Genomic DNA, 53,388 nt, shown 5'->3' with positions numbered 1-53,388 from the left:
CATGGCTAGAGACAAAGCGAAAGACGACAAGCACTTCAACTGTACCCAGACGCATGAAGCTGACTACGTCGCCAGCCTCTATCCGCACGCCAAGGATGAAGTGAAAACCTTCCTGGCCTCGGCTTGCAAGGACAACACCCTGCGCAACTCGACGCACAAGGAAGTGTATGACCTGATCAAACAGAAGCTCGGGCACTCGCAGCCGTGAGTGGCTGAGGCGGATGCCTGGTAAAGCCCGCAGAAACAAAAAAGCCCCGTAGCTGCTCGGCTACGGGGCTTTTTGCTCTGTTCGGGAACAACGTACATAAAACCCTGTAGTTCCACACCAGAATCAAACTAGGCATGGGCCTCTCGGTCAAGAACATCCGCAACCCACTGATTAATGCTTTTTTGAGCCAATTGCGCTTTTACGGCAACAGTCGCATGAAGAGCTGGCGCCAAACGCAGACTGAGATTGCCCGAATAAGGCTTTTGAGGAGCACGGCCCAGTTTTGCGCAAGTCTCCAGATAGTCAGTAACAGCCTCTTCGAACGCTGACCGAAGCTCTTTTACAGATTCGCCATGAAAACCTACAACATCCTTGATCCCAGCGATATGACCAACAAAAAGACCATCTTCATCACTGTATTCAATTCGGGCGGCATACCCGTTGTAATTCATCACGTTCATGGAGTGACTCCTGCTTGTTCAAGAAAAGCCCGAGCATCACGAACCTGATAGGGCTTTGCTTCTTTATCCGGGTGAGGTCGGTGGAACGTAGCGACCACACCTCTTAATTCAAACCGAACTCGCGAACCATTGCCTTCCACGGTTCTGGCCCCGACCGCATTGAAAAGAGACTCGATGCGCGCCCATTCCAACGTGGAGGGTGTGGGTCGTGAAAATATAGCTGCGAGCGTACCGAGCTGTTTGTTGTTCATAGTATTACACCATGATACCGCGCAGGAAAAATTGGAAATCGCGATTCATATCGCTGATCCATGAAGCGCGCCCCCTTGAACAAGCGGACAACGCCGCCCTCCAGGCTTGAAAAGCGGCGTCTTTTTATCCGAATTCCAGTCGATATTGGGCACGCAAGTCAGGATAAGGAGTGATTTGAAATAGAGCTGTAGGTCGACTCCGAGAGTTACGTACGAACCGGCATCAATCGAGTTCAACCTCGGGTTCCGGCGACAGGATTTGCTGATTACTCAAGCGAGCAGAAACAAAAAAGCCCCGTAGCTCTTCAGCTACGGGGCTTTTTCTATGTAATGGCGGAGAGATAGGGATTCGAACCCTAGGTACCGGTGAAGGTACAACGGATTTCGAATCCGTCCCATTCGGCCACTCTGGCATCTCTCCAACGGCGCGCATCATAACAACACTTCTGCCGAAAGCAAACCCTCTTTCGAAAATTTTCTCCGTGCTATCAGATGCTTGCGTCGATTAAAGCGGTACACCCAGACGATTGGCGACTTCTTCGTAGGCTTCGATGACGTCACCGAGGCCCTGACGGAAGCGGTCCTTGTCCATCTTCTTCTTGGTGTCCTTGTCCCACAGACGGCAGCCGTCCGGGCTGAACTCGTCGCCGAGGACGATCGAGCCGTCGCTGAACACGCCGAATTCAAGCTTGAAGTCCACCAGCAAGAGGCCTGCGTCGTCGAACAGTTTGCTCAGGACTTCGTTGACCTTCAGCGACAGTTCTTTCATGCGCGCCAGTTGCTCGGCGGTGCCCCAGCCGAATGCCACGACGTGGGATTCGTTGATGAACGGGTCGCCCTTGGCGTCGTCCTTCAGGAACAGTTCGAAGGTGTACGGGTTGAGCTTCATGCCCTCTTCGACGCCCAGACGTTTTACCAGGCTGCCGGCGGCGTAGTTACGCACGACGCACTCGACCGGGATCATGTCCAGCTTCTTCACCAGACACTCGTTGTCGCCCAGCAGTTTGTCGAATTGGGTCGGAATGCCGGCCGCTTCGAGTTTCTGCATGATGAAGGCGTTGAACTTGTTGTTCACCATGCCTTTGCGGTCGAGCTGCTCGATACGCTTGCCGTCGAACGCCGAGGTGTCGTTGCGAAACAGCAGGATCAAGCGGTCAGCGTCGTCGGTCTTGTAAACCGATTTGGCTTTGCCGCGGTAGAGTTCTTCACGTTTTTCCATGATGGGCTCCGCTTGCTAAGTAGATGGGCTAGGCGATATGGCGCCAGTCGAGCCCTGAATCTTGATCGGCCAGTTGCAGCCAGTCCGGGTCGCACCCGAGAGTGTCGACAAAACATTGCCGGGCCAGCTGCGGCAGGTTGTTCTTGCTGCTCAGGTGGGCGAGAACCAGATGCTGCAAGCCCTGCCACCCCAACTCGGCCACCAGGAATGCCGCCTGATGGTTGTTCAAATGTCCCAGCTCGCCGCCCACCCGTTGCTTGAGAAAGTACGGATAGTGACCACGGGCCAGCATGTCGCGGCAGTGATTGGACTCGATCATCAACGCATCGAGATCCCGGTAACCGTCCAGCACCCGCTCGCAGTAGGAACCCAGGTCGGTCAGCAGGCCGAAGCGCCGCTGCTCGTTGTCACTGAATACGTACTGGGTCGGCTCCTGCGCATCATGGGCCACGGCAATGACCCCGATGTTCAGTGCGCCGATCTGCAATTGCTCGCCACCGGCCAGAAAGCCGGCGGGTTCGATCGGTTTGCGCATCCCGCGCAATGTGCCGCGACTGAGGTAGACCGGCAGATTGTAGCGCCGAGACAGCAAACCCACGCCATGCACGTGGTCGGCATGTTCGTGGGTTACGAGTATCGCGCTCAGTTGCGCCGGGTGAACCCCCAGACGCAACAGGCGTTTTTCGGTTTCCCGCAGGGAAAAACCACAATCCACCAGCACATAGGTATCAGCACTGGCAATCAGCGTGCCGTTCCCTTGGCTACCGCTGCCGAGAACGGCAAAGCGCATGTGATCAGCCCAGGTTGTCCTGAATCACGCTCAACACTTTGCGCGCCACATCGGCCGGCGCGACGGTGTTGATGTTCTTCTCGACGGTCACCTGAACGTTCTCACCGACCTTGCTCAGGCGAACCTGATAACGCTCGGCGCGGGCTTCAACTTCTTCCTTGGTCGGCGCACTGCCGAACAGGCTGCTGAAGAAACCAGGCTTGTCGTCTTTCTTCTCGGCTTTTTCGGCCAGGTTGATGTAGTACAGGCCCAGGCTGCGGTTGATGTCTTCAACGCGCCACTGACCTTGCTCCAGCGCACGACCGACGCTCGACCACGCACGATCCAGGTCCGGACCGACGTTCAGTACCGGGTTGCCGCTGCCGTCCTCGCTGAGGCTGACACGGCTCGGGGTATCGAAGTCACGCGAAGCCAGCATCGACACCGAACCACCCTTCTCGGAGATCCGGCTCATGCTCGCGAGCATGTCGTCGACCAGCGCTGCGTCCAGGCCAGTATTGACCGAACGGTTGGTGAAATCGACGTCGGCGGTGCTGCCGGCAGGACGCTCGGCGCTGACCACGTAGATTTCACTGGTGTTGCGCTGCACGCCTGGCTCGATACGCACCCGCACGCGGGTTTCGCTGTCGGCGCCGACACCGGCGGCGCTCAGGCGCTTGGCCACAGCGGCGGACAGTTCGTCGGAGTGCTGCCAGGTGGTGGTGAACTCACCGGTTTGCGGACGCTGTTCATCCAGACGGAAACCGTTGTCCTGGAAGAACTGCACCGCCACTGGCCAGACTTCGGCCGGTGGGTGCTGGGCCACGACCCAACGCGAGTCACCGCTCTTCTGCAGCGAGTAGTCGGTCGCCTCGGCAACCGCCGTCAGCGGTTGCGGACGCGGCACCACATATTCGCCCTTGGCGGTGTCATCAGCCACGTTGCGCGGGATCGGCAACAGCGGATCCAGACGCTTGGAGGTGCTGACATTCGGTGGCAGTTGCATCGGTGCAGTCTGTTGCGCTTCCAGGTAATCGCTACCACGGTCACGGAAATAACCTTCCGGGCCCCAGACCCATCCGCAGCCACTGGTGCTGGAGATAATCAAGGCAAGTGCGGAAAGTCCGGCCATTCGCTTCATGCGTTGTACTTCCTCAATTAAACCAGGACGCTGCACTGGCGCAGGGCCGTGCGAAGCGTTTCATGACAAGGAGCGCTCAGCCAGGTCAACGGCAGGCGGATGCCTTCGTGCATCAGGCCCATTTCAACCAAAGCCCACTTCACCGGAATCGGGTTGGCTTCGATGAACAGATCCTTGTGCAGCGGCATCAGTTTTTCGTTGATCGCCCGTGCGGTCTCGGCGTCGCCGTTCAGCGCAGCTTCGCACAGGTCAGCCATTTCGCGCGGGGCGACGTTGGCCGTTACGGAGATGTTGCCTTTGCCGCCCAGCAGGATCAGCTCGACCGCTGTCGGATCATCGCCGGACAGCACGATGAAGTCCTTGCTTACGCCGTCGATGATGGCTTTGGCGCGTTTCAGGTCGCCAGTGGCTTCCTTGATACCGATGATGTTCGGCACGGTAGACAGGCGAATCACGGTCTCGGCCTGCATGTCGCAGGAGGTGCGGCCGGGAACGTTGTAGAGAATCTGTGGAATGTCGACTGCTTCGGCAATGTGCTTGAAGTGCTGGTACAGGCCTTCCTGAGTCGGCTTGTTGTAGTACGGCACGACCAGCAGGCAGGCGTCGGCGCCGGCTTCCTTGGCGTTGCGGGTCAGCTCGACGGCTTCGCGGGTCGAGTTGGCGCCAGTCCCGGCGATCACCGGGATGCGGCCTGCGACCTGCTTGACCACGGCTTTGATGACGGCGATGTGCTCTTCTACATCAAGGGTCGCCGATTCACCGGTAGTACCGACAGCGACAATGGCGTGGGTACCGTTTTCAAGGTGGAAGTCCACGAGTTTTCGGAGGCTGTCCCAGTCAAGACGCCCTTGTGCATCCATGGGTGTGACCAGTGCCACCATACTGCCCCGAATCATGAAAACGCTCCTGCCGGAAAAAGAGAGCGGTAATGGTACTGGCGCCAAGATGCTTGCACAAGCGAAGTACTGCGCCGCCATTCCCCTTGGCGTCGGTTTTCGCTACCCTTCAGACTTTGATCGGTACAGATCAGCTTGTACGCCGGGTTCCAGCCTCCCTTTTCGGCCTCCCAGGTCCCGTTCCAGCGTCGCTGCTGCACGCTCCACTATTATTGGAGCGAATTGCGAGCCGTGGCCCGGGGCTTTCTGAATAGGCACGCGCAGACGCATCCCGACGGCCAACGCCTATCGACCTACCGACCGCTCATCGCTTTAGGAATGCTGCATGTCCACCCCCACAGTTCGCGAACAATTCCTTGTCATCAGTGCCCTTGGCGCCAACCCCATGGAGCTGACTAACGTCCTGTGCCGCGCCAGCCATGAAAATCGCTGCGCCGTCGTCACCTCCCGCCTGACTCGCCATGGCGAATGCAGCGCCCTGGTGCTGGAAATCTCCGGCAGCTGGGATGCGCTGGCCCGCCTCGAAGGCAGCCTGCCGACCCTGGCCAAGCGCCACGCCTTCACCGTCAACGTGGTGCGCAGCGCGGCACTGGAAAACCGCCCGCAGGCCTTGCCCTATGTGGCTTATGTCAGCTCGGCGTATCGCCCGGACATCATCAACGAGCTGTGCCAGTTCTTCATGGATCACAACGTCGAGCTGGAAAACCTGACCTGCGATACCTATCAGGCCCCGCAGACCGGCGGCACCATGCTCAACGCCACGTTCACCGTGACGCTGCCGGCCGGCACCCAGATCAGCTGGCTGCGCGACCAGTTTCTGGACTTCGCCGACGCAATGAACCTGGACGCGCTGATCGAACCTTGGCGCCCACAAAACCCAATGTAAGGAAGCTTTCATGGCCGTTGTCATCGACCAACCGGTTGCGGATTTCGAAGCACCTGCCACCAGCGGGCAGACCGTCAGCTTGTCCGCCCTGAAGGGCAAGCAAGTGGTGATCTACTTCTATCCGAAGGACAGCACTCCGGGCTGCACCACCGAAGGCCAGGGTTTTCGTGACCAGTACGCGGCGTTCCAGGCTGCCAACACGGAAATCTTCGGCATTTCCCGCGACAGCCTGAAATCCCACGAGAACTTCAAGTGCAAGCAGGAATTCCCTTTCGAGCTGATCAGCGACAAGGATGAAGCCGTCTGCCAGCTGTTCGACGTGATCAAGTTGAAGAAACTGTATGGCAAGGAATATCTGGGCGTTGATCGCAGCACGTTCCTGATCGACAAGAACGGTGTACTGCGTCAGGAATGGCGCGGCGTGAAGGTGCCCGGGCATGTGGATGCGGTGCTGGCTGCGGCTCAGGACCTGAATAAAGCCTGAAGATCAAAAGATCGTCCGATCGCGGCCCGAGCCTGCGGCAGCTCCTACAGGGAAACGCATTCCAATGTAGGAGCTGCCGCAGGCTCGAGCCGCGATCGGACGATCTTTTTGCTTTTATAGCAATGGAGCCACAACCGGCTCCTTGCGCGGCCACGCATCCAGCACGGCCTTGAACAGCGTCGCCAGCGGAATCGCGAAAAACACGCCCCAAAATCCCCAAAGCCCGCCAAACAACAGCACCGCGCAAATGATTGCTACCGGGTGCAGGTTGACCGCCTCGGAAAACAGCAACGGCACCAGCACGTTGCCATCCAGCGTCTGAATGATCCCGTAGACCGCCATCAGATAAATGAACTGATCGCTCCAGCCCCACTGGAACAACGCAATCAGCAACACCGGCACGGTCACCACCACCGCACCGACGTACGGCACCACCACCGACACCCCGACCAGCAACGCCAGCAGCGCCGCATAGTTGAGGCCGAGAGCGACAAACGCGATGTAGGTCACACCGCCACAGATCACGATCTCGATGACCTTGCCGCGAATGTAGTTGGCGATCTGCCGGTTCATCTCCTGCGCCACGCGGGTGATCAGCGCTCGCTCACGGGGCAGATAGCCGCGCACCCACTCGCCGATCATGGCCCGATCCTTGAGGAAGAAAAACACCAGGATCGGCACCAGCACCAGATAGATCATGATATTGACCAGCAGCGGCAGGCTCGACAGCGAGAAGGTCAGCGCCCACTGTCCGAACTTGCCGATCTCGCCACGCGCCGCTTCGATGGCCTGCAGCACCTGCTCGTCAGAAACCAGATGCGGATAACGCTCGGGCAGCAACAGCAGCAGAGACTGCCATTTGGCGAGCATCCCCGGCAGCTCGTTGAACAGCGTGATCAACTGATGCCACAGCAGCGGCAACACCACCACGATGAACACCAGCAACACGCCCATGAACAGCGCAAACACCAGACCCACCGCCGCCGCAGCAGGCACGCGCATACGCTCCAGTGCGAGTACCAGCCCCTGCATCAGATACGCCAGCACCATACCGGCCAATACCGGCGCGAGCATGCCACCGAGCGTGAGCACCGCGGTGAAGGCGAGAAACAGCAGCACCGCCAGCACCACCGCTTCTTCGTCGGAAAAGTAGCGCTGAATCCAGTCGCGTAACACTTTGAACATCAATAATCCTTAGGTCTTTTACGCTGTCGGTTCAGGCTTTTTTCAACCAGTAACGGTAGACGCCTGCTTCGTCTTCTTCGCGCAGCAGCGTATGACCGGCCAGACGGGCAAAGGTGCGGAAGTCGCGCTGCGAACCCGCATCCGTGGCGATCACCTTGAGCACCGCGCCGCTGGGCAGCTTGTTGAGTTCCATCTTGGCCTTGAGCAACGGCAACGGGCAATTCAGGCCACTGGCGTCCAATTCACAGTCATGGGCTACAGCGTCAGTCATTGCGTCACTCCGGTTCAGGTGGTTGAGGCGCCTAGAATATCTGGTCGCAAGCCCGGTGTCCGGCTACAGTAAGGTCTTTGTCTTCTAAGGCTTTGTGCATGACATTTCTGCGCCCTACCCTGCTGACGCTCGCTTGCCTGCTCGCCTCACCGGGCTTTGCCGACGATCTGCCGTCACTTGGCGACGCCAGTTCTGCCATTGTCTCACCGCAACAGGAATATCAGCTGGGCCGCGCCTGGCTGGCGATGTTGCGCAGCCAGGTTGCACAGCTCAACGATCCGCAGCTCAAAGACTATGTCGAATCCAGCGTCTACAAGCTGGTGGAGACCAGCCAAGTGACCGATCGTCGCCTGGAATTCATCTTGATCAATAGCCCGCAGCTCAACGCCTTCGCGGCGCCGGGCGGTGTTGTCGGGGTCAACGGCGGACTGTTCCTCAACGCGCAGACCGAAGGCGAATACGCCTCGGTACTGGCCCACGAACTGGCTCACTTGTCGCAACGCCACTTCGCGCGCGGTGTAGAAGCTTCGCAGCGGATGCAGGTGCCGATGATGGCGGCGCTGCTTGCCGGGATCGTGATTGCCGCCGCCGGTGGCGGTGATGCCGGGATCGCGACCATCGCCGGTACTCAGGCCGCAGCCATTCAGTCGCAGCGTACCTTCTCGCGCCAGAACGAGCAGGAAGCCGACCGTATCGGCATCCTCAACCTGGAAAAGGCCGGATACGACCCGCGCTCGATGCCGACGATGTTCGAACGCCTGATGCGCCAGTATCGCTTCGACGCCAAGCCGCCAGAATTTCTGCTGACTCACCCGGTGACCGAATCGCGTATCGCCGACACCCGCAACCGCGCAGAACAAGCGCCAGCGGGCGGCATCGAAGACAGCATGCGCTATCAGCTGATCCGCGCCCGCGTACAGCTGATCTACGAAGAAACCCCGGGACTGGGCGCCAAGCGCTTCCGCGCACAACTGGATGAGAATCCGAAGAACGACGTGGCGCGCTACGGCCTGGCGATCGCCCAGATCAAGGGCGGCCAGCTCAATGAAGCCAGGGAGAACCTCAAACAGTTGCTGGCCAAGTCGCCCAACGAGATCATCTACAACCTCGCGCAGATCGACCTGGACATTACCAACAACCGTCTGCCAGATGCGCAAACACGGGTTGACCGGATGCTCACGCAGTATCCGGGTAACTACCCGCTGAATCAGGTTCGCGTCGATCTGTTGCTGAAACAGAATCGCACCGCCGACGCGGAGAAAGCCCTCGACAGCCTGCTCAAATCCCGCCCGAATGATCCGGACGTGTGGTATCAGGTCGCCGAAACCCGTGGCCTCTCTGGCAACATCATTGGTCTGCATCAGGCCCGCGCCGAGTACTTCGCGCTGGTCGGCGATTATCGTCAGGCGATCCAGCAGCTCGATTTCGCCAAACGCAAGGCGGGCAGCAACTTCCCGCTGTCCTCGCGGATCGATGCACGCCAGCGTGAGCTGATGGAGCAGGAGCGCATGATCAAGGACATGATGGGCTGAGTTTTCATCAGCGACATAAAAGTTTCAGGCATAAAAAAACCGCCTCTTTCGAGGCGGTTTTTATTTCACCGCAACCGGGTTATTCAGCCAGTTTGAAGGTGATGAAGCTCGCACGACCTTGACGCAGTACGCGCATCGACACCGAACGATTCTTCGGCAGTGCCTTGGCGATCTCGGTGAACTCCTTGGTCGAGCCGATGGCCTGGTTGTTCAGGTGAGTGATCACGTCACCCGGCTGCAGACCGATCAGGGCCGCAGGACCGTCCTGAACCTCCTTGATCACTACCCCGCCTTTGAGGTCGTAGGTTTTCTTCTGCTCGGCGGTCAACTCGACCACCGACACACCGAGGCGATTGCTGCTGCTTTCCGCGCCGGATTTCGGCAGCGCTGCCAGCTCTTTGTCCTCGTCCGGAATCGCACCGACGGTCAGCTCGACATTCTTGCGCTTGCCGTCACGAATCACCTCAAGGTTGGCCTTGGCGCCCGCTTTCAGCGCACCGACCAGGTGTGGCAGGTCGGCAGACATGACGATCGGCTGACCGTTCATGCTCAGGATCACGTCGCCCACTTGCAGGCCGCCCTTGGCTGCCGGACCATCATCCTGAATCTGTGCAACCAGCGCACCGGCCGGCTTATCAAGACCGAACGACTCGGCCAGATCCTTGTTCACTTCCTGGATGACCACACCCAGCCAGCCGCGGCTGACCTTGCCACCGCTTTTCAGCTGATTGGAAACGTCCATCGCCACGTCGATCGGAATGGCGAACGACACACCCATGAAGCCACCGGAACGGGTGTAGATCTGCGAGTTGATCCCGACCACTTCACCGTTCAGGTTGAACAGCGGGCCACCGGAGTTACCCGGATTGATTGGCACGTCGGTCTGGATGAACGGCACGTAGTTTTCGTTCGGCAGGCTACGCCCGACGGCGCTGACAATGCCTTGGGTCACGGTGTGGTCAAAGCCGAATGGCGAACCGATCGCCACCACCCACTGACCAGCCTTCAGGTCCTGGGACTTGCCGAGCTTGAGCACCGGCAGATCCTTGCCATCGATTTTCAGCAGGGCCACGTCTGAACGTGGATCGGTACCGATCAGCTTGGCTTTCATTTCACTGCGATCTGCCAGACGCACGAGGATTTCGTCGGCATCGGCAATCACATGGTTGTTGGTCAGGATGTAGCCATCCGAGGAAATGATGAAGCCCGAACCCAGCGATTGCGCTTCACGCTGGCGATCGCCGCGCGGCGAACGCTGCTGAGGCGGCATGCCGCGTTCGAAGAACTCGCGCAACATCGGCGGCAAGCCTTCCAGGTCAGGCATCTGCTGGTTCACCTTGCGGTCCGGCAGTTTCTGCGTGGTACTGATGTTCACCACTGCAGGCGAGGCCTGTTCAACCAGTTGGGTGAAATCCGGCAGGTCGGCCGCCTGGACAGCGGGGACAGCCTGACCCAGCACCAGCACGGTGGCGAAAATGGAGAGATAAGACTTCAAGCTAAGTATCGACATACAGCTCCCGTTACGACGAGCAGGGTTAAGCGATATGGAGCAAGGAACACCGGGAACCGCGGGCCGGTATTTTTGTTCCGGGAACAACAGACAAGGCCAGAGCCGTGAGGCTCTGACCTATAAAAAACTTTCGGGTGATTTGCAAATGAAAATGCTGAGCAAACATTTCATCTACGTCTCGAAGAAGAAGTGGAAATGACTGAAATCAGCTCACTGCTTGCTGGTTGCAGCACCATCGTTGCGCATCGATAGGGCAATCCTCTCGGCGGTGCCGATTGGAATTTCGCCGACCACCGTCACCATAATCTCGCCCTCTGGCGTAGTGAGGCGGCGGGAAACAGCGACAGTCGGCCCCAACTGCGTGCGGGTATCGGTCACTGTTGCACCGTTCAACGGCTCAAGAAAGACCGAAAAACGCGCAAGCCCGTCGTCATACATCAGGCTGCTGACCTGAGTCTTGGTTTCCGGATCTTTGTGCGAGGTGCTGCTGGTCAGTACGAAACCCGGAGGGAGCCAATCGGAATGCCAGACCTGAGCCGTCTTCACGGCAGAGGCCTTGTCACTGTCAATAGTAACGGCCTTGCACTCGGTGCCAGCTTGCAGATCTTTGTCCGAGGGGACATCAGCGGTATCAAGGCTGGTGAACTGGAAACGCTCGAGTAGCTGCCCCTTGTCGTTGAGCAACAACGACTTCAGTGGCAACCCGGTCTGTTTATCCAGATGCAGTTCGAAACCATAGCGATGCTGGTCGCGAGGCGTCAGCGATACGATGACCGCATCACGCCCGGCCACGCGCGACTTGCCGATAACGGCAAGCTCATACCAGTTTTTAAGCTTTTGGGGATCAAGCGAACGAGCGGTCGAGTTGGGAGAATCTCCCAACCCCGCAATCAGGGTGCCACTGACGCATTGAGTATGCCCGTCAACACGCACGACTTCCTGAGCCGAACCGTCGAGCTGAAGCAAACGCTCGCGGACCTGACCGTTCTGGACACGATGCCAGATATTGTGGGTAGAAAAACTACCGTTACGCTCGTATACGAAAGTGCCTTGGAAGCTTTGCTGCTGCTCGGCCTGACCCAGGCGGATCAACCAGTCCTGGGCCTCGTCGGCATGGGCTGGAACAATAAACCAGCCGCTGAGCAGAAGCGAAAGTAGAGGTATGGCGCGCATGATCCTCCTTAACGGTTTTCCATGCTTGCTGCACGCGCATAAGGCAGAGCGCTTTCAGTACCTTTCAATGCAGCCTGCTGGGCATGCTGACGCAGATAGCCTGGCAGACGCTGATCGTGCCAGCCTGGCTGACCCTGCAGGACGCCATTGGCCATCGGGCCAGTGGTTTCTGAGCTTTCCTTGTAGCCAGCCAAGACGGCCGGGCCTTTGACCTGCGGTGCAACCAGCGAAGGCTGATTGGACTGCTGGGCCAGCTCGACGCCAGCGATTTCGTCCTGGTTATACAGGCGCACACCGGCCAGTACTGCAACGGTCACCGAAGCTGCAACGGCCAGACGACCCAGGTTGCGCCAAGGGCCGCGGGATACTTTGGCTGGAGCCGTTTCGTCTTCCAGCGCAGCAGAAACTGCCGCAGCAATGTCCAGACGCGGAAGCAGCAGATCCTTGTGCATGGCTGCCCGAGCGATCTGATAACGAGCCCAGGTCTCACGGGTTTCAACATCGTCCAGTGCATTGATCACTCGACGCAATTCCAGTTCGTCCGCTTCGTTATCCATCACTGCGGACAGCGATTCCTGCAGGGCTTCACGACTCATGGCGTTCCTCTCTTGGCTGTCGCCGCTGTCTCAGTTTTCCTGCAACAACGGCTGCAGGGCTTTATCGATGGCCTCCCGAGCGCGGAAAATCCGGGAGCGCACGGTACCCACCGGACACTGCATGACGCTCGCAATGTCCTCGTAACTCAGACCATCGAATTCACGTAAAGTTAAAGCCGTACGTAAATCCTCTGGCAGTTGCTGAATGGTTCGATGGACGGTGCCTTCGATCTCATCCCGCAGCAATGCACGTTCCGGTGATTCGAGATCCTTGAGGCCGTGATCGCCGTCGTAGAACTCTGCATCTTCAGAACTTACATCGCTATCCGGCGGCCGGCGGCCGCGTGAAACCAGATAGTTCTTTGCCGTGTTGATGGCAATGCGGTAAAGCCACGTATAGAACGCGCTGTCTCCGCGAAAGTTTCCTAGCGCTCTGTAGGCCTTGATAAAGGCTTCCTGAGCCACATCCTGGGCTTCATGGGTGTCGTGCACGAAACGCACGATCAACCCGAGAATTTTGTGCTGATATTTCAGCACCAGCAGATCGAAAGCTCGCTTGTCGCCACGCTGAACGCGCTCGACCAGCTGCTGATCCTCTTCCTGGGTTAGCATGAACACTCCTCGATAAGCATGGAGGAGGCTTGCATAACTAAACGACCAGACTTGCAAACATAGACTCGGGCTTTTCGCAAAAGTTCTCCCCCTCCAGGCAAGTTTCCTGCGGGCTCTGATTTGGCACGCACGAAAAACGCAGCGCGGGATAAACCGGCTGCGCGAATAATCTTGTCATCGGTTCGCCGGCAAAAACCCAATCGCAGGTTCTGCATTGAAGCCGACACTGTCCCGTGCTTCTGGCAACTGACTATTGATCTTGGGCCTCTGGCAAAAGTTCCAATTATTTATAGCCGTGCTGAAGTGACATTGAGCAACCGTGTGCTGAAAAAGCCTGTTTCATCCTCGATACAGTCGCCTTTTCCCAAAACGACAGAAAAAAACGTCCGACGAAACGTCAAGCTTTTGTCGTCACAGTAGTTTCACAATGCCATACGAGCCCGGCTATTGTGCCGCTCCACCCCTCTATATACTAGTGGGCTGTGTGGCTGTCTTGACTTGCTGATCCAGCTGTCCTGCGCCACCCCCGATCCGGGTCGCTTTGAGCGGAATCCTGAAATGAGCCAACAGTTTCAACACGATGTTCTGGTCATTGGCAGCGGTGCTGCCGGTTTGAGTCTCGCGCTGACCCTGCCGGGTCATTTGCGCATTGCCGTATTGAGCAAAGGTGATCTGGCCAACGGCTCGACTTTTTGGGCCCAGGGCGGCGTCGCTGCCGTGCTGGACGATACCGATACTGTCGAATCCCACGTCGATGACACCCTGAATGCCGGCGGCGGTCTGTGCCATGAAGACGCGGTGCGCTTCACCGTCGAGCACAGTCGCGAAGCCATCCAGTGGCTGATTGATCAGGGCGTGCCGTTCACCCGCGACGAACAGTCCGGCACCGAAGACGGCGGTTTCGAATTCCACCTGACCCGCGAAGGCGGCCACAGCCATCGGCGCATCATCCATGCCGCCGACGCAACCGGCGCAGCAATTTTCACCACCCTCCTCGCCCAGGCCAGAGAGCGCAGCAATATCGAACTGCTGGAGCAGCGAGTTGCCGTTGATCTGATCACCGAACGCCGTCTGGGCATGAATGGAGAGCGCTGCCTCGGCGCCTATGTGCTGAATCGCGCTACCGGGGAAGTCGATACCTACGGCGCACGCTTCGTGATCCTCGCGTCCGGCGGCGCCGCCAAGGTCTACCTCTATACCAGCAACCCCGACGGTGCCTGCGGCGACGGCATCGCCATGGCCTGGCGCTCGGGCTGCCGGGTGGCGAACCTGGAATTCAACCAGTTCCACCCCACTTGCCTGTATCACCCGCAGGCCAAGAGTTTCCTGATCACAGAAGCCCTGCGTGGCGAAGGTGCGCACCTGAAACTGCCCAACGGTGAACGGTTCATGCCGCGCTTCGATAAACGTGCCGAACTGGCGCCACGCGACATCGTCGCCCGCGCAATCGACCATGAAATGAAGCGCCTGGGCGTCGACTGCGTCTATCTCGACATCAGCCACAAGCCTGAAGCCTTCATCAAAAGCCACTTCCCGACGGTTTACGAGCGCTGCCTAGGCTTCGGCATCGACATCACAAAGCAGCCGATCCCGGTCGTACCGGCGGCGCACTACACCTGTGGTGGCGTGATGGTCGATCAACATGGTCGCACCGACGTGCCGGGGCTGTACGCGATCGGCGAAACCAGCTTCACCGGTCTGCACGGTGCCAACCGCATGGCCAGCAACTCGCTGCTCGAATGCTTCGTTTATGCCCGCTCGGCGGCAGCGGACATTCTTGCGCAACTGGATGACGTCACCGCGCCAACCGCCCTGCCCGAGTGGGACGCCAGCCAGGTGACCGATTCCGACGAAGACGTGATCATCGCCCACAACTGGGACGAGCTGCGCCGCTTCATGTGGGACTACGTGGGCATCGTGCGCACCAACAAGCGTCTGCAACGGGCGCAGCACCGCGTGCGTCTGTTGCTGGACGAGATCGACGAGTTCTACAGCAACTATAAAGTCAGCCGCGACCTGATCGAGCTGCGTAATCTGGCGCAAGTCGCCGAACTGATGATCTGCTCAGCCATGGAACGCAAGGAAAGTCGCGGTCTGCATTACACCCTCGACTATCCGAACCTGCTGCCCGAGGCGCTCGACACTATTCTGGTGCCGCCCACCTACGCCGGCTGAACTTGAGCCGCACTCGCAGGCGTCGGTGCACATCCGCTGCCTGCGAGTCTCGCGGTACACAGATCGAGTGCACCCGCCGCTCCCCGCGCAAACGAAAGCGCAACACCACGATCAACGGCAACGCCAGGCTGTCAGGGCGCAGCTGCACCGCTAGCCAGCCGCCCGCCTGATTCCACAACTGCCAGCCATCGGCGTCGCGGCGCAATCCGCAAAAAGCCTGCGGATGCTTCAGCAGAATCTGCCGTGGCAACACCCACGCGGCGTGCAACAGGCAGGCAAAAGCCCCGAGCAGACTGGCCCAGAGTGGAATCGTCAAAAGAAACAACACACCCAGAGCGAACGCCTGGGCCAACAGATACGCCGCCAGCAACTGCCGTGAGGCATGCCAGCGGCATTCGAACGTGTTACTTGGGCTGAACACGGTCCAGAATCATCCGGACCATGCGCTGCAGTTCCGGGTCTTCGGATTCGCTGCGTTCCATGAACCAGCCGAACATGTCCTGATCCTCGCACTCGAGCAGGCGAACGTATAACGCGCGATCCACTTCGTTGAGATTCGCGTAAACCTCTTTCACGAACGGCACCAGCAACACGTCAAGCTCAAGCATGCCGCGACGGCTGTGCCAAAAGAGGCGATTCAGTTCAACTTGTTCGACCATGGAGCCCTCCTCAAATAGGCGCGCAGTATACAGCCCCGGCGCGGGTCGCACAGTCGGCTTTGGTCGGGCACCACCGATCCTTTATCAACTACCCATTTCAACAACGCGCCCTTATGATGTGCCCCAGACTTTTTACCCTGCGATGACCCATGGCCGATTCAGCTTTTTTCTGCACCCTGTCTCATGAAGGCGTACTCGCGGTTCGCGGCGTGGATGCCGGCAAATTCCTGCAAGGCCAATTGACCTGCAACATCAACTACCTCAGCGACAGCCAGGCCAGCCTGGGCGCGCGCTGCACGCAAAAAGGCCGGATGCAGTCGAGCTTCCGCATTCTGCTTGAAGGTGACGGCGTGCTGCTGGCGATGGCCAGCGAACTGCTGGAGCCGCAACTGGCGGATCTGAAAAAGTACGCGGTGTTCTCCAAATCCAAATTGACCGACGAAAGCGCCGCCTGGGTGCGTTTTGGCCTGGAGCACGGCGACGCAGCGTTGGCCAGCGTGGGGCTGAACCTGCCAAGCGAAACCGACAGCGTGGTGCGCAGCGCAGGCCTGATCGCGATTCGCGTCTCCCCGGATCGCGCCGAACTCTGGGTACCGGCCGATCAAGTCGATGCCATCAAGGCCAAACTGGCCGCTGCCCTGCCTGAGGGCGAGTTGAACCAATGGCTGCTGGGGCAGATTCGCGCCGGTATCGGTCAGGTCATGCCGACCACCCGCGAGTTGTTCATCCCGCAGATGCTCAACCTGCAGGCCGTCGGTGGCGTGAGTTTCAAGAAAGGTTGCTACACCGGGCAGGAAATCGTCGCGCGCATGCAGTACCTGGGCAAGCTCAAGCGTCGCCTCTATCGCGTGCAACTGGACACGAGCGAACTGCCTGAGCCGGGTACCCCGCTGTTCGCCCCAAGTCACAGCAGTGCCATCGGCGAAGTGGTGATTGCGGCCCGCACCGCAGAAAAAATTGAACTACTGGCGGTGTTGCAGGCCGAAGCGGCCGAAGCGGGTGATCTGCACCTGGGCACCCTCGAAGGGCCAGCCCTGCATTTGCTCGACCTGCCCTATGAACTGGATCGCGACCGCGAAATCCAGCGCTGATCGCAGCTTTTGTTGCAACACCCTAGAGAATCTACATGAGCGAGCTGGCGGATAAGGTCCAACAGGATTTGGTTGAGGCCATCGATAACGATGACCTGGTTCTGCCAACGTTACCGGAAGTGGCCCTGCAAATTCGCAAGGCCGCCGAAGACCCGGAGATCAGTGTCAGCGACCTGAGCAAAGTGATTGGCCGCGACACGGCGCTGTCGGCGCGCCTGATCAAAGTGGTCAACAGCCCGTTGCTGCGCGCGACCCAGGAAGTCACCGACCTGCACACTGCGATCACCCGGCTGGGGGTGAACTACAGCAGCAACCTGGCGATCGGGCTGGTGATGGAACAGATCTTCCACGCCCGCTCCGAGGTGGTCGAACAGAAGATGCGCGAAGTCTGGCGCAAGAGCCTGGAAATCGCCGGCGTCAGTTACGCCCTGTGCCGCCGTCACACCCAACTCAAACCTGATCAGGCGGCGCTGGGCGGACTGGTGCATCAGATCGGCGTGCTGCCGATCCTGACCTACGCCGAAGATCACTACGAACTGCTGTCGGACCCGGTCAGCCTCAACCATGTGATCGACCACATTCACCCGCTGCTGGGCGACAAGCTGTTGCGGGTCTGGGAGTTTCCCGAGCAACTGGTGGCGTTGCCGGGGCTGTACCTGGATTTCAAACGCGACTCGGCACACCTTGATTACGTCGATCTGGTGCAGGTGGCGAGCCTGTATTGCCACAAGGACAGCGATCATCCGATTGCGCGGATCGATCCGCTCAGCGTGCCGGCGTTCAGGAAGCTTGGGATCGATCCGGAGAACAAGGAATTGTGCGCGGATCTGGAAGAATCGCGGACGATGTTTTACTGACCTGTGGCGAGGGGGCCGCTGGACTGCGAAGCAGCCCCAAAACCAGGCGGCCTCCCTTCATCAGGCAAACCGTGCACTCATCACGACTGCTGCGCAGCCGAGCGAGAGCAAGCTCCCTCGCCACAAAAGCCCTCTCGGCTGCTATCCGGCAATAAAACTCACCCGAACCTTCAAACCCGCCTGTTCGCCATCATGCAAGGTGATCTGCGCCAGATGCGCCCGGCAGATCTCTCCGACAATCGCCAGCCCCAACCCTGACCCCGCGACCTGTTGATTGCGCCGATAGAAGCGTTCAAACACCCGATCACGCTCCTCCAGCGGAATCCCCGGCCCGTCATCCTCAACCTCAAGCACCGCTGGCGCCGCGACACGCAGAATCACGTTGCCGCCCGGTGGCGTATGCGCCAGTGCGTTATCCACCAGATTGCTCAGCAGCTCATTGAGCAACGTCGGTTCACCTCGCAGCCACACCGGCTCATCCGCCTCCAGCGCCAGCGCGACCCCGCGCGCATGAGCCAAGGGCGCCATGGCCATGCCCAGTTCGCGGGCCAACTGACTCAGATCGAGCAACTGCGCACCACCCTCGGCTATCGCCCGGGCACCGTTTTCCACCCGCGCCAGCGACAGCAGTTGATTGGCCAGATGGGTCAGGCGATCGGTGCCTTGCGCAGAGGATTCCAGCGTGCTGCGCCAGGTTTCCGCTTCAGTCGAACGCAGCCCCAGCTCCAGCCGCGCCTTCAACGCGGCCAGTGGCGTGCGCAGCTCGTGCGCGGCATCGGCGATGAACTGCGCCTGTCGTTCGAATTGCCCGCGCAAACGTTCAGTGAAGTGATTGAGCGCGCGCACCAGCGGCCACAATTCATGTTGCACTTCCACCAGCGGCAGCGGCCGCAAATCATCGGGCTGACGCTCCTCCACCGCCGTGCGCAAACGCTCCAGCGGGCGCAGTGCGGCACTCACCGCGAACCACACCAGCAACAAGGCGCCGATGGCGAGCATGCCCAGACGCAACAGCGTATCGGCCGCCAGACTGCGGGCCATGCTGACTCGCGCCTCGTCGGTTTCGGCGACGCGGATTTCTGCCATGCCGTTCATGTTCGGCTCGGTGACCGCTTTGAGCAGGCTGACCACACGCACGTTCTGTCCGCGATACGTCGCGTTATAGAAACGCGCCAATGCCGGGTAATCGTCGGTTCTTGGCGTACCGGGTGGTGGTCCAGGCAGGTTTTCATAGCCGGAAATCAGCTTCTGATGGATGTCGTTGACCTGGTAGTAAATCCGCCCGGCGCTGTCGTAGGCGAAGGTATCCAGCGCCACGTAGGGCACGTCGGCGCTGAGCGTGCCGTCACGCTGCGACAGGCCGGCGGCGATGGTTCGCGCCGAGGCCAACAGGGTGCGGTCGTAGGCCGTGTCGGCGGCTTCGCGCCCGTTCCAGTACGCGCTCAACCCACTGGCGAGCATCAACACCACCAGCAGCAACGCGAGGTTCCACAGCAACCGCCAGCGCAGGCTGCTGGGCTTATGCATCGCGGCTTTCCAGCAGGTAACCGAGGCCACGGAAAGTCACGATCGCTACCGGTTGGCCGTCAAGTTTCTTGCGCAGACGATGCACGTAGATTTCGATGGCGTCGGGGCTGGCTTCTTCGTCGAGACCGAACACCTGAGCCGCCAGTTGTTCCTTGCTCATCACCCGTCCCGGGCGGGCGATCAACGCTTCGAGCACGGCTTGTTCGCGGGACGTCAGGGTCAGCAGTTCTTCGCCGAGGCTGAAGCGCCGGGTGTCGAGATCGTAGGCCAGTACGCCGCAGCGCTGTTGACGCTCGCCACCGAGCACACTGCGCCGCAACAGGGCTTTGACCCGGGCTTCGAGTTCGGTCAGCTCGAAGGGTTTGGCCAGGTAATCGTCAGCGCCGAGATTAAGCCCGTGGACCCGGTCCTTCACATCGCTGCGCGCCGTCAGCATCAACACCGGCAGATTCTTGCCGCGTGCACGCAAACGCGCCAGCACCTCGAAACCATCCATGCGCGGCAGGCCGACGTCGAGGATCGCCATCGCGTATTCCTCGCTGCCCAGCGCCAGGTCGGCGGCCACGCCATCGTGCAACACGTCCACGGTCAGGCCGGTGCTCTTGAGCGCCTGGGCGACACTTTCGGCCAGTTGCAGATGGTCTTCGACGAGCAGAACACGCATGGATCTCTACCTCATTCAGGGATGGCCGACGCCACTCTTTGCCGCGGAGTTTACAGCCGCAACCGCCGCTGTGAAGCCCGAAACCCGCGAAATCCAGCTGAAAGGTTAGTGAAAGGTTAGCCCGTTAGAGTCCGGTCACGGACAGTTTCGACTGCCGTCGCTGCTGCCACACAGCGATACGAAAAACGCCTCGAAGCGTTTTCGACCAATAAGAACAATAAACGGAGTACACCCGCATGCCGTCCTTGCAGACCAAGGCTCCTACGCCTGTTCGTCCTTCTCGCTTGCGCCACGCCACCCTCGCCAGCACTGCTGCCCTCGCCGGTTTTTCGCCGCTGAGCTACGCCGACTTCATCAAAGACAGTTCCGCCACCTTCGAAACCCGCAACATGTACTTCAACCGCGACTTTCGCGACGGCACCAGTGCCCAGCAAAGCAAGCGTGATGAATGGGCGCAGGGTTTCATGCTCAACCTGCAATCGGGTTACACCGACGGCACCGTGGGGTTCGGTGTCGATGCGCTGGGCATGTTGGGAGTCAAACTTGATTCGAGCCCGGATCGTACCGGCACCGGCCTGTTGCCGACCCACGATGACGGACGCGCGGCGAACGAATACTCGAAAGTCGGCCTGACCGGCAAAGTGAAAATCTCCGCCACCGAACTGAAAATCGGCAGCCTGATTCCCGAACTGCCGATCCTCAAACCGAATGACGGGCGCATCCTGCCGCAGACGTTTGAAGGTGGTTTGCTGACCTCCAAAGAGATCAAGAACCTGACCTTCACCGGCGGGCGTCTGGAGAAAGCCAAGGATCGCGACAGCACCGATTTCGAGGACATTGCCCTCAACAACAAGAACAGCCGCTTCGCTGGCACCGTGGCCGGCAAGCATTTCGATTTTGCCGGCGTGGACTACAAGTTCACCGACAAGATCACCGGCAGCTACCACTTCGCCCAGCTTGACGAAGTCTATAACCAGCACTTCTTCGGCTTGGTCGCCTCGCGGCCGATGGGCCCGGGCACGTTCGCCACCGACCTGCGCTTTGCCGTCAGTGACGATCAGGGCGCGGCCCGTGGCGGCAAGATCGATAACCGCTCGCTTAACGGTCTGGTCAGCTATGCCCTGAGCGGCCACAAGTTCAGCGCCGGTTATCAGCACATGTCCGGCGACAGCGCCTTTCCGTATGTCGATGGCAGCGACCCGTACCTGGTCAACTTCGTGCAGATCAACGACTTCGCCGGCGCCGAAGAACGCTCATGGCAGGCGCGTTACGATTTCGACTTCGCCCGCCTCGGCATCCCTGGCCTGTCGTTCATGAGCCGTTACCTGAGCGGTGACAACATCAAGCTCAAGAATGGCGAAGAAGGCAAAGAGTGGGAGCGCAACACCGAGATCAAATATGTAGTACAAAGCGGCGCCCTGAAGGACGTTGCCGTACGCCTGCGCAATGCCACCTACCGCTCCAACTACTCCGCTCGCGATGCCGATGAAGTGCGTCTGCTGGTGAGCTATAGCGTTGCCCTTTGGTAATTGATTGAAATGCCGCAGTACTGAAGTTCAAAAGATCGTCCGATCGTGGCCCGAGCCTGCGGCAGCTCCTACACAAGCCCATACAACAAGAAACCGTGGAGAAACCAATGAATTTGTCACTGCGTAAAGTTGCTCTGGCCGCTGGCGTCATGCTGTTCGCCGGCCAACTGATGGCCGAACCGAAACGTCCGGAATGCATCGCCCCGGCCTCCCCCGGCGGTGGTTTCGACCTGACCTGCAAACTGGCGCAGAGCGCACTGGTCAACGAAAAACTGCTGACCAAACCGATGCGCGTGACCTACATGCCCGGCGGCGTCGGCGCGGTGGCGTACAACGCAGTCGTCGCCCAGCGCCCGGCCGATGCCGGCACGCTGGTGGCGTGGTCCAGCGGTTCGTTGCTGAACCTGGCGCAAGGCAAGTTCGGTCGTTTCGATGAAACCAATGTGCGCTGGCTGGCCGCCGTCGGCACCAGTTACGGCGCCATCGCGGTGAAAAGCGATTCGCCTTACAAGACCCTCGACGATCTCGTCAAAGCCCTGAAGAAAGATCCGAGCTCCGTGGTCATCGGCTCCGGCGGCACCGTCGGCAGTCAGGACTGGATGCAGACCGCACTGATCGCCAAGGCTGCCGGGATCAACCCGCGTGACCTGCGTTACGTCGCCCTCGAAGGCGGCGGCGAAATCGCCACCGCGCTGCTCGGCGGTCACATCCAGGTCGGCAGCACCGACATCTCCGACTCCATGCCACACATCCAGAGCGGTGACATGCGTCTGCTGGCGGTATTCGCCGACAAGCGCATCGACGAGCCGGAAATGAAGGACATCCCGACCGCTCGCGAGCAGGGCTACGACATCGTCTGGCCGGTGGTTCGCGGCTTCTACCTCGGGCCAAAAGTCAGCGACGAAGACTACGCCTGGTGGAAAGACGCCTTCGACAAACTGCTGGCCTCCGATGAGTTCGCCAAGCTGCGCGATCAGCGTGAACTGTTTCCGTTCGCCATGACCGGCCCGGAGCTGGACACCTACGTGAAGAAGCAGGTGGCGGACTACAAAGTGCTGGCCAAAGAGTTCGGCCTGATTCAGTGATCGTCTCTGTCTAGCGGCTGCGGCCTCGCGCATCGAGGCCTCGGCACAGGAGTTTCCCATGCTCTTACAACGTATTTTCGCCTCGGTGCTATTGCTGGCCTGCGTCGGCCTGGCCTTGATGGCGTGGCCGTATCAAGCGGCTTTTTCTTATGAACCGGTCGGCCCGCGCGCCTTTCCTCTGCTGATGCTCGGCCTGATGGGCGTGGCGCTGCTGTACATGGTGTTCCGCCCGGCACCGATCAAACACAGCGAAGACGAGCCACCGCTGGATCGCGAAACCCTGACCAAGATCGGCATCTGCGTGCTGTTGTTGCTGGTCTTCGCCGGCCTGTTCGAACCGCTGGGCTTCATCCTCAGCAGCATCCTGATCGGTATCCCGATGGCGCGCCTGTATGGCGGTCGCTGGCTACCGAGCATTGTGGTGACAACGTTGATGGCCATCGGTCTGTACCTGCTGTTCGACCGTCTGATGGACGTTCCACTGCCTCTGGGCCTGCTCGACGTTCTGGAGAACTGATATGGATACTCTCGGTTATTTGGGTCAGGGCTTCGGCGTCGCGCTGAGTCCGTACAACCTGGTCACGGCCCTGACCGGCACGCTGATCGGCACCGTGGTCGGGTTGTTGCCGGGCCTGGGCCCGATCAACGGCGTGGCCCTGCTGATCCCGATCGCCTTCGCCCTCGGCCTGCCACCGGAGTCGGCGCTGATTCTGCTGGCGGCGGTGTATCTGGGCTGCGAATACGGCGGGCGGATCAGCTCGATCCTGCTGAACATTCCGGGCGAAGCCTCCACCGTGATGACCACCCTCGACGGTTATCCGATGGCGCGTCAGGGGCTGGCCGGTGTCGCGCTGTCGTTGTCGGCGTGGAGTTCGTTCATTGGTGCGTTCATCGCCACCTGCGGCATGGTGCTGTTCGCCCCGTTGCTGGCGAAATGGGCAATTGCCTTCGGCCCGGCGGAATACTTCGTGCTGATGGTGTTCGCGATTGTCTGCCTCGGTGGCATGGCCGGTGACCGCCCGCTGAAGACTTTTATTGCGGCGCTGATCGGGCTGTTTCTGTCGACCGTCGGCATCGACGCCAACAGCGGCGTATACCGCTTCACCGGCGACAACATTCACCTGACCGACGGCATCCAGTTCGTGGTGCTGGTACTGGGTCTGTTCTCGGTCAGTGAAATCCTCCTGCTGCTGGAAAAAACCCATCGCGGCCAGGAAGCAGTGAAAGCCACCGGGCGCATGATGTTCAACTTCAAGGAAGCGGCGTCGGTGTTCGTGGTGAACATTCGTTGCGGCCTGCTGGGTTTCATCATGGGCGTGTTGCCGGGTGCAGGCGCGACGCTGGCCAGCGCCGTGGCCTACATGACCGAAAAACGCATCGCCGGTGCCGGCGGCAAATTCGGTCAGGGTGACGCCCGTGGCCTCGCCGCTCCTGAGACCGCGATCGGCGCTTCGGCCTGCGGCGCGCTGGTGCCGATGCTGACCCTCGGCGTACCCGGTTCGGGCACCACCGCAGTGATGATCGGCGCGCTGTCGCTGTACAACATCACCCCGGGGCCGCTGCTGTTCCAGCAGCAACCTGACATTGTCTGGGGCCTGATCGCGTCGTTGTTCATCGCCAACATCATGCTGGTGATCCTCAACATCCCGATGATCCGCATCTTCACCCGCATCCTCGCCGTGCCGAACTGGGCACTGGTGCCGGTGATCGCGATCATCACCGGGATCGGCGTGTACGCAGTGCATGCGACCACCTTCGACCTGTTCCTGATGGTCGGTATCGGCATCTTCGGTTACATCCTGCGCAAGTTGGATTTCCCGCTGTCGCCGGTGCTGCTGGGGTTCATTCTTGGCGGTCTGATGGAGCAGAACCTGCGTCGTGCGCTGTCGATCTCCAACGGTGCGCTGGAAATCCTCTGGTCGAGCCCGATCACTTTCGGCGTGTGGATCCTGACCGCGATCATGTTGCTGATGCCGCTGCTGCGCATCTGGCGCAAGCGTTCGGCGGCGCAACGCGCCATCGCCGATGTCTGATCGGTCTTCCCTCCGAAGCTGGTGGGCTACCCCGCTGGTCGGTCTGCTTGGCGGTTTTATCGCCAGCCAGATCGGCTGGCCACTGCCGTGGATGGTCGGCTCGTTACTGGCGATCATCCTCGTGCGCTGCCTGACCCCATGGCAACTCACGGAAATCCCCGGCGGCCGCAAATGCGGCCAATGGATTGTCGGCATCGGCATCGGCCTGCACTTCACCCCGGTGGTCATGGAGCAGGTGCTGAGTCATTTCGGTTTGATCTTCTTCGGTGCGCTGGTCACCAGCCTGTCGGCGGTGGTCGGGGTGTGGTTGATGCGCCGCACCGGCGAAGATCGCGCCACGGCGTTTTTCTCAAGCATGCCCGGCGGCTCCGGGGAGATGGTCAACCTCGGCGCGCGCAATGGCGCGCTGCTCAGCCATGTCGCGGCGGGGCAGAGTCTGCGGGTGCTGGTGGTGGTGCTGTGCGTGCCGGCCGCGTTCAAGTATCTGTTGGGCGACGGCACACCGATTTCCCACGCCGGCAACGTCGATTGGCGCTGGCTGGCGATTCTGTTTCCTACGGGCGCCCTGCTCGCCTGGCTCTGGCAGCGTTTGCGTCAACCCAATCCGTGGCTGTTCGGCCCGTTGCTGGTCAGTGCTACGGTGAGCATTGCCTGGGACTTGCACATCAGCCTGCCGGACGGCGGCAGCCAGATCGGCCAGTGGCTGATCGGCAGCGGCCTGGGCTGTCACTTCAATCGACAGTTCTTCCGCCGCGCACCGTCATTCATGGGCCGGACATTGATCGGCACGGCGCTGACCATGTTGATCGCCACATTGGCGGCTTTGGGTTTGAGTGCACTGACCCATCTGGATCTGCGTTCGCTGACGTTGGGCATGATGCCCGGCGGCATTGCCGAGATGAGTCTGACGGCGGAGACCCTGCAACTGTCGGTGCCGCTGGTGACGGCGATGCAGGTGATGCGGCTGCTGTTTGTACTGTTTCTGGCGGAGCCGTTGTTCAAGTACTGGAACCGTGATCCCGAGTAACACCGAGTCGACTTCATCGCGAGCAGGCTCACTCCTACATTGAAATGCTTTCTCTTGTGGGAGCGAGCCTGCTCGCGAAGGGGCCCGCCCATTCAACCCATCAAACCGGCGGCAGACGCCACTCGATCGGCGCTTCACCATTCTGCTCGAGAAACTTGTTGGTCCGGCTGAAGTGCCCGCAGCCCAGGAAGCCACGATAAGCCGACAACGGCGACGGATGCACCGACGTCAGCACCAGGTGTTTGGTCGCGTCGATCAGCTTCTGTTTACTCTGCGCATGCGCGCCCCACAGCATGAACACCAGATGCGGCTGCCGTTCGCTGACCAGTTCAATGATCCGGTCAGTGAAGAACTGCCAGCCCTTGTCCTTATGCGCGTTGGCATTGGCGCGCTCGACGGTCATGGTGGTGTTGAGCATCAACACGCCCTGATCGGCCCAGCTCTGCAGGTAGCCGTGGTTGGGAATGTCGATATTCAGGTCGCGCTTCAACTCTTTGTAGATGTTGACCAGCGATGGCGGAGCCGGCACGCCCGGTTGCACCGAGAAGCACAAGCCATGGGCCTGGCCCGGGCCGTGGTACGGGTCCTGGCCGAGGATCACCACTTTGACCTTATCCAGCGGCGTCGAATTCAGTGCGTTGAAAATCAGCGGGCCCGGCGGATAGATTTCCTTGCCGGCCGCCCGCTCCTGCTGCAGAAAATTGCGCAACTCTGCCATGTAAGGCTGGTCGAATTCAGCACGCAGTGCCTCCTTCCAGCTCGGTTCGAGTTTGATACGGTCGTCAGCAGTCATGGTCATATCCGGCAAAAACAATGGGGCGAACCCTAGGAAAGCCGACCACGCTTGTCAATTGATCTGACACAGATCCAGCACTTTCCCACACAGCGATCATACTGAACGCTCAATTTCCCGATCGAGGTCACGATGAATCTGCACTTCGAAGAACTCACTGGCACCGACGGCGCCCGCCTCGGGATCGCCAGCCTGGATGCTGAAAAGTCGCTCAACGCGCTGTCCTTGCCGATGATCAACGCCCTGAGCGACAAGCTGAACGCCTGGGCCAAGGATCGACAAATCGTCTGCGTGCTGCTGCGCGGCAACGGCGCCAAGGCGTTCTGCGCCGGCGGCGAAGTGCGCAGCCTGGTGGAGGCCTGCCGGGCCCACCCCGGTGAAGTCCCGCCACTGGCGGCGCAGTTTTTCGCCGCCGAGTATCGATTGGACTACAGCTTGCACACCTACCCCAAACCGCTGATTTGCTGGGGCCACGGTTACGTGCTCGGCGGCGGCATGGGCCTGTTGCAAGGCGCCAGCACGCGGATCGTCACGCCGAGCAGTCGCCTGGCGATGCCGGAGATCACCATCGGTCTGTATCCGGACGTCGGTGCCAGTTGGTTTCTCTCACGGTTGCCGGGCAAGCTCGGCTTGTTCCTCGGTCTGACCGGTGCGCACATGAACGGGCGGGATGCGATCGATCTGGATCTGGCCGACCGTTTTCTGCTTGAAGAGCAGCAACCGCAACTGATCGAAGGCCTGCTGCAACTCAACTGGCAGGAACAGACCGACATGCAGCTCAACAGTCTGTTCAAGGCCCTGCAACAGGAAGCCGTGGGGCAAATGCCCGAGGCGCAGTGGTTGCCGCGCCGTCAGCAGATCGACGAACTGCTCGACGTCAGCGACGTCACCTGCGCCTGGAAAGCCATCAGCCTGCAACGCGACAGCAACGACCCGCTGATCGCCCGCGCCGCGAAAACCCTGAGCGAAGGCTCGCCGCTGACCGCGCATCTGGTCTGGGAACAGATCCTACGCGCCCGCTACCTGTCGCTGGCCGAAGTGTTTCAGATGGAATACACATTGAGCCTCAATTGCTGCCGGCATCCGGAGTTCAGCGAAGGGGTCCGGGCGCGATTGATCGACAAGGATCAGAAGCCGCACTGGCATTGGCCGGATATCAGCAATGTCCCGGATGCGGTGGTCGAGGCGCATTTTCACAAGGTCTGGGAAGGTCGGCATCCGTTGGCGGATCTGACGGTTTACTGAATGCCCGGCAAATCGCAGGCACAAAAAAAGCGACGCTCAATGCGCCGCTTCTTGTTTGCTGATGATTACCAGCGACCGCCTCGCCCGCCGTGGTCACCCCGGTTACCGTGATGATCACGCCCACCACGGTCACGATCCCAACCACCGCCACGGTGACCGTCCCAGCGCCCGCGATCATTGTCGTGCCAGCGACGGCTCTCATAGTAGCGCGGCGCTGGTTGGTAGTAGCGCGGCGCCGAGTAGTAACGCGGAGCCGGTTGGTAGTAACGCGGGGCCGCCTGGTAGTAACGCGGGGCCGAGTAGTAAGTGCTGCCACCGCTGTAATAGGTGCCGCCAGTGTTGTAGTACGCCGGAGCGGGTGAGGTGTAGACCTGCGAGCTGTAATAACTGTCTGCGTAGGAGTAGGGAGCGCAACCGGCAACGGAAAACATCATCGCAGCAAGTAGAAGAATTCGTCGATACATGGCGGCCTCCTGGACCGCGGGTAGCCGCACCAGCGACGCTGGCAGGCATCAGTCGTTTATTCGGTGACTGACGAAACATCTGACAGCGTTTTCCGAATCTGGTGCGCTTCCGTAACAAGTTGAAACATGTGATTGATGAAATCCTGTTCATCTGAAAATCACTTTCATTCAGCCACTAATCAGTGGTGTCCACCGTGATAGCCGCCGCCGTGATAACCGCGTCCGTAACCGCCGCGGTAGCCGTAGCCGCCGTAGTAATAATGAGCACCGCCGTAGTAACGCGGTCCGTAATATCCGCCATAGTAATAAGGCGAGTAGTAGCCGGGATAGTAAGACGTGGCGGGATAAACATCGTAGGGACCGGCATAGTAATAACATCCGGACAGGCCTGAACCGAGCACCGCTCCCAGCAGCACTCGACGCAACAGTTTTGAAATACCCATGACGGCCTCCTGAAAGACCCACGGCCGCAGCAGGACAGCACAGCCGACACAGTTTTTGACTGTCAGGTCTGGGGCAAGTGCCAAATGTGACCCGGCTTCAGATCAGCGGTATCGAGAGCATCGCTGCCCCCTGTGCAAACGGATGACACTTGCACAGTTCACTACACCGGGCCGATCATGCGATGTACCGGGCCAGGCAAACCTGCCGTAACCGCACCTGCATGGAAATGCCTCACTCGACTTATGCCTGATTCCGACATTAAACCCGACCTCTGCCCGGCCTGTGGCGCGCGCAACGACTGCACCCTCGCCGACCCGCGCACTGCCGACCAGGCCTGCTGGTGCTTTGGCGTGAGCATCGACCCGGCAGTGCTCGAAGCGCTGCCGGCCGAACTGCGCAATCAATCCTGCCTGTGCCCGCGTTGCGCTCAGGTAGAAGCGCAACTGCAAGCAGCGACGCGGCCGATCCCGTAAGATGCGCGGCCCTTTGTCCACCGATTCCTGACCATGCGCGTCGACCGTTTTCTCAGCAACCTGCCCCGCTACAACCGTCAGCAGGTTCGCCTGTTGCTGGTAGAGAAGCGCGTGCGGATTGACGGAAAAGTCGTCAGCGACCCGCACAGCGAAGTGCTGGAATTCAGCCGCGTCGAAGTCGACGACGAAGTCCTGCAACTCGGCAAACCGGCACGCTATTTCATGCTGCACAAACCGCCCGGCTGCGTCAGCGCCACCCGCGATCCGCAACATCCGACCGTGCTTGACCTGATCGATGAACCGGACAAGAACGACCTGCACATCGCCGGTCGCCTGGACTTCAACACCACCGGACTGATGCTGATCACCAACGATGGCAGCTGGTCGCGACGCCTGACCCAACCGCAGACCAAACTGCCGAAGGTCTATTACGTCGAGACCGAACAGGAGATCGGGCCGCAATACGCGCTCACGTTTGCCGAAGGCATCTACTTCGCCTTCGAAAACCTGACCACGCAACCGGCGCAACTCGAAGTGCTCGGCCCAAGAGCGGCGCGCCTGAGCATCGTCGAGGGTCGCTACCATCAGGTGAAGCGCATGTTTGGTCACTTCAACAACAAAGTCTTGCGCCTGCACCGCGAATCAATGGGCCCGCTGTTGCTCGATAACGCGCTAAAACCGGGCGAGTACCGCGCTTTGCGCACCGAAGAGATCCATTTGCTCTAAGCCTGCTACCGCTCAGCAGAAGTTGTCGAACAATTTACCAACGACACTTGCGCGATCCCGCTCCCACTGCTTGAATCAGGACGTCGGCCAAATTGTGACCGATTAGTCACAACATACTTCCAAGAAACTTTTTGCCGGTCGTCAGCCCTTGGGTTGCGCCTCAGCCGGCAGACTGCCCGCCAATAACAACACCCGTCGACCGCAGTCATGGATCGACATGGGCCAAGCAATTTCCAGGCGTATGCCTACCTGTCACAAAGCTCGTGCAATCTCTATTTGCGCGCATACCCGCTTGCTTGCCAGGAGTCTTATGACATGAGGCCAGAAATCGCTGTGCTGGATATACAGGGTCAGTATCGGGTTTACACGGAGTTCTATCGCGCAGACGCCGCAGAAAAGACCATCATCCTGGTCAACGGCTCGATGGCCACGACTGCGTCGTTTGCACAGACGGTGAAAAACCTGCACCCACAATTCAACGTGGTTTGCTACGACCAGCCCTACGCGGGCAAGTCGAAAATCCACAATCGTCACGAGAAACATCTGACCAAGGAAGTCGAGGGGCAGATCCTGCTGGAGCTGATCGACCACTTCGGCGCCGAACACGTGCTGTCGTTTTCCTGGGGTGGTGCGGCGACCCTGGTTGCCCTGTCGCACCAGCCGCGGCGTATCGAGAAAGCAGTGATCAGCTCGTTCTCGCCAGTGATCAACGCACACATGCTTGATTACCTGGAGCGCGGTGTCGATTACCTCGGCCAGCGCGACGGCGACCGCGTCGGGCACCTGGTCAACAGCACTATCGGCAAACACCTGCCGTCACTGTTCAAGCGCTTCAACTATCGCCACGTCAGCAGCCTGGCCGAGCACGAATACGGGCAGATGCACTTCCACATCAGTGACGTACTGCACAGCGATCGTCAGTGCTATTTGAATGTGGCGAAGAAGATCAACGTGCCGGTGCTGTTTCTCAACGGCGAATGGGATGAATACACCGCCGCCGAAGACGCCCGGATATTCGGCAACCATGTGGCGCACAGCACCTTCACCACGCTGCAGGCCACCGGCCACTTCCTCGACATGGAACACAAGGCTGCGTGCCGCGATAGCCAGAACGCCCTGCTTGGTTTCCTGAAACCCTCAACGCAGTCGAGCCGAACGCGTTACGCGTTCGTCCAGGATCACCATGCATTGGCCATTTGAAAAAGCGTCGTCGCGAGCGAGTCTGCAGGGCTGAAAAACCAGCATGGACTGTCCTGCAGATTCGCCCGCGAATGACCGTCTTCAATGCTGTAACGCGCTGCGAGCAAAAGAAAAACTTCAAATCTGCGCCCGACTCTGGTACAAAGTCAGCCGTTCTGAGCGGGTATAGTTTAGTGGCAAAACGAAAGCTTCCCAAGCTTTAGTTGAGGGTTCGATTCCCTCTACCCGCTCCACTCATTCAGGTCTCACGTCGTGTTATGACGGGGGATGCAGGAACAGAAAAAACCGGCCTACAGGGCCGGTTTTTTTGTGTCCGGGATTTGTGGGAAGGCACCATGAATGATGATTCTCCTGACTCGAACCTCTCCTCAACCAAATTTGAATAATTCCATTTATCTGTGGGTTATTGCGACTTTCAAAAGATAAGCCACGATTTTCAGGAATAATGCATGGATAACAAGTTCCCGGGATAAATCCAGGATTACCGGCTTTAAAGTAGCTTTTGAGGTGTAACACCCATTATGGTGGATTTAAGCCTTAGCAAGCCGAGTGAGATCGTCAAGCGGATCTGTGAACGCCTGCGCACTGATCGACTCGCTCTGGAAATGACACAAGCGGACGTGTCCGAACGTGCCGGCATCGGAACCAACACGGTATCCAATCTTGAAGCCGGGCGTAATGTGGGCTTCGAAAATCTGGTACGTGCTGCCATGGTACTTGGGCGCAGTAAGGAACTCGAAAACCTGTTCTTGCCAAAGCTTGAAACCCTGGACGACATCCTGCGCTACGAAAACAGTGCCAAGCGTTACCGCATCAAAAGGAAATCCGACAATGCTTGAGAAAGCAGACGTCTACTACGAGGGTTGGGGTGAACATTGGCGATGGGGCACTGGCTTCCACCGCAGCGCTGACCGGCCGTCCGCTGGTGGTGGTGTTTGAGTACAGCGACGAAGCAAAAAAAGAGGGCTGGAATTATCGTCCCTGAAACTTCCTTTGCAAGGCGCCAAATTAAGCCGGGATTTCCCGCCACATCAGTTGGGATTGCCAGGCCTCGTCTATGACTCGTTGCCTGACGGCTGGGGCATGCTGCTGATGGATCGTCTATTCAAACATCGCGGCCTGAATCCCGCACGCACCGGAGCTTTGGAGCGACTCGCCTACATCGGCAACAATGCCATGGGTGCCCTGTCGTTCAAACCCTTAGCACCTGAGGGGTGAAATTCCCTGCCCAACACGAACATCCCGACGTGCGTGCCATCGAAATGGTTTATGCCGATTGCCTGCGCCTCTGCTGCATTCAAACGCCGGATACGCAGTACTTCAGTCTGTCAGATGGAATGGCTTCCTTCGCCAGCAGACGGTTTGATCGACAAGACGGACTACGCGTCCCCATGCAAAGTCTCGCAGCCTTTACCCGTGCAGATTCTCTGCTCTCCGGGGGCATTGGACTATGTCAACTTACTGCGCGCCACCCAAAGATGTACCAATGATGTACGTGAAAAAGCACGGGCGTTCGAGCGTGCTGTTTTCAACGTTGCGTTCCACAACCGGGATGATCATCCCAAGAATTTTGCCTACACCATGTCGCGAGCTGGCGATTGGAAATTAGCCCCGGCCTACGATGTGACCTTTTGCGAGGGGCCGGGTGGGTATCACCAGATGGATGTGATGGGCGAAGCGCTGGAATCGACCGAAAGGCCATGCTTGGACTGGCAGAAGAAGCGGAGGTTGGAGCCTATGAGGCAAGAGTTGTCATTGAGCGCTTTTGCGAGGTATCCAGCCAATTCTCGACTGTGGCAAATGATCTTTATCCTGGCGTGATCACTCAGGAAACCCGCGTACCCTCCAAAGCCGAATTGATCACAACCTCAAGCTGTTGCGATGACTGCATATCCTTGCAAATCAAATTTTCTGAAACCCTGAAGATTTTTCCGACATTACAGATCCACAACACACCCACGGTTCTCACCGTCCCCACGACCCGCTAGCATTTCCCCATCACCCACCATCCCTCCCCCTGCGCGGCCATCGACGAATACGCGTTCTCACTTTCGAGGGACTCCATGGCGCGGCCACTGTGCCGCTGATGACCGAACTCAAAAGAGCACTTCCCCCATGACGCAAAATATTTACGACGATCCTGAGTTTTTCCAGGGTTACAGCCAGATGAACCGCTCCATCGGCGGCCTCGATGCCGCGCCGGAGTGGCCGGCACTCAAGGCTTTGCTGCCATCGATGCACGACTTGAATGTGGTCGACCTCGGCTGCGGCTATGGCTGGTTCAGCCGCTGGGCCAGTGAACACGGCGCCGCCAATGTGCTGGGGCTGGATGTCTCGGAAAAGATGCTCGAGCGCGCGCGCGAAACCACCGCGGCGGCGAACATCCGCTATGAACGCGCCGATCTTGAACACCTCGACCTGCCGGCCTGCAGTTTCGATCTGGCCTACAGTTCGCTGGCGCTGCACTACATCAAGGATCTGCAGGGGCTTTTCGCTCGTCTGTACGCGGCGCTGAAACCGGGTTCGCATTTTGTGTTCTCCATCGAGCACCCGATCTTCATGGCCCCGCGCAATCCAGGCTGGCTGGTCGACAGTGATGGTCGCAAGCGCTGGCCGCTGGACAGTTATCAAATGGAAGGCGAGCGGGTGACTCACTGGCTGGCCGACGGGGTGATCAAGCAGCACCGCACGATTGGCACGCTGTTGAATTCGTTGATCGCGGCGGGCTTTGCCATTCGCCATCTCAACGAATGGGGGCCAAGCGATGCAGAGGTGGCCGCGCAACCGGCGCTGGCTGAAGAGCGGGAGCGGCCGATGATGATGTTGGTGGGGGTGCAGCGCTAACTCGCGGCATATACATTGTGGCGAGAGAGCTTGCTCCCGCTGGGGCGCGAAGAGCCCCGAAGATCTTGGGCCTGCTTCGCAGTCCAGCGGGAGCAAGCTCCCTCGCCACAGAATTGCTGTTTGCCTTACCGAGTCGCGACGATAAACAACCGAGGGAACGGCAACAGCACCGAACCGTCCGGTAACGCCGGATATGCCTCGGCAACCGCCGCCAGATAATGCTGCAGGTATTGCGCCCGCTCCTCTTCTGTCAGCGGGTTCAAAAACGGAATCAAGCCACTGCCCTTGAACCACTCCACCACCCCCGCTGCCCCGCCCGACAGTTGATGGTGATAGGTCGTGCGCCACACATCGACCCGTGAACAGTACGGACGCAACATCGAGAAGTAATCGCTGGCACTGGCCATCTCGGTGCGCTGCCCCGCGGCGCCGGCGAGTTTCGCTGCCCATGGGCCTTTGGCGGCGACTTCACGCATCAGTCGATGGGAAGGCTCGTTGAGGTTGTCCGGCATCTGGATCGCCAGACTGCCACCGTCCGAAAGCTTACCCGCCAACGCCGGCAGCAACGTCGCGTGATCCGGCACCCACTGCAACACGGCATTGGCGAAGATCACATCGAACGGCCCTCGATCCGCCCAACTATCGATTTCCGCGACCTCGAACTGCAACTGCGGCAGGCGCTTGCGCGCCGCGGCAATCATGTCTGCCGAACTGTCCAGTCCACGGACCTGCGCCTGCTCAAAACGCTGCACCAGCAGCTCGGTGGAGTTACCTGGGCCGCAACCGATATCGACCACCGATCGCGCCTGAACCGTGGGAATCGCCGCCAGCAGATCACGGGCCGGGCGGGTGCGTTCATCTTCAAAAGCGACGTATTGTCTGGCGGACCAACTCATTGCGTTCTCCTGTCGGGACATTCCAGCGGTTCGTCACGATACAGGCAGCGCTGCGCGCAGTTCCAGAGCGACTCATTGCAAACGGTTTCAGGCAGCGACCAGCTTATCGCCAATTCATCGATATCTATGTATTTCTCGACCGTCCGTCGAGCCATCTACAAGCGTTTTTGACAGCTAAAGAATCCTACCTATAGTCAATTTGCGGCAGTCGGAAGGAACCCGATCACACAGAATCTCGTGCAAGGAGCACGGCCTGCCCGTCCCTCATGACCGAAGGGTTCCCCCAGTAGTGTGCTCGCAAAAGCCATACGGCAAGCAAGCGTCGTCGTGCCTGGATTGCAGTCCGACGTTCACTATGAAAAAGGAGCATCACCATGTCTCGAGTTACGGATATTCTGGTTTCCATCGACACTGAAACCATTCTGAAAAAGTATCCCAACATCAGCAAGGATCCGAAGAATCCCACGCTGATCGACTGGCATCATGTGTACATGGTCACCAACCAGGACAACGTCGTCAGTGGCCAGGCCGGTGGTGAACTGGACCTCAAGGCGCAGGTCGGCGATCTGATCCGCTGGCGTGAAACCAGCCTGTCGCAGAGCTTCGAACAGGCGGTAATTTTCTACAAATTCATCGGCAACGCGGGGGCCGACCTGATCTCCCCACCCTCACCGCGCAAGGCCACGGCGTGCGTTGCAGTGCCAAACCGAGAAAATCCATCCGTACCGAGCTGCCAGAAAGTCGACAACCATTACTGGTCATCCGAGACCCTGGATTGCGGCCGTGTGACCTATCACTTCCACTTCCTGATCGTCGACCGCAACTGCCAGATCATCGGCTGCTGCTCGTGGGACCCGTTCATCTCCATCCACAACTGACGATGTAGCGAGCCCCTTGGCAACGAGGGGCTCCACCGATCCGCTGCCGCCCCGGCCGGAACAGGATGTCTTGCCTTGACCGATGCGGCCGCCAGCTTGTAGCGACGTCATGAAAGGAATCCATGATGACTTCCGAACCGATCACATCCCCTTCCTCCACCGTCGACAGCGCGCAGAATGTGTTGCTGATCGTCGATGCCGAATCTCTGCTTGCGCACTATCCAGCACCCGGCCTGGATCCGGCCACCCCTACAGACATTGCCGATGGATTTATCTTTTTAGCCACGGGTAATAACTCAACAGAAACAGTTACAAATGACAGCAATACTAAAGTCTTGGTCGTGATGGGCCGTGACGTTCACTTTCGCGTCAGAAGCGTCAGCCTGATCGCCGAACACAGCGTGGTCGCCTACCGCCTGACCGTCGATAACAGCAGCGTACTTTCTGCCCCGCAACTGCAAGTTCACACCGGCCTCACCGTCCCCGCGCCCAACCCTGAATCGCCGTCCTTACCAGGAAGCCACAAGGCAGACGACCATTTCTGGACATGCACCCCGAAAACACCCGGCACCGCCCAGTGCGCATTGGGTTTCATGCTGGTCAATCAGCAGTGCGAAGTGGCGGGTTTCTTTCAGTGGGAGGTTGAGGCCCAAGTGACGTCCTGAGCCTATGTCAATCGAAGCCGGTCGCAAGACCGGTTTTTCAGGGGCATGCCTGCAAAAAACAGAATTTTCGCAACGCCGTCACTGTCTGAAATTCAGGCAACCCCAATAAGGAACACCGCAATGAAATTCGCGAAAATCTCCCAGACCCTGGCCCTCTGGGCCGGTAGCCCGAAAACCTTCATGGGCGCATTGATCCTGATTTTTCTGTGGGGTTTGAGCGGGCCGATTTTTGATTTCAATGACACCTGGCAACTGATCATCAACACCTCGACCACGATCATCACCTTTCTGATGGTGTTCCTGATCCAGAACACGCAGAACCGTGATACCGACATCCTGCATCTGAAGCTTGATGAGTTATTGCGGGTGAACAAGGAAGCGCAGAACGCGATGCTCGGGCTGGAGTCGCTGGATCTCAAACAACTCGAGGCGCTGCGCAAGCATTACCGCAGCCTGGGCGAGAGTGAGGTGTTCAACCTTGAGGGGCTGGGGGAGAAGAGCAAGCCGAAGCAGGATTTGAATGACTGCTAAGTAAAGTTAAAAAAATCAAAAGATCGCAGCCTGCGGCAGCTCCTACACCGTTCCATGTAGGAGCTGCCGCAGGCTGCGATCTTTTGATTTGCAGGTGGTATCAGCGACTGGCCTGCAGCGCTCGCGCCATTTCGAGATGGCTTTGCAGCTTTGGCAATGTCTCGTCGGCAAATGCCTTGATTTCCGGCACGTCGGTAGACTGCGCTTCCTGCTGAATCTGCTGGATGGCCTCTTCGGTCGCTTTCACCTGACTCGCGGCGTAGGCCTGGTCGAAGGTTTCCCCGTCCTTGACCTGCGGGATCATGGTCTTGGCCTTGTCGGCGATTTCTTCACGGGGAGCGACCGGCAGATCGAGTTTCTTCGCGATCTTCGCCAGATGCTGGTTGGCCGTGGTGCGGTCATTGATCACAACGATGGTGTAATCCTTGACCTCTTTGGATTCGGATTTCTGGTGCGCCAGACGGCTGGCCTCGATGTCGGCCATGCCTTTGGCGGACGCATCGTTGATGAAGTCGGCAGGCGACTGGGCGAATGCTGTGCCCGCGAACAATCCCAACAGCGTGGCAAAACTGAAACAACGTATCTGGGTGGCCATCCGGCTCATGGTCGCGCCCTCCTCTCTCTGCAAATTCAAGCGGGAGCTTGCGCCCCCGCCTCTCAATCAAAACTACCTCACCGACTACTTCGATTTCTGAGCTGGTTTGCGGCCCATTTCGGTTTTCGCAGGCTCTTTGTCGACCGTCGTGGTGGTGGTTTTCCCACCTTTGCGACCGGCTTCAGAGGCCTTCGTTCGATCGTTGGCGAAGTTTCCCGAGTTCGAGTTTCTTGAATTAGGCATGATTCTCTTCCTCTTGGTGTTGATCGTTGGCGAGCAGGTGCCCGCCTGGATTGAGAATTGCCGAACTGCCAAAGGTTTAGAAAAGTTGCCCGCGCCGCGACGAACGGCGCGCACTGTTTCAGCCATCTACCGCCCGATGATTGAGGCGTTTGGCGGCGTACATTGCCTGGTCGGCATGCCGGAACAGCTGCTGCTCCTCGCTGCCATGTTCGGGATAACGGGCCGCGCCGATACTCGGTTCGATGTGCAGGTTGTGACCGTCCAGGCGCATCGGCTGCATCAGCACCTGGCGAATTTTTCCGGCCACGCTGTCGGCGTCTTCAGCGGCGTGAACGCTGTGCAACAGCACCACGAATTCGTCGCCACCTATGCGCGCCACGGTATCGGTATCGCGTACGCAGCCCTTGAGCCGACTCGCCACCGTTTGCAGCAGCATGTCGCCGACCGCATGGCCAAAGGTGTCGTTGACCTGTTTGAAGCGATCCAGATCGACGTACAGCAGCGCCATGTTTCCCGAGGTTTCGCGGGCAGCGGCCAGCGCAGCCTTGAGGCGCTCTTTGAGCAAGCCGCGATTGGGCAACTGGGTCAGTTGATCGTACTGCGCCATGCGTTTGAGCCGCGCGTGCAGCTGCTGGCGCTCGATGGCGGTGGCGACTTGGGCGCAGACGTATTGCAGCAGTTCCTTGTCCTGTTCGGTGTAACGCTCGCCGCCCGGCAGACTTTTGACGATCAGCGCACCGATGGTGCCGTTCTTCGAGTTCAGCGGCACACCGAGCCAGCAGGGTGAGTCCTCCCCCGCCACCAGCGCCGCAAAGTCGGGCGAGGCGTCGGGACTGTCCGGCGTCAGCAGAATCGGCTGACCGCTGCGGATGACCTCCGTACACAAACGCCCGGTGACGGTGCCCGGTTGCTCGGGCTGCAATTCGTGATCGTCGACGTGATAAGGAAAATTCAGCTGCGCACAGTGCTCGTCGTACAGTGCCACGGAGAAATTCAGCGCCGGCAACCACTCGCCGATGATCAGGTGGATGCGCTTGAACAGCGCCAGCAAGTCTTCGGCGACATGCGCCGCTTCGGAAATCGCATACAGCGCAGCCTGACGCGATTCCGCCTGCTTGCGCTCGGTGATGTCGCGGGCAACGGCGATGCGCAGCTGATCGACCTCCGACCAGCGCGCCGACCAGAGGATGTTCACAATGCGGCCATCCTTGCCCACGTAACGGTTTTCAAAATTGTGCTTGGGTTCGCCGCCCATGATGTCGCGGGCGGCGGCGAGGGTGCGCTGGCGGTCTGCGGGATGCACCAGTTCGATCATTGACCGGCCGATCAACTCGTCAGGCGTATAACCGAAAATACGCTCGCAGGCGGCACTGACAAAAACGAAACGGCCCTGTCTGTCCACTGCACAGACGGCATCCAGCAACAGGTCCATATAACTCGCCAACGGCGCGGAATTTCGGCTTTCCATGGTTCAGCGTGGGTGTCCGGACAATGCAGCACTGTTCAACCATCCCTGACCCTTTGTTCACGCATCCCTGCACACAACTTCAAGCCTTGTTCGGCAGCAATCCCGGTAGTGCGTGCATCAGTGCGTTGATCGCAAAACCGATGAACATTACCCCGCACAGTCGGGTGATCATCAGCTCGTGACGCTGATACAGCGTGCGTACCCCTCGGGCGCCAACAACGCCGATCAAGATAGCGTAAGCCAGCAACCCGCCGAAGAAGCTCAGGGCGATCAACGCCGGCAGCATCGACCAGTTGAGCAGTTCGGCGCGACTCGACAGCAGCGCGGTAAACGTCGCGACCGCCACCGGATAAGCCTTGGGATTGGTCAGGCCGAACAGGATGCCGTGCCAGAACGGCTGACGCGCTGCGCCCTGTGGCTGATCAGCGCTGCGCCGCTTGGCCCGCACTGCACGCCAGCCGAGCCAGAACAGGTACAAACCGCTGAGCACACCCAGCACATCGAACGCGGTGCTGCCGATCTCGCGGGCACCGACGATGGCGATCAGCGCGGTGCTGCACCAGACCACATCGCCAAGCAAATGCCCACAAAGAAACCCGGCCCCGGCCCGTCGCCCATGTGCCGCACCGATGCCGAACACCGCCAGAACGCCTGGCCCGGGCGTGATGCCGTAAATGAAACCCGAGGCCAGAACGGCCATTAGCAGCGATGGAGTCATGAAAAACCTGCTGGCGCCAGTACAAATGATGGCCAGTCTATATCAGCCCGCAACGCCTGATCACGGCGCGTCGTAAAATCGCATGCCCGAGTACGGTTTCAACCGACACGCTGCCAGTCGAGAAGCCAGATCGCCGACGTGAGCCTCAAGCTTGTGGCCATCAGGATCGAGAAAGTAGAACGACGCACCTTCGCTGCGGTTGTCACGCCACTCCCGCACGTTCGCCACTTTTAGCTTCTGCACGAACGACGAAAAATCCGCCTCGGCCAGACTGAACGCGTAATGCGTGTAGTCGACGGACGGCTCGCCGCTGCGCTGTGCGTCCAGCGACAGACACACCCACAAACCCGGCAGCGACAGATAGGCACCGGCGTCCCACGTGGCTTCGACGCGCAGACCTAGCACATCGCGATAGAACGCGAGACTTCGCGGCAAATCACTGACGGCAAGGGTCAGGTGGTTGAGACCGGTGAGCATGGGTCAGTAACCTCGGAGATCTTCAGGGACGTTGTACTGCTGGCCATCGTAAATCAGGGTGATCTGCTTTTTCTTCAGCTCGGTGTTTGTCGAAACGCACTGATTGCCGGACTTGTTGTTTTTCATTTTGCTGCCACTGGTGGTGACGATCAGATCGGCGAAACCATTGTGACTCGTTGGAGCGATCTCGAGCGTCCGGCGGATTTTTTTGCGGTAGCCCTCGCAGTCATTCACGAACTCACCGTTGTTCTTGAACACCACCAGCCCCTCAAGCACCGGGCGCAGGCTGTCACCCTCGCGCACATACAGCGCCAGATCGGTTTTCTCGTAGGGCATGGCCTGAGAACTGTGCACGAATTTCGCTCGCAGCCCAAAAGCGCGGATGTCCGGCGTCAATCGGTAGCGCGCCGTGTCGATGCGTACATCATCCAGGCGCACGGCATCGGAGTTGTAGGCGCCCGGCTTACGGTAGGTGGCGATGGGTTTGGCGTTACTCGCATTGAGGAGCGCCAGATCCAGATCGAACGCCCCGGCATCGTCGCCAGCGGAATCGGCAAGATAGGTGGACTTGACCGAAATCGCCTGACTCGGGAACGCCGGCCAGACATTGCAGCGCGACATGGATTTGCCGTCGAAACTCTTGGTGGTGCAGGCGGCGTGGGCCTGGGTGGTGATGGCCAGCAAACCGAGGGCGATCAGGAGTCTGGTGGGGTTGAGCATGGTTCTTCCTTGATAGGTGTCGTGTTTGGCGGGCGGCTTACAGGCCTTGGAAACCGTTTGGCAAAACGTAGGATTTTCCGTCGTAGTGCAGAGTGGTCAGCACGGGTTTATTGTTCGTGGTCTTCATTTCGCAATTGTCTGGCGGCCCCTCGCCACTCACGCCGGTGGTGACCGATTTCACGATCAGGTCGGCAAATCCGTGAGAGCTGGTTTTGCCTATTTCGATCGTGCTGACAGTGGTCGCACGTTCGCCCGCGCAATTGCCATCCCATTCGCCGCTGAAGCGGTAAACCAGCATCCGATCCAGTACCGGACGCAGTTTGCCGCCTTCTTTCACATAGAGCGACAGCTGGGTTTCATCCAGAGGGTTGACGCGCGAGGAGCCTTTGAAAACGGCCCGGACGCCAAAGGCACGAAGGTCAGAAGTGAGTTTGTAGCGCGCCGTGTCCAGTTCCAGGCTCTCCAGCGCGAAGGCGTCAGTCTGGAATGCGGACGGTCGATGAAAGGTAGCGAGCGGTTTCAAGTTCTCGGCTGACGACACGGATAAATCCAGATCGTAAGTGCCGATTCTGTCGCCATGGGCGTACACCGGATCCGGTTCAAATTTTGCTATCGCATTGATCGTCAGGGCCGGATCGACAGGCCAATCCTTGCAGACAGAAAAATCCCACTGTCCTGTCACCGCTGACGGCGTGCACTCGGCGAACACCTGCCCTGCCATCAACCATCCACTCAGGGCCACCCAGCCGATCCATCCAGACTTCACTGTCACATTCCACTCCTTGATAACGTTTTCAGCCGCGCACTATCCCCTCCTCAATCCGGTGATTCAACCAGTTCAACGCCTGATCCGCCCCCCGCCGCTTGTGCCACGCCAGTACAAAGGTGAACGGCGCAATCTCGAACGGTGGCGGCAGCACAATCAATTCCTGCTGATCGATCTCGCGCACGCTGCGCGACGAAACGGTGAGAATCAAATCCGTACCACTGATCAACTGCGGCGCGACGTTCCAGTGCGGCAGGCTGATGGCAACGCGGCGGCGTTCGCGCAATGAGGTCAGCGCCCGTTCGATTTCCGGGGTACCGCTGCCGCGCATTTCCAGCAGAACGTGCGGGCGCGACAGATAGGTCGGCAAATCCAGTACGCCGTTGGCCGGCAAGCTGCGACGATCCAGCAGGCACACATAGCGCTCTTCGAACAGCACGCTGCTGCGCAATTCGTTGGGCATTTCCGGGAACACCCCGGCGGCCAAATCGATGTCACCGTTGAGCACACCCTCCAGCATGCCCTCGCGGCTGGCATGACTGATCTGCAGATCGATGCCCGGCGCCTCGTGGCGCAAGATGCGGATCAGCCCGGGCAGGATGATGGCCGCGCCATAGTCGGACATCGCCACGCGAAAGGTCCGCCGCGCAGTGGCCGGATCGAAAGTGTTCGGCGCCAGCAGCGACTGCACCTGGGCCAACGCTTCGGCCAGTGGCGCAACCAGTTCCAGCGCCCGCGCCGTCGGCACCAGGGTCGAGCCGGCGCGCACCAGCAGCGGATCGCCGAGCAAGTCGCGCAGACGCGCCAGCGCATGGCTGACCGCCGGTTGACTCAGGTGCAGCCGCTCGGCGGCGCGGGTGACGTGTTGCTCGCTGAGCAAGGCGTCGAGGACCACCAGCAGGTTGAGATCGATACGGCGCAGATCATTCATCTTGTGCATGTTCTGGATGACAAAACGGAATTTAAATCTGCGCGACGAATACTCTAGAGTCCAGCAAAACCTGTTGGAGAGTGATCATGAGTACATTGCAGTGGACCGGTTTGTTGCTGCTGGCCGCGTTTGCCGGGGCGGTGGTGCCGTTTCAAAGTGCGATCAACAGCAATCTGGCGCGCGGGCTCGGCCATCCGCTATGGGCAACCTTGGCCTCATTGCTGGTGAGTGTCTTGGTGCTGTTGCCGGTGATTCTGGCGTTGCGCCTGCCGCTGCCGTCGCTGGGGTTTATCAGCAAGGCACCGTTGTGGATGTGGGCTGGCGGTGCGTTCGGCGTGTGTTTTGTGGCGCTGGCGGTGATGTTGTTGCCAAGGCTTGGCGCGTCGGGATTTGTTGCGCTGGCGTTGGCAGGGCAGGTGATTGCGTCGATGCTGCTCGATCACTTCGGGCTGTTCGGGCTGGTGGAAAAACAACTGACGGTGTCGCGCGTGCTGGGGGCGTTGTTGCTGATTGGCGGGGTGGTGTTGATTCAGTTTGGTGGGGCGACGAGCAGGAATCTGGCACCTGCCGGTTAATCCAGAGGTTATTCGATGTCTGGAAGACAGTCATCGCGAGCAGGCTCACTCCTACAGTTGAAATGCGTTCCCCTGTAGGAGTGAGCCTGCTCGCGATGGCGTCAGAAGTGGCGCGAAAAACTTCGGAACGTGTCGAGGCTGTACCCTGCTCAAAACGCGTTACGGAAAATCTCCTCGATCTGCCGCTGATCCGCCGCCCGTGGGTTGGTCAGGCCGCATGCATCTTTCAGCGCGTTGGTGGCGAGCACCGGAATGTCGCTGAGCTTGGCGCCGAGTTCACGCAGACCGCCGGGAATGTCGACGTCCCTGGCCAGGCAACGGATCGCGTTGATCGCCGCCTGAGCGCCCTCTTCCGGGCTGAAACCACGAATGTCCGCGCCCATGGCGTGGGCGACGTCGGTCAGACGTTCGGCACAGACCAACGCGTTGAAGGTCTGCACATGCGGCAGCAACACGGCGTTGCACACGCCATGGGGCAAGTCGTAGAAACCGCCCAACTGGTGGGCCATCGCATGCACGTAGCCGAGCGATGCGTTGTTGAACGCCATGCCGGCGAGGAACTGCGCGTAAGCCATGTTCTCCCGCGCCGCAAGGTCGCTGCCGACACGCACGGCCAGGCGCAGGTTGTTGCTGATCAGGGTCATGGCCTTCAGCGCGCAGGCGTCAGTGATCGGGTTGGCCGCAGTCGAAACGTAGGCTTCGATGGCGTGGGTCAGCGCGTCCATGCCGGTGGCGGCAGTCAGGCTTTTCGGCATGGCGACCATCAGGGCCGGGTCGTTGACCGACAGCAGCGGCGTGACGTTGCGATCGACGATGGCCATTTTCACGTGGCGCGATTCGTCGGTGATGATGCAGAAACGGGTCATCTCACTGGCAGTGCCGGCGGTGGTATTGATGGCGATCAGCGGCAACTGCGGCTTGCTCGATTGATCGACGCCTTCGTAGTCGCGGATCTGCCCGCCGTTGGTCGCACACAGGGCAATGCCCTTGGCGCAGTCATGGGGCGAACCGCCGCCCAGCGATACCACGAAATCGCAGCGACTTTCCTTGAGCAGCCCCAGCCCGGACTCGACGTTGGCAATGCTCGGGTTCGGCTTGGCGCCATCGAAGATCACCGAATCGATGTCCTGCATCGCCAGTTTCTCGGCGACCATGGTCGCCACGCCCGCCTTGGCCAGCCCCGCGTCGGTGACGATCAGCGCCTTGCGAAAGCCGTAGTTGCGGATCGCAACCATGGCTTCGTCGAGGCATCCGTTGCCCATGATGTTTACGGCCGGAATAAAAAAGGTGCTGCTCATGCGCGTCTCCTGGACTGGGGCCGAATCGACTGCTCCGATACGGCGGATGTGCACAGGATCGACCGATCGGTCACCACCGATGTTGATCTGGCTCAATGCCCGCTCGTGATAAAGTCGCCGTCCATCCGCCCTTTGTTTTGAGACTGCCCACGCAATGACCGATTTTCTGGACGTCGATGCCACCCTCGAAGACTGGAGCGCACTGCGCGCCACCGCCGACTTCAACGGTCTGCTGGTGGGCAATGGCGCCAGCCGCGCGGTGTGGGATGATTTCGGCTACGACTCGCTGTTCGAAAACGCGCGCACCGTGGAAGAGAAACCGCTGAGCCCGTCGGAACTGAGCGTGTTCGATGCAATGCAGACGCGCAGCTTCGAGCAGGTACTCGGCGCGCTGAAAACCACCAGCCGGGTCAACAAGGCGTTGGCCGTCAGCTCGGCCGCACCGCGCAATCGCTACTACGCGATCAAGGAAGCGCTGATCAATACCGTGCACGCGGTACACATTCCATGGCGCCTGGTGCAAGCCTCGACCCTGGCCTCGCTCAATGAAGAGCTGGCGCGGTATCGCACGGTGTTCACCACCAATTACGACCTGCTCAGCTACTGGGCGATCCAGCATCGCAGCGAGGCCATCGACGACCTGTTCAATGGCCCCGACGCCAGTTTTGATCTGAGCGCCAGCGCCAGCGCCAAACCGCGTCTGCTGTACCTGCACGGCGGTCTGCACCTGGTGCGCAATCAGGACGGCACCGCGCGCAAACTGACCTCGACCGAGGGCACCCTGCTCGGCAGTTTCGCAATCAACAACACGATCAAGACGCTCGACGACGTGCCGCTGTTCGTCAACGAAGGGCCGAGCGCGGACAAGCTCAAGACCATCCGCAGTTCGGATTATCTGTCGTTCTGTCATGAGCAGTTATTGGGGCACGCGCAGAACCTGTGCATCTTCGGTCATGCTTTGGGCGAGCAGGATGCTCACATCGTGAGGGCGCTGCGCCTGGCGAAACCGGCGAGCGTGGCGATCTCGATTTATCCGCGCAGTGCGGCGTTCATCCAGCATCAGAAACGGCATTACGCGAAGGTGTTCGAGGGCACCGGGGTTGCGTTGCGGTTTTTTGATGCGAAGACGCATGCGTTGGGCAATCCGAAGCTTTCGGTGCCCGTCGAGGTTTAAAGCAAGACCAAAAGATCGCAGCCTGCGGCAGCTCCTACAGAGATCAGTGTAGGAGCTGCCGAAGGCTGCGATCTTTTGATTTTTGCTTCATTCTTCGCTGCTGTGCACCACCACCAGCAACTGCGCCTGCACCTCGCCCACCGACCTGATCCGGTGCGGCTTCTGCGCGTTGAAATGCAGCGCATCGCCTCGTTCCAGCAGCACCCGCTCGCTCATGAAATCCACTTCCACCTGCCCTTCGTGGACGAACAGAAACTCCTCGCCCAAATGCTCCTTGAAGGTCTTGTCGGTGAACTCGCTCGGCGGGTAGATGATGAACGGCAGCAGGTTGCGTTCGCTGACCTGATGCGCCAGCACCGCATACCCCGGGCTCTGATCGTTGGCCGCCAGTGACTGGCGTTCGTGGCTGCGCACCAGGCTGTAGCTGTCGAGGCTGACGTTGTCTTCGGAGAACAGTTCCTCGACCTTCACGTTCAGCGCCTTCGCCAGTTTCAGTGCGGCAGCGATCGACGGGGTGTTCAGCCCACGCTCGACTTTCGACAGATAACTCTTGGTCATTCCGGATTTTTCAGCCAGAGCCTCAAGCGTTACGCCAAGTTTTTTTCTCAACAATTTCAAACGGATAGACATGCGCAGCAGTTATTCCATCAAGGAAACGACGATTTATGCTTGCTTATGACACTTTGTGTCATATAGGCTTTTTAGTGTCATTTGCAATCACCCAAAGGACACAGACATGGCCAAGACATTAGCACTACCCAAAGCGCAACTGGTCAAGCAAGCGCTGACCCAGATGCAAAACACCCTGGCGGATAATACGTGGACTGACCGGCAAAAGCTGGCGCTGACCTGCCGGATCCTGTTCGAGAGCGGTCATGACTCCGGTCTGGCCGGGCAGATCACCGCTCGCGGCCCACAACCGGGGACCTATTACACTCAGCAACTGGGCCTGGGTTTCGATGAAATCACTGCGAGCAATCTGCTGCTGGTCAACGAAGACCTGGAAGTGCTCGAAGGCCACGGCATGGCCAACCCGGCCAACCGTTTCCACAGCTGGGTGTACCGCGCCCGGCCAGACGTGAACTGCATCATCCACACTCACCCGACGCACATTGCCGCGCTGTCGATGCTGGAAGTGCCGCTGCAGATTTCCCACATGGACCTGTGTCCGCTGTACGACGACTGCGCGTTTCTCGAAGGCTGGCCGGGCGTGCCGGTGGGTAACGAAGAAGGCGAACTGATCGCCGGTGCGCTGGGCGACAAGCGTGCAATCCTACTCTCGCACCACGGCCAGTTATCGACCGGCAGCACGATCGAAGAAGCCTGTGTCATCGCCCAACTGATCGAGCGCGCCGCCAGACTGCAGTTGCTGGCGATGGCCGCCGGTACGATCAAGCCGATCATTCCGGCGCTGGGGCGCGAGGCCCATGACTGGGTGTCGAAACCCAAACGCCACGCCGCCGCCTTCAACTACTACGCCCGGCAGAACCTGCGCCAACACGCCGATTGCCTGAACTGATTTCAGCTTTTTCCGGAGACTCATCATGTCCAACATTCACGGCATCATCGGCTACACCATCACCCCGTTCGGCGCCCATGGCGAAGGCCTGAACCTGCCGGCGCTCGGCCAATCGATCGATCGCCTGATCGACAGCGGCGTCCACGCCATCGCCCCGCTGGGCAGCACCGGCGAAGGCGCCTACCTGAGCGACGCCGAGTGGGATCAGGTCGCCGAGTTCAGCATCAAACACGTGGCCAAACGGGTGCCGACCATCGTCAGCGTGTCCGACCTGACCACCGCCAAAGCCGTACGCCGCGCACGCTTCGCCGAAGCCCACGGCGCCGACGTGGTGATGGTGCTGCCAGCGTCTTACTGGAAGCTGACTGAAGCGGAAATCCTCGCTCACTACCGCGCCATCGGCGACAGCATCGGCGTGCCGATCATGCTCTACAACAACCCGGCCACCAGCGGCACCGACATGTCAGTCGAGCTGATTCTGCGCATCGTCAATGGCGTGGAAAACGTGACCATGGTCAAGGAGAGCACCGGCGACATTCAGCGCATGCACAAGCTGCAATTGCTCGGTGAAGGTCAGGTGCCGTTCTACAACGGCTGCAATCCGCTGGCACTGGAGGCGTTTGCCGCCGGGGCCAGGGGGTGGTGCACCGCAGCGCCGAACCTGATCCCGCAGCTGAATCTGGATCTGTATACGGCTGCGCTGGCCGGTGATCTGCAGCGGGCGCGTGAGTTGTTCTACCGCCAGTTGCCGCTGCTGGACTTCATCCTCAAGGGCGGTTTGCCGGCGACGATCAAGGCTGGATTGCGTGAAACCGGGCTGGAAGTCGGCGCTCCACGACTACCGGTGTTCCCGTTGAGCGAGGCGGGACAAACGCAGCTGCAAACCATCCTGAAAACCCTGTAGGAGCTGTCGAGTGAAACGAGGCTGCGATCCTTTGATCCTGATCTTTACAATCAAGATCAAAAGATCGCAGCGTGCCGCTGCTCCTACAGAGGGATGTGCGGGACTCAGAGCACCGGCAAGGTCTTGTCCTTGATCACTTTGCTCGGCCCATTGGCCTTGACGCTGGCGATACCTTTGGCACACGCGGCGTCGTTGGAATAGGACTCGCTGCTGCCGATTATCTGGTGGTTGGCGGCCTTCAGGTTGAAGTAAGGATGGCCATCCCTGGTGGTCTTCTTCTCGTAGCGTTCATCCAGCGGGCTGTTGGTCTGCACCGAAGCAATGCCGTTGTCGGCAGCCGCGCGGGTGGTGTAGAGCTCGCTGGTGAGAATGGTTTCGGCGTTGGCGGCCTTCAGCACAAACCTGAACTGGCCGTTGCTGCTTTTGCTCACTTCGTACCATCCGGACATACTCGTTTCTCCTTGGCGGTTGAGAGGTTTCGCGCTTCAGAGTAAAGACCAGCCCAAGACTTCTGTCGCCTGTACCGGCCCCATCGCCAGCAGGCTGGCTCCTACAGTAGATACCGGGTGTTCACAGGTTTTGTGTTCACTGGAGATCTACTGTGGGAGCGAGCCTGCTCGCGAAGGCGTCACCCCGGTGTTGGCTATTTCACCACCGCCCGCACCACCGACAACTGCGGCTCCGCCACCCGCCGCTGACTCAAATACCGCGTGCAACTCACCCGCAAAAACGAGGCAAAATTCACCACCTCCCCGCGATAATCCATTACCTCTTCATACAGCTTGGCGATCAGTTGATTGGTGGTCATGCCATCGACTTCGGCGATTTCGCTGAGGATGTCCCAGAACTGGTTTTCCAGGCGCAGCGTCGTCACCACGCCGCAGATGCGCAGCGAGCGCGAGCGGGATTCGTAGAGAATCGGGTCGGCCTTGACGTAGAGCTCGCACATCGGCGAATCCTCGTTACAGGGTGATCTTGGTGCCAAGCAGGCCGAGGAAACCGGCCAGCCAGTTCGGGTGCGCCGGCCAGGCTGGCGCAGTTGCCAGATTGCCCTGAACGTGGCCGTCGGTCACCGGGATATCGATGAACGTGCCACCGGCCAGCCGCACTTCCGGGGCGCAGGCCGGATAGGCGCTGCATTCGCGCCCTTCGAGAACGCCCGCTGCCGCCAACAGCTGCGCGCCGTGGCAAACCGCAGCGATCGGCTTTCCAGCCTTGTCGAAAGCGCGCACCAGTTCCAGGATTTTTTCGTTCAGGCGCAGGTATTCCGGCGCACGACCTCCGGGGATCAACAGCGCGTCGTAATCGGCCTCGGCGACTTTGGCGAAATCAAAGTTGAGGGCGAACAGGTGACCGGGTTTCTCGCTGTAAGTCTGGTCGCCTTCGAAGTCATGGATCGCGGTGCGCACGGTCTTGCCCGCCGCCTTGTCCGGGCACACGGCGTGCACGGTGTGACCAACCATTTGCAGGGCCTGGAACGGCACCATCACTTCGTAGTCTTCGACATAATCGCCGACCAGCATCAGGATTTTTTTCGCAGCCATGGACAGGACTCCTCTGGGAATGGGCTTGCAGGAGTATTCAAGGTAGACCTTATCCGTTGGGGCAGGTAACAACCGGCTACTACCTCGAAGACCGCGTTATCGTTCTTCGCGAGCAGGCTCACTCCTACAGGGGAATGCATTCCAATTGTAGGAGTGAGCCTGCTCGCGATAGCGTCCGCAAACTGTACGCCTAAGTCTGTGCCTAGCTGTAACAGCCAGAAGTCCACGGTTTATGGCTTGATGAAGGTCGTTCTCTGCCACCTTCAATTTCGGTCTTCCTATGTCCTCGCGCGAAAACACCGGCATGGCCCTCGGTCTGCTCGGGGTTGTGATTTTCAGCCTCACCCTGCCCTTCACCCGGATTGTGGTGCAGGAACTGCATCCGCTGCTCAACGGCCTCGGCCGTGCGCTGTTCGCGGCGATTCCTGCGGCGGCGCTGTTGCTCTGGCGACGCGAGAAGTGGCCGAGCTGGCAGCAGATCAAAGGCCTGAGCCTGGTGATCGCCGGGGTGATTCTCGGCTTCCCGGTGCTGTCGGCGTGGGCCATGCAGACCTTGCCAGCGTCCCATGGCGCGCTGGTCAACGGGTTGCAGCCGCTGTGCGTGGCGCTGTATGCCGCCTGGCTGTCCCACGAGCGTCCTTCGAAAGCCTTCTGGGCCTGCGCCGCACTGGGCAGTGCGCTGGTGCTCGGCTATGCGTTGTACACCGGCGCCGGGAGCATTCAGGCCGGTGACTTGTTGATGCTCGGCGCGATTGCCGTGGGCGGTCTGGGTTATGCCGAGGGTGGCCGGTTGGCCAGGGAAATGGGCGGCTGGCAGGTGATCTGCTGGGCGCTGGTGCTGTCGACGCCGCTGCTGATCGGCCCGGTGCTGTACCTGGCGCTGCAGCATCACGGCGCGGTGTCAGCCAAGACCTGGTGGGCGTTCGGCTACGTGGCACTGTTCTCGCAGTTTCTCGGTTTCTTCGCCTGGTACGCCGGGCTGGCGATGGGCGGGATCGCGCGGGTCAGTCAGATCCAGTTGCTGCAGATTTTCTTCACCATCGCGTTTTCGGCGCTGTTCTTTGGTGAACATGTCGAGCCGATCACCTGGGTGTTTGCCTGCGGGGTGATTGCCACTGTGATGCTCGGGCGCAAGACCGCCATCAAACCCCATGTGGAAGCGAGCCTGCTCGCGAAGGGGCCATAACAGCCAGCATCATCCGTGGCTGGCAGTCCGCCTTCGCGAGCAGGCTCGCTCCCACAAGGTCCAGGTCAGGCGAGGAAGCCGTCGGCGCGCAGCAGGGTTTCCAGGCAGTGCTCGCTGATGTTGTAGAACGCCTTCAACTGCGCAATCTTCACCAATAGCTGAGCCGGATCCACCGGCTCGGCGCGTTTCACCGCGAGAATCATCTTGTTCTTGTTGGTGTGTTCCAGCGAGATGAACTCGAACACTTTGGTCTCGTAACCGCAGGCTTCGAGGAACAGCGCGCGCAGGCTGTCAGTGACCATTTCGGCCTGTTGGCCCAGGTGCAGACCGTATTGCAGCATCGGCTTGAGCAGCGCCGGGCTCTGGATCTGCAGGCGGATCTGTTTGTGGCAGCACGGCGAGCACATGATGATCGACGCGCCCGAGCGGATGCCGGTGTGGATCGCGTAGTCGGTGGCGATGTCGCAGGCATGCAGGGCGATCATCACGTCCAGTTCGCTCGGCGCCACGCTGCGCACGTCACCGCACTTGAACACCAGCCCCGGGTGCTCCAACTTCGCCGCGGCGGCGTTGCACAGGTTGACCATCTCTTCGCGCAACTCGACGCCGGTGACTTCGCCTTCGGCCTTGAGCGTGTTGCGCAGGTAATCGTGGATGGCGAACGTCAGGTAGCCCTTGCCCGAACCGAAATCAGCAACCCGCACCGGTTTGTCCAGCGCCAGCGGTGACGAGGTCAGGGCGTGACTGAAGACTTCGATGAACTTGTTGATCTGCTTCCACTTGCGCGACATCGCCGGGATCAGCTCATGCTGCGCGTTGGTCACGCCCAGATCCTTGAGGAACGGCCGGTTCAAGTCCAGAAAACGGTTTTTCTCACGGTTGTGCTCGGCGGACGGCGCTTCACGCAATTGCTGAGGTTTGCTCTTGAACAGTGAACTCTTGCCCTTTTTGTTGTATTCGAGCTGGGCTTCGTCGGTCACGGTCAGCAGATGCGCATTCTTGAACGCGGCCGGCAACAGCTCGGCAATCACCGCCACGCCTTCGCTCAGCGGCAGATTCTTGGTGATGTCGCGGGTCTTGTAGCGATAGACGAACGACAGGTTTGGCTGCGCCTTGACCGTCACCGCTTTGATGATGATCCGCTGCAGCTCCGCCTCTTCCCCCACGTACTTGGCCAGCACCAGCTTGATGAAGCCGTTCTGTTCGAGGCTGGTTTGCAGCAGCTCGATGAACTGGGCGTGATGATCGGGCGCCGATTTGGCGGACGGCGCGGATGGGGCGGTAACGGACATGAACAAGCGGCCTCGGGCGGGGCGAAATCGGGAATGGCGGGTATTTTAGGGGGGATAGGGGTTGGGGACACGTCCTTATTTACCCAACGGCACAAGAACCCAGTACACCGGGGCTTCTGTGGCGAGGGAGCTTGCTCCCGCTCGGCTGCGCAGCAGTCGTTAAAACAGACGATTACTAACCAGACAAACCGCGTTAACCGGGTTCAGGGCCGCTTCGCGCCCCAGCGGGAGCAAGCTCCCTCGCCACAGGGGATGACTGCGGCCAGAGAGTCAACCCAACACAATCAACCGATTGGGCAATTCATTGCGTACCTGCGTCACTGGCACATGCACCTTGAGCAATTCTCCACAGGCCTCGATGCAGGTGACAAATCCCTCAAGCGTGCGCCCCTGCCGTACTTGCTCGGTGAACGCGGCGACAATCGCGTCCCAGCTCTTGTTGTCCAGCCGCCGGGAAATCCCCTCGTCCACCAGAATCTCCACGTAGCGTTCGGCCTCGCAGACAAAGATCAGCATCCCGGTGCTGCCGACGGTGTGGTGCAGGTTCTGTTCGAGAAACTGTCGCCGCGCCAGATTCGATGCCCGCCAGTGCCGCACCCGGCGCGGGATCAGATGGGTGGTGACTTTCGGCAAGCGAAACAGCAGGCACAGGACGATGAACAGTCCCCACTGCACCAGCAACAGGCTGTGCATCGTCAGCCAGCCAGTCAGGTAATGGACGATACCCGGTACCAGCAGCGCCAGCAGGCTGGCCCACAGCAGCGGAATGTACGCGTAGTCATCGGCGCGGGCCGCCAGCACGGTGACCAGTTCGGCGTCGGTGTCGCGCTCGACCCGGGCAATCGCCTCGGCGACTTTGCGTTGTTCGTGTTCAGTCAGTAATGCCATGTCGAAAAGTGCCTGATCATTATTGTTGTGTGTTCACCAGCCGCCGGACGAACCGCCGCCACCGAAACTGCCCCCGCCGCCGCTGAAGCC

The 53,388-nt window shown here is 59.6% G+C and carries 61 protein-coding genes, 2 tRNA genes and 1 pseudogene; 28 read left to right on the top strand and 36 right to left on the bottom strand.

Annotated elements, in window-relative coordinates; translation table 11 throughout:
• Window position 1 precedes the first annotated feature (1 nt).
• Window positions 2–208 carry a hypothetical protein gene (locus BW33_RS07545; protein WP_047598090.1) on the top strand — a complete coding sequence of 69 codons (207 nt, stop codon included), beginning with the start codon at window positions 2–4 and terminating at the stop codon, window positions 206–208.
• Between the two features lie 128 nt (window positions 209–336).
• Here BW33_RS07545 and BW33_RS07540 read toward each other — a convergent pair whose 3' ends face one another.
• The 7 genes from BW33_RS07540 to dapA all read right to left on the bottom strand — a co-directional run bounded on the left by BW33_RS07540 (window position 337) and on the right by dapA (window position 4,945).
• On the bottom strand, window positions 337–669 hold the full coding sequence (locus BW33_RS07540) for a type II toxin-antitoxin system HicB family antitoxin (RefSeq protein WP_047598089.1): 333 nt from the start codon (window positions 667–669) through the stop codon (window positions 337–339).
• A complete protein-coding gene (locus tag BW33_RS28335; RefSeq protein ID WP_081794184.1) occupies window positions 666–920 on the bottom strand; it encodes a type II toxin-antitoxin system HicA family toxin in 255 nt (84 codons plus the stop codon). The genes BW33_RS07540 and BW33_RS28335 overlap by 4 nt, the downstream gene beginning before the upstream one ends.
• A 331-nt stretch (window positions 921–1,251) precedes the next feature.
• Window positions 1,252–1,341, bottom strand: a tRNA-Ser gene (locus tag BW33_RS07535).
• A gap of 84 nt (window positions 1,342–1,425) precedes the next feature.
• Window positions 1,426–2,139 (bottom strand): phosphoribosylaminoimidazolesuccinocarboxamide synthase, encoded by a 714-nt coding sequence (gene purC, locus BW33_RS07530; protein WP_007963288.1) that lies wholly within the window; start codon window positions 2,137–2,139, stop codon window positions 1,426–1,428.
• A gap of 28 nt (window positions 2,140–2,167) precedes the next feature.
• Window positions 2,168–2,929, bottom strand: coding sequence for an MBL fold metallo-hydrolase (locus tag BW33_RS07525; protein ID WP_047598088.1), 762 nt, complete (start codon window positions 2,927–2,929; stop codon window positions 2,168–2,170).
• Between the two features lie 4 nt (window positions 2,930–2,933).
• Window positions 2,934–4,049: an outer membrane protein assembly factor BamC gene (bamC, locus tag BW33_RS07520; RefSeq protein WP_047598087.1), complete on the bottom strand. Its 1,116-nt coding sequence runs from the start codon at window positions 4,047–4,049 to the stop codon at window positions 2,934–2,936.
• A 17-nt stretch (window positions 4,050–4,066) separates the two neighbouring features.
• Window positions 4,067–4,945, bottom strand: a complete 879-nt coding sequence (gene dapA / locus BW33_RS07515; RefSeq protein ID WP_007963285.1) for a 4-hydroxy-tetrahydrodipicolinate synthase — start codon at window positions 4,943–4,945, stop codon at window positions 4,067–4,069.
• A 325-nt stretch (window positions 4,946–5,270) separates the two neighbouring features.
• Between dapA and BW33_RS07510 the strand changes: the two genes are divergently transcribed.
• Both BW33_RS07510 and BW33_RS07505 read left to right on the top strand, forming a co-directional pair.
• Window positions 5,271–5,831, top strand: a complete 561-nt coding sequence (locus BW33_RS07510) for a glycine cleavage system protein R (RefSeq protein ID WP_007963284.1) — start codon at window positions 5,271–5,273, stop codon at window positions 5,829–5,831.
• 10 nt (window positions 5,832–5,841) lie between these two features.
• Window positions 5,842–6,315 (top strand): peroxiredoxin, encoded by a 474-nt coding sequence (locus BW33_RS07505; protein WP_041070370.1) that lies wholly within the window; start codon window positions 5,842–5,844, stop codon window positions 6,313–6,315.
• A gap of 114 nt (window positions 6,316–6,429) precedes the next feature.
• Here the strand turns inward: BW33_RS07505 and BW33_RS07500 are convergent, their stop codons facing one another.
• Both BW33_RS07500 and BW33_RS07495 read right to left on the bottom strand, forming a co-directional pair.
• The gene (locus BW33_RS07500; protein ID WP_047598085.1) at window positions 6,430–7,500 is read right to left on the bottom strand and encodes an AI-2E family transporter; all 1,071 of its coding nucleotides are present in this window, start codon (window positions 7,498–7,500) and stop codon (window positions 6,430–6,432) included.
• Window positions 7,501–7,531: 31 nt separating this feature from the next.
• Window positions 7,532–7,771 (bottom strand): sulfurtransferase TusA family protein, encoded by a 240-nt coding sequence (locus tag BW33_RS07495; RefSeq protein WP_007963279.1) that lies wholly within the window; start codon window positions 7,769–7,771, stop codon window positions 7,532–7,534.
• 98 nt (window positions 7,772–7,869) lie between these two features.
• Between BW33_RS07495 and BW33_RS07490 the strand changes: the two genes are divergently transcribed.
• Window positions 7,870–9,303 carry a M48 family metalloprotease gene (locus BW33_RS07490; RefSeq protein ID WP_007963277.1) on the top strand — a complete coding sequence of 478 codons (1,434 nt, stop codon included), beginning with the start codon at window positions 7,870–7,872 and terminating at the stop codon, window positions 9,301–9,303.
• Between the two features lie 79 nt (window positions 9,304–9,382).
• Here BW33_RS07490 and BW33_RS07485 read toward each other — a convergent pair whose 3' ends face one another.
• The 4 genes from BW33_RS07485 to rpoE form a co-directional block, all read right to left on the bottom strand.
• Window positions 9,383–10,813 (bottom strand): DegQ family serine endoprotease, encoded by a 1,431-nt coding sequence (locus BW33_RS07485; protein ID WP_047598084.1) that lies wholly within the window; start codon window positions 10,811–10,813, stop codon window positions 9,383–9,385.
• 210 nt (window positions 10,814–11,023) lie between these two features.
• Entirely contained in the window at window positions 11,024–11,986 is a 963-nt protein-coding gene (locus tag BW33_RS07480; protein WP_047598083.1) for a MucB/RseB C-terminal domain-containing protein, read from the bottom strand.
• Window positions 11,987–11,994: 8 nt separating this feature from the next.
• Complete coding sequence (locus BW33_RS07475; RefSeq protein WP_003222558.1) at window positions 11,995–12,582, bottom strand: sigma-E factor negative regulatory protein; 588 nt, start codon at window positions 12,580–12,582, stop codon at window positions 11,995–11,997.
• A gap of 30 nt (window positions 12,583–12,612) precedes the next feature.
• Window positions 12,613–13,194: an RNA polymerase sigma factor RpoE gene (gene rpoE / locus BW33_RS07470; protein WP_003172477.1), complete on the bottom strand. Its 582-nt coding sequence runs from the start codon at window positions 13,192–13,194 to the stop codon at window positions 12,613–12,615.
• A gap of 558 nt (window positions 13,195–13,752) precedes the next feature.
• Between rpoE and nadB the strand changes: the two genes are divergently transcribed.
• Window positions 13,753–15,369, top strand: coding sequence for an L-aspartate oxidase (nadB, locus tag BW33_RS07465; RefSeq protein WP_047598081.1), 1,617 nt, complete (start codon window positions 13,753–13,755; stop codon window positions 15,367–15,369).
• Here the strand turns inward: nadB and BW33_RS07460 are convergent.
• Window positions 15,338–15,790: a protein YgfX gene (locus BW33_RS07460; RefSeq protein ID WP_047598080.1), complete on the bottom strand. Its 453-nt coding sequence runs from the start codon at window positions 15,788–15,790 to the stop codon at window positions 15,338–15,340. The genes nadB and BW33_RS07460 overlap by 32 nt on opposite strands.
• Window positions 15,774–16,028, bottom strand: a complete 255-nt coding sequence (locus tag BW33_RS07455) for an FAD assembly factor SdhE (protein ID WP_007957989.1) — start codon at window positions 16,026–16,028, stop codon at window positions 15,774–15,776. The genes BW33_RS07460 and BW33_RS07455 overlap by 17 nt, the downstream gene beginning before the upstream one ends.
• A gap of 149 nt (window positions 16,029–16,177) precedes the next feature.
• Between BW33_RS07455 and ygfZ the strand changes: the two genes are divergently transcribed.
• Both ygfZ and BW33_RS07445 read left to right on the top strand, forming a co-directional pair.
• On the top strand, window positions 16,178–17,119 hold the full coding sequence (gene ygfZ / locus BW33_RS07450) for a CAF17-like 4Fe-4S cluster assembly/insertion protein YgfZ (RefSeq protein ID WP_047598078.1): 942 nt from the start codon (window positions 16,178–16,180) through the stop codon (window positions 17,117–17,119).
• Between the two features lie 35 nt (window positions 17,120–17,154).
• Window positions 17,155–17,976: an HDOD domain-containing protein gene (locus tag BW33_RS07445; RefSeq protein WP_027614457.1), complete on the top strand. Its 822-nt coding sequence runs from the start codon at window positions 17,155–17,157 to the stop codon at window positions 17,974–17,976.
• Window positions 17,977–18,117: 141 nt separating this feature from the next.
• Here the strand turns inward: BW33_RS07445 and BW33_RS07440 are convergent, their stop codons facing one another.
• Together BW33_RS07440 and BW33_RS07435 are read right to left on the bottom strand one after the other, a co-directional pair.
• Window positions 18,118–19,503 (bottom strand): sensor histidine kinase, encoded by a 1,386-nt coding sequence (locus tag BW33_RS07440; protein WP_047598077.1) that lies wholly within the window; start codon window positions 19,501–19,503, stop codon window positions 18,118–18,120.
• The gene (locus tag BW33_RS07435; protein WP_003222545.1) at window positions 19,496–20,167 is read right to left on the bottom strand and encodes a response regulator; all 672 of its coding nucleotides are present in this window, start codon (window positions 20,165–20,167) and stop codon (window positions 19,496–19,498) included. The genes BW33_RS07440 and BW33_RS07435 overlap by 8 nt, the downstream gene beginning before the upstream one ends.
• A 236-nt stretch (window positions 20,168–20,403) precedes the next feature.
• Here BW33_RS07435 and BW33_RS07430 point away from each other — a divergent pair, with 236 nt between their 5' ends.
• The 5 genes from BW33_RS07430 (at window position 20,404) to BW33_RS07410 (ending at window position 25,841) form a co-directional block, all read left to right on the top strand.
• Window positions 20,404–21,696: an OprD family porin gene (locus BW33_RS07430; RefSeq protein WP_047598075.1), complete on the top strand. Its 1,293-nt coding sequence runs from the start codon at window positions 20,404–20,406 to the stop codon at window positions 21,694–21,696.
• A gap of 107 nt (window positions 21,697–21,803) precedes the next feature.
• Window positions 21,804–22,781: a Bug family tripartite tricarboxylate transporter substrate binding protein gene (locus BW33_RS07425; RefSeq protein ID WP_027614454.1), complete on the top strand. Its 978-nt coding sequence runs from the start codon at window positions 21,804–21,806 to the stop codon at window positions 22,779–22,781.
• Between the two features lie 58 nt (window positions 22,782–22,839).
• Entirely contained in the window at window positions 22,840–23,298 is a 459-nt protein-coding gene (locus BW33_RS07420; protein WP_027614453.1) for a tripartite tricarboxylate transporter TctB family protein, read from the top strand.
• A 1-nt stretch (window position 23,299) separates the two neighbouring features.
• Entirely contained in the window at window positions 23,300–24,814 is a 1,515-nt protein-coding gene (locus BW33_RS07415) for a tripartite tricarboxylate transporter permease (protein ID WP_027614452.1), read from the top strand.
• Window positions 24,807–25,841, top strand: a complete 1,035-nt coding sequence (locus BW33_RS07410; protein WP_047598073.1) for an AbrB family transcriptional regulator — start codon at window positions 24,807–24,809, stop codon at window positions 25,839–25,841. Before BW33_RS07415 ends, BW33_RS07410 begins: the two co-directional genes overlap by 8 nt.
• A 100-nt stretch (window positions 25,842–25,941) precedes the next feature.
• Here the strand turns inward: BW33_RS07410 and ung are convergent, their stop codons facing one another.
• Window positions 25,942–26,634, bottom strand: a complete 693-nt coding sequence (gene ung / locus BW33_RS07405; RefSeq protein ID WP_007963257.1) for a uracil-DNA glycosylase — start codon at window positions 26,632–26,634, stop codon at window positions 25,942–25,944.
• A 132-nt stretch (window positions 26,635–26,766) separates the two neighbouring features.
• On the opposite strand from ung, the gene BW33_RS07400 reads away from it, so the two are divergent.
• Window positions 26,767–27,879, top strand: coding sequence for an enoyl-CoA hydratase/isomerase family protein (locus BW33_RS07400; protein WP_047598072.1), 1,113 nt, complete (start codon window positions 26,767–26,769; stop codon window positions 27,877–27,879).
• A gap of 65 nt (window positions 27,880–27,944) precedes the next feature.
• Here the strand turns inward: BW33_RS07400 and BW33_RS07395 are convergent, their stop codons facing one another.
• Together BW33_RS07395 and BW33_RS07390 are read right to left on the bottom strand one after the other, a co-directional pair.
• Window positions 27,945–28,343: a hypothetical protein gene (locus tag BW33_RS07395; protein WP_025110683.1), complete on the bottom strand. Its 399-nt coding sequence runs from the start codon at window positions 28,341–28,343 to the stop codon at window positions 27,945–27,947.
• A 179-nt stretch (window positions 28,344–28,522) separates the two neighbouring features.
• Entirely contained in the window at window positions 28,523–28,786 is a 264-nt protein-coding gene (locus tag BW33_RS07390) for a hypothetical protein (protein ID WP_047598071.1), read from the bottom strand.
• A gap of 243 nt (window positions 28,787–29,029) precedes the next feature.
• On the opposite strand from BW33_RS07390, the gene BW33_RS07385 reads away from it, so the two are divergent.
• From BW33_RS07385 to BW33_RS07355, 7 genes and pseudogenes are all read left to right on the top strand, one after another.
• On the top strand, window positions 29,030–29,260 hold the full coding sequence (locus tag BW33_RS07385) for a cysteine-rich CWC family protein (RefSeq protein WP_047598070.1): 231 nt from the start codon (window positions 29,030–29,032) through the stop codon (window positions 29,258–29,260).
• A gap of 33 nt (window positions 29,261–29,293) precedes the next feature.
• Entirely contained in the window at window positions 29,294–29,986 is a 693-nt protein-coding gene (locus tag BW33_RS07380) for a pseudouridine synthase (RefSeq protein ID WP_047598069.1), read from the top strand.
• 315 nt (window positions 29,987–30,301) lie between these two features.
• On the top strand, window positions 30,302–31,186 hold the full coding sequence (locus BW33_RS07375) for an alpha/beta fold hydrolase (protein WP_047598068.1): 885 nt from the start codon (window positions 30,302–30,304) through the stop codon (window positions 31,184–31,186).
• A 159-nt stretch (window positions 31,187–31,345) separates the two neighbouring features.
• Window positions 31,346–31,419, top strand: a tRNA-Gly gene (locus BW33_RS07370).
• A gap of 288 nt (window positions 31,420–31,707) precedes the next feature.
• Window positions 31,708–32,025, top strand: coding sequence for a helix-turn-helix domain-containing protein (locus tag BW33_RS07365; protein WP_047598066.1), 318 nt, complete (start codon window positions 31,708–31,710; stop codon window positions 32,023–32,025).
• Window positions 32,018–33,071: pseudogene (locus BW33_RS07360) on the top strand (type II toxin-antitoxin system HipA family toxin). The gene BW33_RS07365 and the pseudogene BW33_RS07360 overlap by 8 nt, the downstream one beginning before the upstream one ends.
• A 230-nt stretch (window positions 33,072–33,301) precedes the next feature.
• The gene (locus BW33_RS07355; protein ID WP_047598064.1) at window positions 33,302–34,030 is read left to right on the top strand and encodes a class I SAM-dependent methyltransferase; all 729 of its coding nucleotides are present in this window, start codon (window positions 33,302–33,304) and stop codon (window positions 34,028–34,030) included.
• A 125-nt stretch (window positions 34,031–34,155) separates the two neighbouring features.
• Here the strand turns inward: BW33_RS07355 and tam are convergent, their stop codons facing one another.
• On the bottom strand, window positions 34,156–34,926 hold the full coding sequence (gene tam / locus BW33_RS07350; RefSeq protein ID WP_047598061.1) for a trans-aconitate 2-methyltransferase: 771 nt from the start codon (window positions 34,924–34,926) through the stop codon (window positions 34,156–34,158).
• 374 nt (window positions 34,927–35,300) lie between these two features.
• Here tam and BW33_RS07345 point away from each other — a divergent pair, with 374 nt between their 5' ends.
• From BW33_RS07345 to BW33_RS07335, 3 genes are all read left to right on the top strand, one after another.
• A complete protein-coding gene (locus tag BW33_RS07345; RefSeq protein ID WP_008076892.1) occupies window positions 35,301–35,804 on the top strand; it encodes an inclusion body family protein in 504 nt (167 codons plus the stop codon).
• A gap of 125 nt (window positions 35,805–35,929) precedes the next feature.
• Window positions 35,930–36,469, top strand: a complete 540-nt coding sequence (locus BW33_RS07340; RefSeq protein ID WP_047598059.1) for an AidA/PixA family protein — start codon at window positions 35,930–35,932, stop codon at window positions 36,467–36,469.
• A 120-nt stretch (window positions 36,470–36,589) separates the two neighbouring features.
• A complete protein-coding gene (locus BW33_RS07335; RefSeq protein ID WP_047598058.1) occupies window positions 36,590–37,000 on the top strand; it encodes a low affinity iron permease family protein in 411 nt (136 codons plus the stop codon).
• Between the two features lie 100 nt (window positions 37,001–37,100).
• On the opposite strand, the gene BW33_RS07330 is transcribed toward BW33_RS07335, so the two are convergent.
• The 8 genes from BW33_RS07330 to BW33_RS07300 all read right to left on the bottom strand — a co-directional run bounded on the left by BW33_RS07330 (window position 37,101) and on the right by BW33_RS07300 (window position 42,927).
• Entirely contained in the window at window positions 37,101–37,604 is a 504-nt protein-coding gene (locus tag BW33_RS07330; protein ID WP_047598056.1) for a DUF4142 domain-containing protein, read from the bottom strand.
• A gap of 75 nt (window positions 37,605–37,679) precedes the next feature.
• A complete protein-coding gene (locus BW33_RS28325) occupies window positions 37,680–37,838 on the bottom strand; it encodes a KGG domain-containing protein (protein WP_003222499.1) in 159 nt (52 codons plus the stop codon).
• 118 nt (window positions 37,839–37,956) lie between these two features.
• Window positions 37,957–39,306, bottom strand: coding sequence for a sensor domain-containing protein (locus tag BW33_RS07325; protein WP_047598055.1), 1,350 nt, complete (start codon window positions 39,304–39,306; stop codon window positions 37,957–37,959).
• A gap of 79 nt (window positions 39,307–39,385) precedes the next feature.
• Complete coding sequence (locus BW33_RS07320) at window positions 39,386–40,024, bottom strand: LysE family translocator (RefSeq protein WP_047598054.1); 639 nt, start codon at window positions 40,022–40,024, stop codon at window positions 39,386–39,388.
• Window positions 40,025–40,084: 60 nt separating this feature from the next.
• Entirely contained in the window at window positions 40,085–40,501 is a 417-nt protein-coding gene (gene fos / locus BW33_RS07315) for a fosfomycin resistance glutathione transferase (RefSeq protein ID WP_047598053.1), read from the bottom strand.
• Between the two features lie 3 nt (window positions 40,502–40,504).
• On the bottom strand, window positions 40,505–41,221 hold the full coding sequence (locus BW33_RS07310; protein WP_047598052.1) for a hypothetical protein: 717 nt from the start codon (window positions 41,219–41,221) through the stop codon (window positions 40,505–40,507).
• Window positions 41,222–41,258: 37 nt separating this feature from the next.
• Window positions 41,259–41,993, bottom strand: a complete 735-nt coding sequence (locus BW33_RS07305; RefSeq protein WP_047598051.1) for a hypothetical protein — start codon at window positions 41,991–41,993, stop codon at window positions 41,259–41,261.
• Window positions 41,994–42,015: 22 nt separating this feature from the next.
• Entirely contained in the window at window positions 42,016–42,927 is a 912-nt protein-coding gene (locus BW33_RS07300; protein ID WP_177327467.1) for a LysR substrate-binding domain-containing protein, read from the bottom strand.
• 77 nt (window positions 42,928–43,004) lie between these two features.
• Between BW33_RS07300 and BW33_RS07295 the strand changes: the two genes are divergently transcribed.
• The gene (locus tag BW33_RS07295; RefSeq protein WP_047598049.1) at window positions 43,005–43,493 is read left to right on the top strand and encodes a DMT family transporter; all 489 of its coding nucleotides are present in this window, start codon (window positions 43,005–43,007) and stop codon (window positions 43,491–43,493) included.
• Window positions 43,494–43,642: 149 nt separating this feature from the next.
• On the opposite strand, the gene yiaY is transcribed toward BW33_RS07295, so the two are convergent.
• Window positions 43,643–44,791 (bottom strand): L-threonine dehydrogenase, encoded by a 1,149-nt coding sequence (gene yiaY / locus BW33_RS07290; RefSeq protein ID WP_047598048.1) that lies wholly within the window; start codon window positions 44,789–44,791, stop codon window positions 43,643–43,645.
• 154 nt (window positions 44,792–44,945) lie between these two features.
• On the opposite strand from yiaY, the gene BW33_RS07285 reads away from it, so the two are divergent.
• Window positions 44,946–45,965 (top strand): DUF4917 family protein, encoded by a 1,020-nt coding sequence (locus tag BW33_RS07285; RefSeq protein WP_047598047.1) that lies wholly within the window; start codon window positions 44,946–44,948, stop codon window positions 45,963–45,965.
• An 87-nt stretch (window positions 45,966–46,052) separates the two neighbouring features.
• Here BW33_RS07285 and BW33_RS07280 read toward each other — a convergent pair whose 3' ends face one another.
• On the bottom strand, window positions 46,053–46,595 hold the full coding sequence (locus tag BW33_RS07280; protein WP_047598046.1) for a helix-turn-helix domain-containing protein: 543 nt from the start codon (window positions 46,593–46,595) through the stop codon (window positions 46,053–46,055).
• A 106-nt stretch (window positions 46,596–46,701) separates the two neighbouring features.
• Between BW33_RS07280 and BW33_RS07275 the strand changes: the two genes are divergently transcribed.
• Together BW33_RS07275 and BW33_RS07270 are read left to right on the top strand one after the other, a co-directional pair.
• On the top strand, window positions 46,702–47,484 hold the full coding sequence (locus BW33_RS07275; RefSeq protein ID WP_047598045.1) for an aldolase: 783 nt from the start codon (window positions 46,702–46,704) through the stop codon (window positions 47,482–47,484).
• A gap of 22 nt (window positions 47,485–47,506) precedes the next feature.
• Window positions 47,507–48,388 carry a dihydrodipicolinate synthase family protein gene (locus BW33_RS07270; protein ID WP_177327468.1) on the top strand — a complete coding sequence of 294 codons (882 nt, stop codon included), beginning with the start codon at window positions 47,507–47,509 and terminating at the stop codon, window positions 48,386–48,388.
• 104 nt (window positions 48,389–48,492) lie between these two features.
• On the opposite strand, the gene BW33_RS07265 is transcribed toward BW33_RS07270, so the two are convergent.
• The 3 genes from BW33_RS07265 to BW33_RS07255 all read right to left on the bottom strand — a co-directional run bounded on the left by BW33_RS07265 (window position 48,493) and on the right by BW33_RS07255 (window position 49,932).
• Window positions 48,493–48,837, bottom strand: a complete 345-nt coding sequence (locus BW33_RS07265) for a YegP family protein (RefSeq protein WP_047598042.1) — start codon at window positions 48,835–48,837, stop codon at window positions 48,493–48,495.
• Between the two features lie 194 nt (window positions 48,838–49,031).
• On the bottom strand, window positions 49,032–49,337 hold the full coding sequence (locus BW33_RS07260; RefSeq protein ID WP_047598040.1) for a ribbon-helix-helix domain-containing protein: 306 nt from the start codon (window positions 49,335–49,337) through the stop codon (window positions 49,032–49,034).
• Window positions 49,338–49,350: 13 nt separating this feature from the next.
• Entirely contained in the window at window positions 49,351–49,932 is a 582-nt protein-coding gene (locus BW33_RS07255) for a DJ-1/PfpI family protein (protein ID WP_047598039.1), read from the bottom strand.
• Window positions 49,933–50,212: 280 nt separating this feature from the next.
• Between BW33_RS07255 and BW33_RS07250 the strand changes: the two genes are divergently transcribed.
• A complete protein-coding gene (locus tag BW33_RS07250) occupies window positions 50,213–51,118 on the top strand; it encodes a DMT family transporter (RefSeq protein WP_047598038.1) in 906 nt (301 codons plus the stop codon).
• A 65-nt stretch (window positions 51,119–51,183) separates the two neighbouring features.
• On the opposite strand, the gene BW33_RS07245 is transcribed toward BW33_RS07250, so the two are convergent.
• The gene (locus tag BW33_RS07245) at window positions 51,184–52,410 is read right to left on the bottom strand and encodes a class I SAM-dependent methyltransferase (protein WP_047598037.1); all 1,227 of its coding nucleotides are present in this window, start codon (window positions 52,408–52,410) and stop codon (window positions 51,184–51,186) included.
• Between the two features lie 270 nt (window positions 52,411–52,680).
• The gene (locus tag BW33_RS07240) at window positions 52,681–53,298 is read right to left on the bottom strand and encodes a TPM domain-containing protein (protein WP_047598035.1); all 618 of its coding nucleotides are present in this window, start codon (window positions 53,296–53,298) and stop codon (window positions 52,681–52,683) included.
• Window positions 53,299–53,388 lie beyond the last annotated feature (90 nt).

Source organism: Pseudomonas sp. RIT288, assembly GCF_000631985.1.
Lineage (GTDB): Bacteria > Pseudomonadota > Gammaproteobacteria > Pseudomonadales > Pseudomonadaceae > Aquipseudomonas.
The sequence above is the reverse complement of the archived record's forward strand: the minus strand, read 5'-3'. Positions and strand labels throughout refer to the sequence as shown.

What these genes read in the sequence shown, in the direction of transcription:
- fos (WP_047598053.1), bottom strand. Translation starts at nt 40,501, where the DNA reads ATGCTCACCGGTCTCAACCACCTGACCCTTGCCGTCAGTGATTTGCCG.
- BW33_RS07330 (WP_047598056.1), bottom strand. Translation starts at nt 37,604, where the DNA reads ATGAGCCGGATGGCCACCCAGATACGTTGTTTCAGTTTTGCCACGCTG.
- BW33_RS07245 (WP_047598037.1), bottom strand. Translation starts at nt 52,410, where the DNA reads ATGTCCGTTACCGCCCCATCCGCGCCGTCCGCCAAATCGGCGCCCGAT.
- BW33_RS07410 (WP_047598073.1), top strand. Translation starts at nt 24,807, where the DNA reads ATGTCTGATCGGTCTTCCCTCCGAAGCTGGTGGGCTACCCCGCTGGTC.
- BW33_RS28335 (WP_081794184.1), bottom strand. Translation starts at nt 920, where the DNA reads ATGAACAACAAACAGCTCGGTACGCTCGCAGCTATATTTTCACGACCC.
- ygfZ (WP_047598078.1), top strand. Translation starts at nt 16,178, where the DNA reads ATGGCCGATTCAGCTTTTTTCTGCACCCTGTCTCATGAAGGCGTACTC.
- BW33_RS07275 (WP_047598045.1), top strand. Translation starts at nt 46,702, where the DNA reads ATGGCCAAGACATTAGCACTACCCAAAGCGCAACTGGTCAAGCAAGCG.
- BW33_RS07510 (WP_007963284.1), top strand. Translation starts at nt 5,271, where the DNA reads ATGTCCACCCCCACAGTTCGCGAACAATTCCTTGTCATCAGTGCCCTT.
- BW33_RS07480 (WP_047598083.1), bottom strand. Translation starts at nt 11,986, where the DNA reads ATGCGCGCCATACCTCTACTTTCGCTTCTGCTCAGCGGCTGGTTTATT.
- bamC (WP_047598087.1), bottom strand. Translation starts at nt 4,049, where the DNA reads ATGAAGCGAATGGCCGGACTTTCCGCACTTGCCTTGATTATCTCCAGC.
- BW33_RS07540 (WP_047598089.1), bottom strand. Translation starts at nt 669, where the DNA reads ATGAACGTGATGAATTACAACGGGTATGCCGCCCGAATTGAATACAGT.
- BW33_RS07260 (WP_047598040.1), bottom strand. Translation starts at nt 49,337, where the DNA reads ATGTGCGAGCTCTACGTCAAGGCCGACCCGATTCTCTACGAATCCCGC.
- BW33_RS07285 (WP_047598047.1), top strand. Translation starts at nt 44,946, where the DNA reads ATGACCGATTTTCTGGACGTCGATGCCACCCTCGAAGACTGGAGCGCA.
- BW33_RS07490 (WP_007963277.1), top strand. Translation starts at nt 7,870, where the DNA reads ATGACATTTCTGCGCCCTACCCTGCTGACGCTCGCTTGCCTGCTCGCC.
- BW33_RS07485 (WP_047598084.1), bottom strand. Translation starts at nt 10,813, where the DNA reads ATGTCGATACTTAGCTTGAAGTCTTATCTCTCCATTTTCGCCACCGTG.
- BW33_RS07500 (WP_047598085.1), bottom strand. Translation starts at nt 7,500, where the DNA reads ATGTTCAAAGTGTTACGCGACTGGATTCAGCGCTACTTTTCCGACGAA.
- BW33_RS07385 (WP_047598070.1), top strand. Translation starts at nt 29,030, where the DNA reads ATGCCTGATTCCGACATTAAACCCGACCTCTGCCCGGCCTGTGGCGCG.
- BW33_RS07255 (WP_047598039.1), bottom strand. Translation starts at nt 49,932, where the DNA reads ATGGCTGCGAAAAAAATCCTGATGCTGGTCGGCGATTATGTCGAAGAC.
- yiaY (WP_047598048.1), bottom strand. Translation starts at nt 44,791, where the DNA reads ATGAGCAGCACCTTTTTTATTCCGGCCGTAAACATCATGGGCAACGGA.
- rpoE (WP_003172477.1), bottom strand. Translation starts at nt 13,194, where the DNA reads ATGCTAACCCAGGAAGAGGATCAGCAGCTGGTCGAGCGCGTTCAGCGT.
- BW33_RS07325 (WP_047598055.1), bottom strand. Translation starts at nt 39,306, where the DNA reads ATGGAAAGCCGAAATTCCGCGCCGTTGGCGAGTTATATGGACCTGTTG.
- BW33_RS07250 (WP_047598038.1), top strand. Translation starts at nt 50,213, where the DNA reads ATGTCCTCGCGCGAAAACACCGGCATGGCCCTCGGTCTGCTCGGGGTT.
- nadB (WP_047598081.1), top strand. Translation starts at nt 13,753, where the DNA reads ATGAGCCAACAGTTTCAACACGATGTTCTGGTCATTGGCAGCGGTGCT.
- BW33_RS07400 (WP_047598072.1), top strand. Translation starts at nt 26,767, where the DNA reads ATGAATCTGCACTTCGAAGAACTCACTGGCACCGACGGCGCCCGCCTC.
- BW33_RS07265 (WP_047598042.1), bottom strand. Translation starts at nt 48,837, where the DNA reads ATGTCCGGATGGTACGAAGTGAGCAAAAGCAGCAACGGCCAGTTCAGG.
- BW33_RS07345 (WP_008076892.1), top strand. Translation starts at nt 35,301, where the DNA reads ATGTCTCGAGTTACGGATATTCTGGTTTCCATCGACACTGAAACCATT.
- BW33_RS07495 (WP_007963279.1), bottom strand. Translation starts at nt 7,771, where the DNA reads ATGACTGACGCTGTAGCCCATGACTGTGAATTGGACGCCAGTGGCCTG.
- tam (WP_047598061.1), bottom strand. Translation starts at nt 34,926, where the DNA reads ATGAGTTGGTCCGCCAGACAATACGTCGCTTTTGAAGATGAACGCACC.
- BW33_RS07335 (WP_047598058.1), top strand. Translation starts at nt 36,590, where the DNA reads ATGAAATTCGCGAAAATCTCCCAGACCCTGGCCCTCTGGGCCGGTAGC.
- BW33_RS07300 (WP_177327467.1), bottom strand. Translation starts at nt 42,927, where the DNA reads ATGCACAAGATGAATGATCTGCGCCGTATCGATCTCAACCTGCTGGTG.
- BW33_RS07320 (WP_047598054.1), bottom strand. Translation starts at nt 40,024, where the DNA reads ATGACTCCATCGCTGCTAATGGCCGTTCTGGCCTCGGGTTTCATTTAC.
- BW33_RS28325 (WP_003222499.1), bottom strand. Translation starts at nt 37,838, where the DNA reads ATGCCTAATTCAAGAAACTCGAACTCGGGAAACTTCGCCAACGATCGA.
- dapA (WP_007963285.1), bottom strand. Translation starts at nt 4,945, where the DNA reads ATGATTCGGGGCAGTATGGTGGCACTGGTCACACCCATGGATGCACAA.
- BW33_RS07415 (WP_027614452.1), top strand. Translation starts at nt 23,300, where the DNA reads ATGGATACTCTCGGTTATTTGGGTCAGGGCTTCGGCGTCGCGCTGAGT.
- BW33_RS07475 (WP_003222558.1), bottom strand. Translation starts at nt 12,582, where the DNA reads ATGAGTCGTGAAGCCCTGCAGGAATCGCTGTCCGCAGTGATGGATAAC.
- BW33_RS07430 (WP_047598075.1), top strand. Translation starts at nt 20,404, where the DNA reads ATGCCGTCCTTGCAGACCAAGGCTCCTACGCCTGTTCGTCCTTCTCGC.
- BW33_RS07505 (WP_041070370.1), top strand. Translation starts at nt 5,842, where the DNA reads ATGGCCGTTGTCATCGACCAACCGGTTGCGGATTTCGAAGCACCTGCC.
- BW33_RS07365 (WP_047598066.1), top strand. Translation starts at nt 31,708, where the DNA reads ATGGTGGATTTAAGCCTTAGCAAGCCGAGTGAGATCGTCAAGCGGATC.
- BW33_RS07380 (WP_047598069.1), top strand. Translation starts at nt 29,294, where the DNA reads ATGCGCGTCGACCGTTTTCTCAGCAACCTGCCCCGCTACAACCGTCAG.
- BW33_RS07310 (WP_047598052.1), bottom strand. Translation starts at nt 41,221, where the DNA reads ATGCTCAACCCCACCAGACTCCTGATCGCCCTCGGTTTGCTGGCCATC.
- BW33_RS07395 (WP_025110683.1), bottom strand. Translation starts at nt 28,343, where the DNA reads ATGTATCGACGAATTCTTCTACTTGCTGCGATGATGTTTTCCGTTGCC.
- BW33_RS07445 (WP_027614457.1), top strand. Translation starts at nt 17,155, where the DNA reads ATGAGCGAGCTGGCGGATAAGGTCCAACAGGATTTGGTTGAGGCCATC.
- BW33_RS07420 (WP_027614453.1), top strand. Translation starts at nt 22,840, where the DNA reads ATGCTCTTACAACGTATTTTCGCCTCGGTGCTATTGCTGGCCTGCGTC.
- BW33_RS07390 (WP_047598071.1), bottom strand. Translation starts at nt 28,786, where the DNA reads ATGGGTATTTCAAAACTGTTGCGTCGAGTGCTGCTGGGAGCGGTGCTC.
- BW33_RS07440 (WP_047598077.1), bottom strand. Translation starts at nt 19,503, where the DNA reads ATGCATAAGCCCAGCAGCCTGCGCTGGCGGTTGCTGTGGAACCTCGCG.
- BW33_RS07435 (WP_003222545.1), bottom strand. Translation starts at nt 20,167, where the DNA reads ATGCGTGTTCTGCTCGTCGAAGACCATCTGCAACTGGCCGAAAGTGTC.
- purC (WP_007963288.1), bottom strand. Translation starts at nt 2,139, where the DNA reads ATGGAAAAACGTGAAGAACTCTACCGCGGCAAAGCCAAATCGGTTTAC.
- BW33_RS07355 (WP_047598064.1), top strand. Translation starts at nt 33,302, where the DNA reads ATGACGCAAAATATTTACGACGATCCTGAGTTTTTCCAGGGTTACAGC.
- BW33_RS07340 (WP_047598059.1), top strand. Translation starts at nt 35,930, where the DNA reads ATGACTTCCGAACCGATCACATCCCCTTCCTCCACCGTCGACAGCGCG.
- BW33_RS07525 (WP_047598088.1), bottom strand. Translation starts at nt 2,929, where the DNA reads ATGCGCTTTGCCGTTCTCGGCAGCGGTAGCCAAGGGAACGGCACGCTG.
- BW33_RS07545 (WP_047598090.1), top strand. Translation starts at nt 2, where the DNA reads ATGGCTAGAGACAAAGCGAAAGACGACAAGCACTTCAACTGTACCCAG.
- BW33_RS07425 (WP_027614454.1), top strand. Translation starts at nt 21,804, where the DNA reads ATGAATTTGTCACTGCGTAAAGTTGCTCTGGCCGCTGGCGTCATGCTG.
- BW33_RS07375 (WP_047598068.1), top strand. Translation starts at nt 30,302, where the DNA reads ATGAGGCCAGAAATCGCTGTGCTGGATATACAGGGTCAGTATCGGGTT.
- ung (WP_007963257.1), bottom strand. Translation starts at nt 26,634, where the DNA reads ATGACTGCTGACGACCGTATCAAACTCGAACCGAGCTGGAAGGAGGCA.
- BW33_RS07240 (WP_047598035.1), bottom strand. Translation starts at nt 53,298, where the DNA reads ATGGCATTACTGACTGAACACGAACAACGCAAAGTCGCCGAGGCGATT.
- BW33_RS07455 (WP_007957989.1), bottom strand. Translation starts at nt 16,028, where the DNA reads ATGGTCGAACAAGTTGAACTGAATCGCCTCTTTTGGCACAGCCGTCGC.
- BW33_RS07280 (WP_047598046.1), bottom strand. Translation starts at nt 46,595, where the DNA reads ATGTCTATCCGTTTGAAATTGTTGAGAAAAAAACTTGGCGTAACGCTT.
- BW33_RS07295 (WP_047598049.1), top strand. Translation starts at nt 43,005, where the DNA reads ATGAGTACATTGCAGTGGACCGGTTTGTTGCTGCTGGCCGCGTTTGCC.